Genomic DNA, 57671 nt, shown 5'->3' with positions numbered 1-57671 from the left:
GCGAATAAACTCAACTCTGAAATCGCCAAGATTTATCGACTGTCCAAACTTTACAACTTTTCTTCTGACCTTCTTAATAAGACCATGTTCCTCAAGCTTGTGCTCAATGATTCCCATGGTAAGCCTTGTTGCATAAATCGGAACACCTATCTCTTTAAGAACATAAGGAAGTGCTCCTATATGATCCTCGTGTCCGTGTGTTATTACAAAACCCTTTATTTTCTCGATGTTATTTTTCAGGTAAGTGATATCCGGGATTACAAGGTCGATTCCAAGCATATCATCATCAGGGAATGACAGACCGCAATCCACTACAATAATACTGTCCTCATATCTGAAGGCAGTAATGTTCATTCCAATCTGCTCCAATCCTCCAAGCGGTATCACCTGAAGACCTGAAGCAGATACATTCGTTTTCTTTTTATTCAATTCTTTCCTCCACATTCTTTGCAGTAACCGTAGAGTTTGACCTCATGATCAGTGACTTTAAATCCGGTCTTCTCGGCGATTTTGAGTTCCAGCCCTTCCAGCATGTCTTCCTCAAATTCCAAGACCTTCCCACATCCAAGGCATATTAAATGATGATGGTGATGCGCTCCTGCACTTCCAGTTGAATGTGCCAGTTCGTAGCGCTCTACTCCATCATCAAAGTTCACCCGATCTATCAGATGCAACTCCATCAGTACTTGTATTGTTCTATAAACAGTAGCCAGTCCGATCTCCGGATGCTCTGTCTTTACCAAATTATAAATTTCCTCAGCAGTCAGATGCTCTCCGGGATGCCTGCCAAGTGTCTCGAGCATAATAAGTCTCTGGGATGTAATCTTGAGACCCTTGCTCTTAAGTAATTCCTTAAATTCATCGGTTGAAACCGTTCCCATGGATCCGTTCACCTCCATAAACCGGTCCAAAGCGCTCTATCAATCCAATCCTATATCGTCTTCTTCAAGCAGTTTTCTGAATAAAGCAGCTACTGCTTCAAGTTCACTATCATCATCAACAATCGTATATTTAGCCTCAGTCTCACCCTCAGCGGAATCGTCACGTAATATAAGAGCCTCGCCATCCCCATCCTCAACATCTGTTACAAGGATGTAAGATCTGGCGCCTATTACCGTTTGCTCCAAAACAAAAAAATCCACAGGCTCTTCGCCTTCAGGACGGAATGTTATTCTCTCCATATATCTCCTTATTCTGTAGGTCTGTTATCAAGATAGTCCTGCAGTATGATCTGAGCTGCGATCATATCAACATACTCCTTGCGGTCTGCTTTTTTTATCCCAACCTCATCCATAATAGCATCGGCCTCAACAGTGGTAAGTCTCTCATCCCACATAATCACAGGAAGAGATGTTCGTCTCTCAAGCTTTTCCTTAAACTCAATAGACAAACCTGAGCGCACAGACTCAGACTGATCCATGTGCAGCGGAAGCCCCAAAACTATCAGTTCAACCCCAAACTCCTGAATCAGCTCTTCAATACGTGCCAGCGTCTTTCGAAGCTTATTCTCTTCTTTTCTACGGATTATTTCTTTGGCCTGTGCAGTAAGCAAAAGTTCATCGCTAAGTGCCACTCCTACAGTCCTTGATCCGTAATCCAACCCCATTATTCGCATTATTTTCTGGACCAGTTATTGTTTTTTATATACTCCGTGAGCATCTCTTCTACAAGCTCATCACGCTCCACTTTCATAATGAGGCTTCTAGCGCCCATATGGCTCGTAATATAAGTAGGATCTCCGGACATGATATAACCGACAATCTGGTTTACCGGATTATAACCCTTTTCCAGAAGTGCCTCATAAACGACAGAAAGTACCTTTTTCACCCCTGTCTCTGGATCAACATCCACTTTAAAAAATTGTGTATTGCCAAGATTTGTATCTGTCATATTGCCATCCTCGCTTAATAATTATGCCGATTCTTAGCACTAAAACCAGTGCATACTTGATTTAATAATACCCCATAAAACTTAAATAAGCAATGTATCGTCTCTTAAGAAACTATTAAGCGTATGCTCAGTTATGTCACCTGATTTGATTCCAAGATTGTCTGCCATTTCCTTTTTTACAGCCACTCTGATATATCTGGTCGTAAGTCCAATAAGGTACTCTTTGCCACCTATCGTCTCAAAATCCTCCCAAAGGACTTTCTCGTTAGCGCCAATAAAGCTCTCTCTGTACCTTTTCGACTGCTCCTTGGTCATCGTCAGGAGTACATTACTCCTTGCCGTTTTTTCCCTGTCAGTCAGCTGATCCTCCATCTTAGCCGCAACTGTACCTTTTCTGGGAGAATATTTGAAGACATGCATCTCATAAAAATTGATATCCTCAGCAAATTTTCTGCTCTCCTCAAAGGTCTCCTCAGTTTCAGCAGGAAATCCCACAATTATATCTGTTGTGATAGCGGGCTTATCATATACTTCTCTTAAAAGGCGCACGCTATTCGCATACTCCTCAGCGCTGTAGTGCCTGTTCATGCGCTTTAAAGTGTCATTACTGCCACTTTGAAGCGAGAGATGAAAATGAGGACAAACCTTTTCAAGTGCCGCCATTCCCTTTGCCATCTCCTCAGTTATAATGCGTGGCTCAAGGGAGCTAAGTCTGATTCTGTCAATTCCATCTATAGCATTGAGCTTTTGCAAAAGTGAAAGAAGTGCAGATTCTCCTTTATCAAGGCCATAAGAACTGATATGAATTCCTGTGAGGACAATCTCCCTGCATCCATCTTCAGCGAGCTTTTTCACTTCCTGAAGGATATCCTCTTCAAGTCTGCTCCTTATTCGCCCTCTGGCATAGGGAATTATGCAATAACTACAGAACTGATTGCATCCATCCTGAATCTTGATATACGCTCTGGTATGTCCCGGCATGCTCTTAAGCTCCATGCGCTCATACTCCTGCGCAGGATCGTTAATCTCAGTCACGCTCTCTCCACCAAGAAGCTTATCAACCTTCTGCTGTGCCTTTTCTTCCTTTTCTTTAAAATAATCGCTCAGAATTTCGACTATTTCAGCCTTTTTGTTATTTCCAACAATGAGATCAATACTATCATCAGCCTTGACTCCCTCTTTGTCGGTCTCAACATAACATCCGCATGCGACAACTATTGCGTCCGGATTCTTTCTCTTGGCCCTGTGAAGCATCTGTCTGCTTTTATGGTCAGCAATTGATGTGACTGAACAGGTATTTATTATATAAATATCAGCCACATCATCAAATGCAACAATGTTGTATCCATTTTCTTGTAACTTTTGTCCCATAACATCCGTCTCGTATCTGTTTACTTTGCATCCGAGGCTATGTAAGGCGACATTTTTCATATGAAACCTCCACTATTTTTGACGTATATATCATTGACTTTTAACGTCCTTCCGTATATCATTGAGACAAAAGAAGGAGGTATTTGCGCAATGAAAACCGTAAAAATTTCTTTAAATTCTATCGATAAGGTTAAGTCTTTCGTAAATGATATTACAAAGTTCGATTATGATTTCGACCTTGTATCAGGTAGATATGTAATTGACGCAAAGTCCATCATGGGTATTTTCTCACTTGATCTTTCTAAGCCGATTGATCTTAACATCCATGCTGAAGACGGCGCCGACGAAGTGCTTTCAATCTTAAAGCCTTACATGATCTAAAAAATCTATTGAAACCTGCGACTAACGTCGCAGGTTTTTTATTTTCCGATTTCTTTCCCCCTTACAGGCGGAAAGTGGCACGAAATGCCGGATGAGGTTCTCCCATCAAATCTCTATCTCTAATATCTCATCTGTATCAAGCGCTGCCTTAACCATGTCATCAATCTGCTCATCAAGTCGGTGTTCGTGAGCACGGATAACCTCAAGACGCGGCTTGGTTACGGGATGCTTGGCAACAAAGATTGTGCAGCAATCCTCGTAAGGAAGAATTGATGTCTCATAGGCATCGATTTTCAGTGAGATATCTACAATATCCTGTTTATCAAACGCGATAAGCGGTCGGTAAACAGGCATATCGGTCACAACCTCGTTTGTAGCCATAAGGCTCTCCATTGTCTGAGACGCAACCTGTCCTATACTCTCTCCTGTAATAAGTCCCATACACTTATTCTCTGCTGCGATCATATCTGCGATTCTCATCATATATCTGCGCATTATAATCGTAAGCTCATCATGCGGGCACTGCTTGTAGATATACATCTGAATATCCGTAAAATTGATAATATGAAGTCTGATCTTACCGGTATATTTTGCGATAACCTTAGCGAGATCAATAACCTTCTGCTTTGCTCTCTCACTGGTGTATGGTGGAGCATTGAAATAAACCGCTTCGATCTCGGCACCGCGCTTTGCGATCATGTATCCCGCAACAGGGGAATCAATTCCGCCTGACAGAAGAAGACATGCCTTTCCACTGGTTCCGATTGGCATTCCCCCGGGACCGGGAATAATCTCAGAATATATATTTACCTTCTCACGAATCTCGACACTTACAAGGATATCAGGATTTCTGACATCTACCTTCATCTCAGGAAAAGCATCAAGAACCTGTGCTCCTATCTCGGCTGCTGCCTCCATGGAATCCAGAGGATAAGTTTTATCAACACGTCTGCACTTTATCTTAAAGGTCTTGTTCTTGTCAGGATAAACTCCGTCAAGGAACTTGATAACCTCTGCTGAAAGTCCATTAATATCCGGAAGCTTACCATCTCCATCCCTCTCAATACAAACAGCAGGGCAAATTCCTGTAATTCCAAATACTCTCTGAAGTGCTGCAACAATCTCATCAAAGTCAAAGCCCTTCGCATTCAGATATATTCTTCCTGAAACCCTGAAAATACTGAACTCTCCCTCGCATTTTGCAAGAACACGCTCCATCTGTTTTACAAGCGCTTCCTCAAAGAGGTATCTGTTCTTACCCTTAATTCCTATCTCTGCGTATTTGATTATAAATGCATGGTACTGCATAATTTTCTCCTTTATTGTTATGCCTCCACATTAGCGGAGCGAAGACAAAATGGCGTGAAACGACCTCTGATAGTTATCTTCTCGAGAACTGTCTGAGCATTGGCACGATCTCTTTGAACACCTTTACCGTTTCATCTATCTCTTCATTAGTTGTAAATTCAGACAAACTAAGTCGCACTGTACTGTCAAATAATTCCTTTGGAATCCTGATGGCTTTAAGTGTACCTGACACCGAAGGATGATTGGATGAGCATGCACTTCCTGCAGAAACATAAATCTCTTTATCCTCAAGCGCATGAAGCAAAACTTCAGCTCTAACACCCTTGACCGACACACTCACAATATGCGGAGCAGTCTGGCTTACAGCATCACGAAGCTCTTCCTCTGTAAAATCATAAACACTCTTTTTATCAGACTCTATTCCATTTATCCTAAGATCCTCAAGTGCTCCGGTAAGACCTTTTATAAGCCTCATTTTCTTTTCATATAACTCAGCAATCTTTTCATCAAAGCCTGAGTAAATCTCCTCGGAAGCTCTTCCAAGCCCGGTAATTCCGGGAACATTAAGTGTACCTGATCTAAGTCCTGACTGCTGCCCTCCACCATAGCTTATCGGCACGATACGGACTCCATCTCTTATGTATAAAAAGCCTACGCCCTTAGGACCATGAATCTTATGGCCGCTGACTGACATCATATCTACTCCAAGATTCTTAGGAATAATAGAGAGTTTTCCATACCCCTGAACAGCATCCACATGGAAAATTGTCCCTTTATTGCTTGCATGGATAATTTTCCCTGCTTCTTCCAAGGGCTGAACTGACCCAATCTCATTATTGACAGCCATGATAGATACCAGGATAGTATCCTCTCTTAAAGCACTCTTAAGCTCTTCTAAATCAATAATACCTTTATCAGAAACTCCAAGATAAGTCACCTCAAAGCCCTGATTCTCAAGATATTTCATTGCATTTAAAACTGCGGGGTGCTCTATACTTGTCGTGATAAGGTGATTACCCTCTCGCCTGTGAGCCATAGCACCGCCGATTATTGCGGTATTATCGGATTCCGTTCCACCGGATGTGAAAAGTATTTCCTTAGGCTTTGCTTTTAATGTCTTAGCTATTCTCTCTGCAGCTTCTTTTACATAATTCTCAGCCACAACTCCCATGTGATGCATGCTTGATGGATTACCGAAATCCTCTCTCATCATCTTGATGCAGAGCTCTGTCACATCATCATAAACCTTTGTTGTAGCCGAGTTATCAAGGTAAATTTCCATAATTCCTCTTACTTTGGTCAAATATATATTCTAAAAATCAAACTATAAAAATCTATTACAAAAGCAAACTTTTGCGCAAAATCATGCCTCAAGCTTATACATAAGCCATGAGAGCATTGTAAATCCCGCCGTTTCTGTGCGAAGTATTCTCTTACCCATTGTAATCGAATTAAATCCGGCATCTATAGCATAGCTTACTTCTTCCTCTGCAAAGCCTCCCTCAGGCCCAACAAATATAGCTATGCTCTGCCCGGGCTTTACACTGTCTATTATCTCTCTGGTTTTTTCCATGCCCTCTGCCATCTCATACGGAAGAAGTTTAACATCCATATCCGCACAGAATGCTATTGCCTGCTTAAAAGTCATAGGCATACTTATCTCAGGAACAAAAGCACGCTTACTCTGTTTCGCTGCAGCTTCTGAAATTGCCTGCCATCTCTTCACCTTATTGGCTGCTTTTTTCTCATCGAGCTTAACAACAGAGCGCTTCATCGATACTGGAACTATCTGAAATGCTCCCAGTTCAACTGCTTTCTGTATTATAAGCTCCATCTTATCGGCCTTGGGAAGTCCCTGGAAAAGATATATCTTTGAAGGCAACTCAGCACCGGACTCTTTTATGAACCTCAGCTCACCGACAAGCTCCGTAGGAGATATCGACTCTATTCCAAAACGATACTCCTTAACACCTTCAAAAGCAGCAGAATCATCGGTTACATCTGCAAAGCTATCACCATTACCGGATAATTCATCCTTTATGCTTACCGAAAACTCTTCGCCTACCTTCATTCTGAGAACATTCACCATGTGATTGTAATCAGAACCATCTATTATTATTCGCTTTCCTTCATCAATAAGCTGACTACTGTCAGCAAAAAAATGGTACATAAAATCCCCATCTGCCTTACGGCTCCTTCTCCATAAAAAGAGAAGTCATTTATGAATTAAATAATATACATTATCCTTATTTGCGCGAAATCACTGATACCCATTCGCCCTGTTTGGTCACCTCAAGAATCGTAAGACCTGCATCTTCATGTGCTTTTCTGATAACATCCTCTTTTGCTTCGATTATTCCGGAAGTGATATAGATTCCGCCGTCCTTAAGAAGTCCGGGAACAATTGGAGTAAGCGGAACAAGCACATAGGGAAGAATATTCGCAACTACAATATCATAGCCAGCTCCTACCTGTTTCTGAACTGCTTCATCATCTATGATATTCCCGATTATTAGGTCAAAATCCTCTACCGCTATATCATTTGCCTTCTTGTTATCTGCAACTGCAGGCTCTGCACAGGGATCAAGATCTGTTCCTACAGTATGTCCCGCGCCGAATTTCATAGCAAGTATAGACAATACCCCACTTCCTGTACCCACGTCAAGTACTCTGTCACCGGGCTCAATATATTTGCGAAGTGCTCTGATACAAAGCTGTGTTGTCTCGTGCATACCTGTACCAAACGCTGTACCGGGATCTATATGAAGTGTTATGTTTGCTTTCTTTTTATCCTCCTCATCGGGAGTCTCCCATGAGGGAATAACCAGAACATCGTCCACGAAGAACTTATGAAAATACTGCTTCCAGTTATTTATCCAATCAATATCCTCAGTAACATCAACAGAGATAGTTCCGTCACCGATATCTGAAAAGCTGCTAAGATCGTCAAGAACTTCCCTGATTTCTGCCTTCATCTGATCAGGTGTTTTCTTAACCTCAATCTCTTCGCCGTTTTCATCATACTCATGAACAGTGAGCATATTATCATCATCCACTTCAAGGAAAAAGTTGAGATATGCAACTCCTTCCTCACCGGGAGCAGTAACTGCACAGCTGTCAACACCGGTCTCTTCATCATCAGCATCCTGAAGATCATCCGTAAACATCTGCTCCTTGTCTGCAGCTGTAAGAGGCGCATTATCCTCGATCTGAGCTCCCTCAAGACCAATATCCATCATACTGCTGACAATGATGTCCTCTGACTCTTCATTTGTTCTGATCCTAAAACGCATCCACTTCATAGGAATTTCCTTTCTGACTCTGCATGCAAGCATGCAATAAATCTATGTTGCATGGCTCTGCTTTTCACGCAAAACGCGGGGAGCTAATTATTTCTCCCCGCTTTATTATTCATATATTATTTCTTCTTGCCGAAGAAACCGCCCTTTTTCTTGCCACCATCATCATTTCCATCCTTGTCTCCGGAAATACTATCGGCAGCGTGTAGACTATCACCGGTCTTCTCATCAAACTGTCTCAGAAGCTCCTTTGCATCTTTCGATAGCTTATCAGGAACCTGAACAACAAGGGTAACATAATGATCACCTCTGATATCCTTGTTTCTAAGTGTCGGAACACCCTTTCCACGAAGTCTTACTCTCGTGTCAGTCTGGGTTCCGGCTTTAACATCATAGAGAACCTTGCCGTCTACTGTATCAATTGCAACTGTTCCTCCAAGTGCTGCTATTGCATATGACATAGGAACTGTTGAGAAAATATCATAATCCTGTCTCTGGAAAATTGGATGATCCTGAACAATTACCTCAACAAGAAGGTCTCCTCTGGGACCACCATTTCTTCCGGGTTCACCCTTTTCACGGATGCGGACACTCTGTCCGTTATCAATACCTGCAGGAATTGAAACCTGAATTCGTTTGTTGCTTGAAACATATCCGGTTCCACCGCAATCAGAACATTTATCCTTAATCACCTTACCACTTCCGTTACAGTCAGGACATGTCTGGACATTTCTCACTGTACCAAAGAAAGACTGCTGGGTGAATACAACCTGTCCCTTACCGCCGCACTTAGGACACATCTGAGCTGTCGTTCCGGGCTTTGCACCTGTTCCCTTACATGTCGGGCACGGATCCTTAAGCTTAAGCTCCAGTTCCTTCTCACAGCCAAATACTGCTTCCTCAAATGTTATGCGAACACTGGCACGAATATTTGCTCCCTTTGCAGGGCCACTTCTTGCTCCCTGGCTTCTTCTTCCGCCGCCAAAGAAATCACCGAATATATCACCAAAAATGTCGCCAAAATCAGCACCGCCAAAGTCAAATCCACCATAACCGCCGGCACCGCCCTCAAATGCCGCATGACCAAACTGATCATACTGACGTCTCTTCTCAGGGTCGCTTAACACTGCATAAGCCTCAGATGCTTCCTTAAACTTATCTGCCGCTGCTGCATCCCCGGGGTTCATATCCGGATGGTACTTCTTCGCAAGAACACGGTATGCTTTTTTTATCTCATCATCACTGGCTCCCTTGCTTACGCCGAGAACCTCGTAATAATCGCGCTTCTGATCTGCCATGTATCTCTCCTAAATCTATTATTATGCGTCTTCTTAATAAATACGCTAAAACCCAATCCATACTACATTATGTATTGGGCTTTAGCAATATTTGAATTATTAAACTTTTATAAAAGCTCGAAAGAACCTAGCTAAATGATTATACTTCTCTGTAATCGCCATCTACTACGTTGTCATTATTGCCGGCATCTGAGCTCTGAGCTGCTCCGCCCATACCACTCATGTCAGGGCCTGCACCCTGAGCACCTGCTGCGCCCTGAGCACTCTCATAAACCTTAGCAAAGAGAGCCTGAGCATCTGTCATAAGCTTCTCCTTCTGGCTCTTGATTGTGTCGATCTCGCTGTCTGTAAGCTCACGATCCTTAGTCTGCTCAAGAGTATCCTTGAGAGCCTTGAGGTCATCCTCTACAGTCTGCTTCTGAGAAGGATCGATCTTATCGCCAACCTCCTGGATAGCCTTCTCTGTCTGGAATACGAAGGAATCAGCTTCATTTCTTGCATCTATGCCTTCCTTACGCTTCTTATCCTGAGCCTCGAACTCAGCAGCTTCCTTGATAGCCTTATCGATATCCTCATCAGACATGTTAGAACCAGCTGTGATTGTGATGTGCTGCTCCTTACCTGTTCCAAGATCCTTAGCAGATACGTTAACAATACCGTTTGCATCGATATCGAATGTAACCTCAATCTGCGGAACACCTCTCATTGCCGGAGGGATTCCATCAAGACGGAACTGGCCAAGTGACTTGTTGTCCTTAGCGAACTGTCTCTCACCCTGAAGGACGTTGATATCAACTGCTGTCTGGTTGTCAGCTGCTGTTGAGAATACCTGACTCTTCTTTGTAGGAATAGTTGTGTTACGCTCGATAAGTCTTGTAGCAACACCACCCATTGTCTCGATTGAAAGTGAAAGAGGTGTTACGTCAAGAAGAAGGATATCACCTGCGCCTGCATCACCTGCAAGCTTACCACCCTGGATACCTGCGCCTACTGCTACGCACTCATCAGGGTTGAGGTTCTTTGAAGGCTCCTGGCCTGTGAGCTGTTTAACCTTCTCTACTACGCAAGGAACACGTGTTGATCCACCAACAAGAAGAACCTTACCAAGGTCTGAATATGTAAGACCTGCATCCTTCATAGCGTTCTGTACAGGAATAGCACTTCTCTCTACGAGATCGTGGATAAGCTCCTCGAACTTAGCTCTTGTGAGGTCCATATCAAAGTGCTTGGGACCCTCAGCTGTTGCTGTGATGAAAGGAAGGTTGATGTTGGTTGTTGTTGAAGAAGAGAGCTCCTTCTTAGCCTTCTCAGCTGCTTCTTTAAGTCTCTGCATTGCCATCTTATCGCCGGAAAGATCTACGCCTTCCTTAGCCTTAAACTCTGAAACCATCCAGTCGATGATCTTCTGGTCGAAGTCATCACCACCGAGGTGTGTATCACCGTTTGTTGAAAGAACTTCGATAACGCCATCACCTATATCAATGATTGATACATCGAATGTACCACCACCAAGGTCATAAACCATGATCTTCTGCTCTTTTTCGTTATCAAGACCATATGCAAGAGCTGCTGCTGTGGGCTCATTGATGATACGCTTTACATCAAGACCTGCAATCTTACCTGCATCCTTTGTAGCCTGACGCTGTGCGTCATTGAAATATGCGGGAACTGTGATAACCGCCTCTGTTACTTTTTCGCCGAGATACTGTTCTGCGTCTGCCTTCAGCTTCTGAAGGATCATAGCTGAGATCTGCTGAGGTGAATACTTCTTGCCATTGATTGTACGGCCATTGTCTGTACCCATATCTCTCTTAATAGAAGAGATTGTGTTCTCAGCATTTGTTACTGCCTGACGCTTAGCGGGCTCACCTACAAGACGCTCGCCATTCTTTGTGAAAGCTACGATAGAAGGTGTTGTTCTTGCGCCTTCTGCATTAGCTATAACTGTGGGCTGTCCGCCCTCCATAACAGCTACACAGCTGTTAGTTGTTCCTAAATCGATACCTATGATCTTACTCATTTTTTATTCCTCCATATATAAATCTAAATGATTGAAATACTATAATTACTTGGCTACTGCAACCATGCTATGTCTAAGCACCATGTCGCGATACATATAACCCTTTTGAAGCTCCTGAGCTACGATTCCTTCCTCGTACTCTTCGCTGTCAACCTGCATTACTGCATTGTGGAAATTGGGATCAAATTCTTTTCCCACAGCCTCGATCTGAGTTACACCAAGGTCTTCCATCTGCTTTACAAGCTGCTTGTATATCATGTTCATTCCATCAGCAAAAGCGGAATTCTTCTCATCTTCAGGGACAGCAGCAAGTCCTCTCTCGAAGTTATCAACGATGGGAAGCATCTTCTCAAGTACATTTGATGCACCCTGGTCAAACATCTGCGCCTTCTCTTTATCGGTTCTCTTACGGAAGTTCTCGAACTCCGCAACCTGGCGCAGGTATTTATCCTGCATTTCTTCAAACTTCTCTTTAAAAGGATTCTTCTTTTCCTTTTTTCCGAAAAGTCCCTTTTTCTCTCCGGCAGCTGCTTCGCTATCATTGCCTTCAGCCTCAGGAGCATCAACCTCTGCTTCTGACTCAGCTTCCTCTGCTGCCTCAGCAACCTTGTTGGCTGCTTCTGCAACTTCCTTAGCCTTCTCGGCAACTTCCTGCTGAAGTTCTTTAGCTGTTTTCTTTTCGGACTCTGTAGCAGAGTCCTTCTTTACTTCCTTACTCAACTTAAATACTCCTTATGGTTCTATTCTTTTTTATATAAATCATCCAGAGCTCTCATCATATTCTTAAGTGCTCCGACAACTTTGTCATAATCCATTCTCTTGGGTCCGATAATACCTACCGTTCCACGCATTCCTTCGCCCAGGTCGTAGGTTGCTGTTACAACGCTACAATCCTTCATTGACTGAACAGGCGATTCATTTCCAATGTAGACCTGTATACCTGTCTCATCACTGGTGGATTGAAGAGCATTCTCCACTATACTTGTAAGGTCGCTCTTATCCTCAAAGGTTGTAATCAGATCACTCGCCCTCTCTTTATCAGCAAGCTCAGGATATCTGAAGATATTATTGGCTCCGCTGGTATATATCTGAAGATCTTCATCCTCAGTGATGGCTTCACCGGCTGTATTCAATATTCTGTCTACAATCTCACTGTGGATACCTGCCTCCTGCTTCATGGCAGTTATAAGTCCAAGATTGATGTCCTCCACAGAAAGTCCGGCAAGTCTGGTATTGAGAAGTATATTGAGCTTCAGCATATCTGCTTCTGAAAGCTCCTGCTCAATCTCGATCATGCGATTCTTTATCACATTACCTTCTATAACAATAGTAGTAAGGAGATGTTCCTCGTCTACTCTTGAAAGCTGAACAAATTTCAGCTTGTTCCTGCGAATCATCGGTGCCGAGATCATTGATGCATAATTCGTATCTACCGCGAGAGTCTTGGCAACCTGCTTAAGGAGTTTTTCAAGCTTCTCTTCCTTATCAAGAAGCATCTCCTTCATGTTCTCAAGCTTCTCCTCCTTCTCGGCAAGCATCTCGTCAACATAGACACGATAGCCCTGATCTGAAGGAATACGTCCCGCAGAAGTATGAGGCTGTAATATGAGTCCCATCTCCTCAAGATCCGACATCTCATTCCTGATAGTGGCAGAACTGAGATTCAGATCCGTGTACTTGGAAATAGTTCTGCTGCCAACAGGTTCGCCTGTCTCGAGGTAATTGCGTACAATTGCATGCAGTATTTTCTTTTTTCTGTCATCCAGTTGCATCACAGTACCTCCTTTTTATTGTGTTAGCACTCATTAAGGTTGAGTGCTAACATCTTCTGAGAATAAATTACCACTATAAATAGTCGATGTCAACCATAAAGAAAAACCCCGAGGAAAATCCTCGGGGTAGTAACTTACATTCGCTTTAATTATAGTAGGAATTACATTCCAAAATCTGCGTGAACCTCTCCGTTAACAACGAAGTATACTCTCTCCTCTTCAGGCTTTACGTAAAGCTCAAGGGTCTTGATCTCGGAAACTTTTCTTCCCATATCATATTGCCAAACATTCTTCGCATTCTCAACGAAAGTGTCATAAGTAACACTCTTATCTGCATACTGAAGAACGATATTTGTCTTAGTTTCTGCTGCCTTAGCTGTTGTAGCTTTCTTTGCAGGAGCCTTCTTAGCAGGTGCAGCCTTCTTGGTTTCTGTCTTCTTAGCTGCTGCCTTAGTAGTTGCGACCTTCTTGGTCTCAGTCTTCTTAGCTGCTGCCTTAGTTGCTGTAGCCTTCTTAGCTGCAGGCTTCTTCTCTTCCTTCTTCTCTGCTGCCTTAGGCTCAGCCTTCTTTGCTGTGGTAGCCTTCTTGGCTGTTGTAGCTTTTTTAGCTGCAGGCTTCTTTGCTGCCGCCTTCTTAGCTGCAGGCTTTTTCTCTTCCTTCTTAGCCTCTGCCTTGGGTGCCTCTACAGGTTTAACTTCTTCCTTCTTCTCCGCAGCAATAATCGGTTTTTTGATAGTTGCAACCGACTTCATCGCTGTTTCTCTCAACTTGTCGTCAGCCATATCTCCCTCTCTTTCCGTAAGGAACGCTTGTTATGCGTTTTTGCAAATTTATCATTACGTTTTTGAGTTTAGTACATCTTCTGAAAAAAGTCAACATTTATGCGCATTTAAGCCTAATGCTATTCTCTGAGTAGCCATTTTAAGCACTTCCATCGATGATGCGAACGAAATTCTCACGAATCCAGGGGCAAAATAGGCACTTCCGGGCATCATGGCAACATGATATTTTTCCAAAAGATATTCGCAAAACTGTGAATCATTCTCAATAAGTCCATAACCTTCGTACTCTTTTCCTAGAAATTCTCTTATATCGAAGAAAGCATAAAACGCTCCCTGTATATCATGGCAGACAACTCCCGGGATATCGCGAAGCTTCTCCTGCACATAATCCCTGCGTTTTTCAAACTCACTTCTCATAAGTTCAACGGAATCCTGAGGTCCTCTCAAAGCCTCAACCGCTGCATACTGAGAAATACTTGGCGGAGTAGTGGTAGTCTGACTCTGAACCTTTACGGCAGCACCTATCACATCTGCCCTTGCACAAAGATATCCAAGTCTCCATCCGGTCATAGAATATGTTTTTGAAAAACCATTTACCACTACTGTTCTGTCCTTCATTCCCTCAAATGAAGAAATACTGATGTGACGATTTTCACCATATATTATTTTTTCATAGATTTCGTCTGAAATAACAAAGAAGTCCTTAGCCTTGGCAAGGTCAGATAGTCCCCTAAGATCATCCTCACTGTATACCTTTCCAGTGGGATTATCAGGAGTGCAGATAATAACAGCCTTTGTATGCTCAGTGACAGCATTTTCGATGGCTTCAAGATCAAGAGAAAAATCATCATTTCTCTTAACAAGAACAGGCTTTGCGCCTGCAAGAGTTACAATATCGGGATAGCTAACATAGCAGGGATATGGGATGATGACCTCATCTCCTTCACCTGCCACAGCACAGAGCGCACAAAAAAGCGACTGCTTGGCACCGACCATGACTGCCACCTCATTCATCTCATAGGTGACGCCATTGTCTTTTTTCATCTTTTCTATTATTGCTTCCCGCAGCGGAGCAATTCCGTTTCCTGTGGTATATCTGGTGAAGTTCTCATTTATAGCCTTGATTCCCGCCTCTTTTATATTGTCCGGTGTAGGAAAATCCGGCTCACCGACATTTAGGGAAACGATGTCCTCGCCCTTGCACTTTAGTTCTTCCACTTTGGTAAAAAGTGCCGTCGTGGGTGACATTTTAACTGTTGCCATTCTGTTAGATAATGTTGTGCTCATAATGCTCCTTTTTTCATGCTCCTCATCAGCCTAGCTGAAACTTACCTTTACTTTGTTATAATCCGCTTTACCTTATGATATGCCTTCCTGCAAAATCTTCCGGCCGTAATATCCAGTTTATGATACAGTCTTGAAAAAGCTGTAATAGGCGGCATCACCAAATAATCATATTCCCCAATATGATCCAGGAGGTATTTCGGATATGTTCCGTCCACTTCCGTTCTGGCAAAACGTGCATCCCTTCCGAAAATATCACGTCCGAGCACCAGATTATCCATTGTCTCCGCCAAAATCTCTCTGTCGTTATACTCCTGATGTGCTGCAGCCTTTACTTTGACACCAATTCTTTCAACAGGGTTTGTCCAATGTCTTCCGCCCATGTAGCCGAAGTGCCATCCTCCATCCGCAACCCTGACAGACCTCTCATCTGTTACGGGCACAAGATCCCTAAGTCTGACCATTCCCTCTTCTGGGATATTATCTATAGAAGTAATCTTAGTTCCAAGCCACTTCCTGTCAGCCTCGGCAATCTCAGGAAACTCACCGGTTATTGAAAGAAGCTTTCCGGATTTTTCTTCCATATTAAGGAATACATAGAAATTCCTCTGGGCCAGATGATATACCTTTGTCTTATCGAAATTCTCAATAATCTTTGTAAGAACCTCAGGATTGGGAATCTCATCCACATCTCCAAAGAGAATGATATCATCGCTTGCTGCTCCGACCTTCTTTAGCCCTTCAATGAGATGGTTTTTCTGAAAATAATCCCTCTCATGTGTAAGTGCATCCACCGGTGTATCAGTAACAACCACATATTCTATTCTGTCCAGATAATCCTTGAACAGATCCTTGTTTTTTTCGAAACAAAGCTCCTTCTCTTCTCCGGAGAAGGTCATTGTTGCTTCTTCAATAATGAACTTATCTACATATGGGCTTAAGATATTCAACCTAAGCTTCAATATATCCACTTCATTAAAAAATGGAATGCAATCATATACCATTTTTTCTGATCCTCGCTTTTATATAGGATTTCAGGCGCGTTCTCCTGCTAAGTCTCATCAGCGCAAATGAAGGCAGCGCTGAAGTCTGATATCTGTACACATATGAATCCTCATCGGATGCCCAATCGGGAAGCTTGCCCTTTCCGTACTTTTCATAAAAATCGGTGTGCATCATCTCTTTCATCTTCTGTTTTATCTGATAAAAAGGAAGCGATGAGTATATCAGCTTTTTTATTCCAATCGTACAGGTAAGTGTCTTTCTTTGGTTGATAGCCTCAGTGTAAGCACCGCGGGCCCACTTATCTGCATAGTTGTCGAGAACCTCAAAGGCTTTCACCTGATTCTCAATAAAGTTTTCGTGGTAACCGCCTGTAAGACCTTCTTCGTTTATTCTGTAAAAATACAGTATCCTGTCAAGATATGCAATGCTTTTTGCTTTATCAATTATTTCCGCTGTCTGGAGAATATCATCTCCGTAGTTAAGCTTTCTTGCACCCGTTTCAAGAACTCGCCCCGCAAGTTCTCTGCTGATGCACTTATTCCACATGGCATTTAGCATGTCTCCCGAGCACATAAGCTTGTAAAACTCTTTCTTTCCTTCATCGGAATAAATCTTATCTTCTTTAAAAGGAAAAGGGAACATTCTGACATCAGGGCTTCCCATCTCGGCAGCATTATAGAGGATTACCTCCGGACGCTCCTTCTTTTTTTCATAAAAAGACAGGGTCTTTGAGATTTCAGTAAAAATCCCGCTATCAACCCCATCATCAGCATCCATGAAAACAAGATAGTCTCCAGCAGCATGCCGGATTCCCTCCTGCCTGGCATCAAATGCAGAAGCTGCCCCCATATGAATAACCTTTATAGCAGGGACTCTATCCGCATAAGCATCGCAAACATGAGCACTTCTGTCAGTCGAACCGTTTTCAACAAGAAGGACTTCAACAGAAAATCCCTCTGAATCTGCCGCTTTTATCACTGACTCGACAGCATCCTTTATATACTTTTCAGCGTTGTGCACAGGCACTATGACCGAAAATTTCATTTTACGCCATGCTCCTCTTTCCACTTATCGGTCTTTCTCCAAACAAGCAATTGCCTAAGAGCCATCTTCACTTTCTTCTGAGGACTGTAAAACCTGGGATATCCCTCATTTTCTCCCCACCACTTATGAAAAACAAAGGGCTCCACACCCTTATTCTCCGGAAGCGGATGCTCTCTTCCAAACTTTACCGCGCTCTCAAGATCCGCCCACCTAAGGCCATCCTTCTCCATTAAGTTCTTATTCTTACAGCAAAGAAAAACATCCTCATTATAAAATCCGTCATAAACCTTTTCCCATGGAAGCTTATGCTCTGCAGGATAATCCAAAAGCCTTTTTGACCTGATTGATACGCTGTTTCCTACGCGGCAGATATTGCCCTCGCTATCCCTATACGCATAGTCATTTTCCGGCAAAGGCCAGGGAGAGCCTATATAATCAAAATCCAGAAAGTGGTCAGACCAATTTTCCGGGTGAATGACAAAACCATCAGCATGAACAATAAGCACAAAATCAGTCTTTATATGCTGTCCAAGCTCGTACGTCATCTTATAGTTGAATTTATCAATATCATCAAGCTTTGATGTATAGGAAAAGCGGATATTCTTCGGCAGATAAAACGGCTTCTTATCAGTGATAAGAACCGCATCTCCAAATTCAATATCGCGCATGCTGTACTTCATTGCCTGCACGGTTTCATATACATCTACACTTGTCATGGCTGCAATTGTTACTCTTGGAAGCTGCAGCTTTTTCTCGTTATTCACAGTTAAAACCTCATCTGTCAGATACACTGACACCTCATCCTATAAAAAGGAGAGTTCTATATTATCTAAAAGTTTTTATTATTCCGGCTCGCCTTAAGAGCGATCTCCATACCTTCTTAAGGAAGAAAACTCCATATATCAGTTTTCTTCTGATATTCTGAAAGAACACTCCCATCTTACCGGGTCTTACATTCCTTCTTGCATATAGCTTAGAGTGCTTTTTGTATTCCTCAAGCTCTTTTCTGCACTCATCAGCACTGAAAAGTCTTCCCTTCTTATCCTGATAAGTAAGAAAGCTGTAAATATTCTGCTCTGAAGACCAGAAGCCATCAGATATATTATGTCTCGCCCAATACTTTGGTGCTATTGCATACTTAAGCTCTGTGCTGGACATAACAGGCATCATTGCAAAGGATGAATTAGACAAAATAAGGTATCTCGCATTTTTTATTGTGACATAATCCTTCCCCATATCAAAGTGATGACACTCATACTCCGGCAGCACCTTCTTTGCGGCCTCTTCATCCTCAGTGACAACCATGAACCTCATATTGGGATTGATCTTTTTCATGTTCTTTATCGCACAGAGCCAATAATGTCTGTCCAGGAAAAGCTCGGGAGCACTCGTATACTCTCCGCCCCTCATATTTATAATACACAGATCATCTGCTGTATATTCATAGGACTCAGCCTCCTCTTTTACATGAAGCCAGTCCTTTATCTTATGACGATACTTCTCAAAATACGACTGATCCTGTAGATTACCATATATCAGTGTATTATCTTCAATTTCAAAAAGCTTTTTATCAGCACCGGATATGAAGCACCCATTGGTCATATCATGAACTGAGTTCCCCATGAAAAGTCTGTCATCCTGCTCATGAAATATCTTGTACTTATCCATATCCTCACGAGGTATTTCAACTCCCAGATCAATGTCCATGAAGTACATACCCTTGTTTGAATGGAAGACATTTCCAACCTGACCGGGGTTCACAAATCCAAAGGGCACGCCCTTTTCCTCAGCCATGCATCGTGTCACCACATAGAAAAACAGCTGATTTCCAAGGCCAAATCCCTTAATAAATTCCGCACCTATCATAAAATCCTCTTTATCCTAAATACTCATCCTGATACCACTGCTGGAACATCAGGATGTACCATATCTGAATTCTGTATATACCCTTTTGCGTAAAATCTGTCCAGATTTTCTCCACAACATCAGGGTCAAGTATACCCTGATGCCTGATCTTTTCCTTATTAAGAAGTCCCTCAGCCCAATCACGAAGGTCGCTGTCAAGAAGCCACTTCTCAATCGGTATCGAAAATCCCTTCTTAGGGCGTTCCATCATTTCCTTCGGAACATAGCGGTAGAGGACATCCCTCAGCACCTTCTTCCCGACATTTTCTTTTTCGTCTCGAAGATACTGTATCGGCAGGCTCCATGCAAACTCTACAACATCCTTATCAAGCATCGGAACACGAGTCTCAAGGGCCACCGCCATGGCTGTCCTGTCAACCTTAACAAGGATATCATCCGGATGATATACAAGCATATCCATCAGCATGGTCTGATGATTTACCTCCTCCACAAAACCATTTGGAAGCTCTGTATATTTATAAGGAAGTGTACATCTCTTAAGTGCAATTTTCTTGGTAAGCGGATCGGTCTCATGCTCCATCCTGTGAATATCAACAGGTCCCTCAGCTCCAAGAAGCGTTCCCTTAATTCTGTAAATATCTTTATTTCTAAGAGGAGAATTCAAAACAAGTGCACTTGCAGCCTTCCTTATAGGATAAGGTATTCCGTGCATTTTTCCCCAAATCCTGCTGATAGACTCATAGGATGTATATCCGCAGAACAGCTCATCTCCGCCATCTCCGCTTAGGGATACAGTCACATGATCCCTGGTCATCTTACTTACAAGATATGTGGGAATCTGTGATGAATCAGCAAAAGGTTCAGCAAACATATGAGCCAGATTGGGAATTACCGCCTTGGCATCCTTCTCTGTAATATAAAGCTCCGTGTGCTCAGTTCCAAGATGCTTTGCAATCTCTGCAGCATAGACAGCTTCATTATAGGCCTTATCCTCCATACCGATTGTAAAGGTCTTAACCTTTCCGGGCTCAAGAGACTGCATAAGTGCCACTGTTGTGCTCGAGTCAATTCCGGCTGATAAAAAAGCACCAACAGGAACATCAGCCACCATCTGGCCTTTGATGGACTCCTTAAGAAGCCTTTCCAACTCATCTGCGGCTTCCTTACTGCTTCCTGTGAAGGGATTCTCCTGGCCTCTTTTTGCGGTTTCCTTCATGGACCAGTAGGTATCCCCTTTAGTTGTCAGTGTTTTAAGATCTATCGTAAGGGTTGTTCCTGCCTCAAGCTTGTTGATTCCCTTGTAAATCGTATAGGGTGCGGGAATATATCCCTCAACAAAGTAAATATCAAGAATATCCGTATTTATTTCATTATCAAATCCGTCTACCACGCGAAGGCATCCAAGATCAGATGCAAAGGCAAAAGCCCCGGCTACCATTCCGTAATACACCGGTTTCTCGCCAACTCTATCCCTGGCAAGCGTTACTGTCTGCTTCGTTTTGTCGTAAACAGCAATTCCGAACATACCCTTACACATTGTAAGAGCAGCCTTTATTCCATAGTGTTCGATAGCTTCAAGAAGAACCTCCGTATCAGAACTTCCCCTAAAATCAGATGAAGCGGCAAAGCCATCATCCAAAAGTCTTTTTCTGACATCTGCGTTATTGTAAATTTCTCCGTTATAGACCATCACAAGATTCCCGGAGTGGCTCACCATCGGCTGCGCTCCGTTTTTAGAAAGGTCCACAATAGAAAGGCGCCTGTGCCCAAGCGCCACCTCACCATTTTCACTTATAAAAATTCCGCCGTCGTCCGGTCCTCTGTGAAGCATTCTGTCATTCATCTTCTGAACATTTGCTCTCGCATCACCGGAGAACTTCAAAAGTCCTGCTATTCCACACATACGCAGTTGTCCTCATTCCTACTGTCTGAAACATTTTCCTAAATATTACCATATATTTGTACATAATGAAAAATATATGATTAAAACCATAAAAAATGCAGGGCTGTCTAAAAGACAAAAACCCTGCACAAAATTTCAATATGTTTTAGAGCCTCTTTATCTCGCACTTCTGATTCTCACCATGCCTTATCTCATTTTTCCGGCACCTGAAAACATTACCCTTTGTGATCTCAATTATCTGGCCGCCTTCCGCAGCAAGCGCTGCCTTGACCTGATCATAAAAATCCTTGTAATCATCCTCTGTCATAGACATTACAAAATCATGATGCTGATGATCTGTCGAAATCACGCATGATTTATACATATAGTCATAATGAATTCCATAAAACCTGCAAATCTCATCCTGTACAACATTGTTAGCATTCACACAGTGCATTGCAATATACATAATTTGCGCCCTCCTGCATTGCTAATTATTACTACTTATCATTATATCGGATAAAATCGATAATATCTTAACAGTTTTACAAATTCTCCGCGAAGTTACCAAAAATTCTTATATCAGTGACTGTACACATAAGTGCCTCGATCACCCTGTTCATGTCCTCCATCATAAGGTCCCCGGTAAACTCAGCAAAAAACATATACTGCCATCTCTGCTCCGGAATCGGACGGGACTCAAGTCTTACAAGGTTTAGTCCATAGATTCTGAAAACAGTAAGAGCTTCATGAAGTGCTCCGGCCTTATGCTCGGTTCTGAAGCTTATACAAATCTTATCTCTGCCCTCTCTGAGTTCCATTCTCGGCGATACAACAACAAACCTTGTAGTATTAGTTCTGTTTGTGTTGATACCTTCCTTAATAATCTTAAGTCCATAGATCTCCGCTGCACGTGAGGAACATATTGCAGCCTTTGTCTTATCTCCCAGTTCTGCCACCATTCTGGCACTTCCTGCAGTGTCCGCCTGCGGAATTCTCTCCCAGTCTCTGTGTTCATTCAGAAACTGCTCACATTGGAAAATGCCCTGCTCGTGGGAAAAGACTGTCTTAATATCGGATATATCCGCATCAGGAAGAACCATCAGACTGTGCTTAACTCTTACCGTAGTTTCTCCCACCATGTAGCACTTATACTGAGCAAGCAGATCATACACCTGTCTTATCGCACCGGTAGAAGAATTCTCGATTGGTAAAACAGCATAATCTGCCGCGCCACTTCTTATAGCCTCAAAAGTGTCCTCAAAATGTACCAGTCCCTCGCTATTGACATCTTTTCCAAAAAAATCAATGGCAGCCATCTCACTGTATGCACCGGGCTCTCCCTGATAAACCACCTTGGGATTTTCAATGGGAGTTCTGACATTTGCAAGTGCACTGTCCAGCGGCTCGCACGCACCCTCACTCTCTCCAAGCTTTCTCTCAACACGCTCACGGAGCTGTGTAATATATTTCTCGTTTATGATCTGTATTTCGTCCATATAGCCCTCATTCCCTCATCCGGTCCTTCGGACCACTTGTCTTCGCTCCGCTTCGGTCCGCGCAAAACCAACGTCCCCCGGACGTTGTGCGCCCCCCAAGAGGAAGACTGAGAGTTTTTCTCCTCCATCAATTCAAATATCTGCAAGTACTTCCATCTTCTCCACAATCTCCTCCACATCCTGAAGCAACTGTCTCTCAGCCTGCTTGGAATTATTATCCTTCACATACTTATAAAGAAACAACGGGTAGGATGCCGGCCTGAAGGTTATCTTTCCTTCACAGCTCTCTATAAAAGCCGGAATATTCTCAGCTTTAAGTCTTGCATTGTTGTTCATCTTTATTGCGATTTCACCATTGCCACCCTTGATCTCAAGAATGTAAAGCGAATGAGCCTTCTCTCTGACAAGTGATATTCTGATAAGGTTATCAACAGATTCCGGCAGATCACCGAAGCGGTCTTTAAGCTCATCTCTCATATCATCTCTGTCGCCCTCGTTCTCAATACCGGCAATTCTCTTGTAAATCTCGAGCTTCTGCTCCTCATTAACAATGTATTCACTCGGAATGAATGCGTCCACATCAATATCCACACTGGTTGAAAAGTCCTCAAGAAGCTCATCCTTCTCTTCACCCTTCTTACGCCTTACTGCTTCACCGAGCATCTTGCAATACAGGTCGTATCCGACCGAAGCCATGTGTCCGGACTGACTTTTTCCAAGCATGTTTCCGGCACCTCTTATCTCAAGATCTCTCATGGCAATTTTAAAGCCGGAACCAAGATCCGTAAACTCTCGAATTGCAGAAAGTCTCTTTTCAGCAACTTCCCTGAGCATCTTGTTCCTCTTATACATAAGGAACGCATAAGCGGTTCTGTTTGATCTTCCGACACGTCCTCTAAGCTGATAGAGCTGTGAGAGTCCCATCTGATCGGAGTCATGGATGATCATGGTATTTGCATTTGAGATATCAAGTCCGGTCTCGATGATTGTTGTTGATACAAGAACATTTATCTCGCCATCGATAAAGTCATACATTATCTTCTCAAGCTCTGATTCCTTCATCTGCCCATGGGCAAACGACACATTGACCTCCGGCACGAGCTTCTGTATTCTTGCCGCTACATCCGCTATATCATTTACTCTGTTGTAGACATAGTAAACCTGCCCGCCTCTGGAAACCTCTCTCGCAATAGCTTCGCGAACCATCTCATCATTGTACTCACACACAAAGGTCTGAATAGGCTGCCTGTCCATAGGCGCCTCTTCAAGCACGCTCATATCCCTTATTCCTACAAGCGACATATGGAGAGTCCTGGGAATCGGTGTTGCCGACAGCGTAAGTACATCCACGTTTTCTTTGAGTTTCTTTATTTTTTCTTTATGTGTAACTCCGAATCTCTGCTCCTCATCTACAACAAGAAGTCCTAAGTCCTTATAAACAACATCCTTTGACAAAAGTCTGTGTGTTCCAATGACCACATCCACGAGGCCCTTCCTGAGATCCTCCACTGTTTTCTTCTGCTCGGAGGCCGTCCTGAATCTCGACATCATATCAACTCTTACAGGAAAATCCTTCATTCTCTCTGTAAAGGTATTGTAATGCTGCTGAGCCAAAATCGTAGTAGGAACAAGTATCGCAACCTGTTTTCCATCCTGAACCGCTTTAAAAGCAGCTCGTATTGCTATCTCAGTCTTACCAAAGCCCACATCTCCGCAGATCAGTCTGTCCATGATACGATCGGATTCCATATCCGCCTTGGTATCTGCAATTGCAGCAAGCTGATCCTCCGTCTCATCAAAAGGAAACGCCTCCTCGAACTCCTGCTGCCAGACTGTGTCAGTACTGAACTGATGCCCACTGCTGTTCTGTCTCTTCGCATAGAGCTCCACGAGATCATCAGCAATCTCCTCAACAGCCGTCCTTACCTTATTCTTGGTTCGTTTCCAGTCGCCTGTACCAAGCTTGTTGAGCTTGGGCTTTCTGGCTTTACCATCTCCGGTATCACCACTTGCATATTTCTGTATTACATTAAGTCCCGTCGCAAGAACGTAAAGATTACCCCCGTCAGCGTAGCTGATCTTGATATAATCTCTTACAACCTTGTCGGTCTCTATCTTCTCAATTCCCTTGTAGATTCCAAGGCCGTGGTCCTCATGTACCACGTAATCTCCTACTGTAAGATCCGAGAATCCAGAAATCTTCTCACCACTATATTTGGACTTTGAATGCTTTCTCTTTTTCTTTTTATGTTCAGTGAAAATATCACTTTCAGAGATAACTGCAAATTTGAGGTCAGTGTACTCAAACCCTTTGAGGATTCTTCCGTAGTAGGTCATTATCTCGCCGGATTGAAGTTCGCGCATGGGATTTTCACTATAAAAAGCCGTAACGCTCTGATCTCGCAGATCCTCTACGATTCTCTTGGCTCTTGTTCTGGATCCCGAGAGAATAAGTACCCTGTATCCTTTTTTCACAAATCCCTTCAGATCATGCACAAGGGATTCAAAGCTGTTGTTATAAGGCGCAATACTTCTTGCATGCACTTCCGTACTGATCTCGGGTTCAAAATCATTTAATCCCTTTGGAGCAGCAAGAGCAGATAACATAACGCGTCTCGTGCTCTTCATTCTGGCGATACACTCTTCCTTGGAATATAGCAGATCCATCTGAGACGGCAGCGCATAACCATTCTCGGATCTGTGGATCATACTCTCTCTGAACTCTGTCTCCACAGCTGATGCATGCTCAAGTACATGCAGCGGCTCATCTATAAAAATACAGGATTTACCTGCAGGAAACAGTTCCATGAAGGTAACTGTTTCATCATAGAAATATCTGATGTAGCTCTCAAGGTTAACCTCAAGCTCAAGCTCCGTCAGCTCCTCCTTTAGCTCTTCAAAGGAGGTCTTTATGCGATGAGCGGCCTCAGTCTTGAATTCTTCACGAAGCTTTTCATATACATGCTTCGTTTCAGCTTCCATCTTCTTTAAGCCCTGCTTTTTTTCATCATCCGTAAGAATGATCTCCGCTGCAGGATAAATCTCAATAGACTCCAGCTTATCAATTGATCTCTGAGTCATGATATCAAAGCTTCTGATGTGCTCGACTTCATCACCCCAAAGCTCTATTCTGTAGGGGTTCTCTTCCGTAAGATCAAATACGTCAATTATATCTCCGCGCACCGAAAACTCACCCGGAGCACCTACCTGATAAACTCTGTTATAACCAATCCTGGTCAGAGTCTTTGCGACCTCTCGTTCGTTAACTGGCTTTCTTTTATCAATCTTGAGAATATTATTTTTAATTATGTCTATCGGAATCTGTGGTGTCATCAGACTTGAAAAAGTTGTAACCACAGTAACCGGTCGTCCTTCTATCAGACGTCTTAAACAACGTATTCTCTCTTTTACAATCTCGTTTGAATGGACATCTGCCTGATAAAAAATCAGGTCCTTTGCTGGATAGACAGTGACATTTCGGTCATAGAATCTGTAGTCCTCATATATCTCCTTAACGCGAAGATCACTATATGTGACAATTATCCTATACTTAAAGTCCTGTGCAAGGCCATTAATAAAGTGCAGCTTCTGGGAGTCCATACATCCCGAAACCTCAGCACATGCAAAAGGCTTTTCAAGATACTTATTAAGTTTTTGGAAAGCCTCCAGTTCTTGCAGAGGCGCTTCGATTGCTCTCATATAATCCTCATCCGTCTGCTTTGCAGACACTCTTCTCCTGCCTGTAAAAAGCGACTATTACTTCTTAATCATTCTGCATCAGGCTTCACACCGTTCCATTTGTTCATGGCTGCATTTACATCTTCTTCCATGATTACACGCACAGCATCCGCAGCGTGATCCATCGCATCTTTCATGTATGCTACATCCTGCTTATCAAAGTGGCCCAAAACCCAATCCGCAAGATCTATCCTTGGCGGTTTTTTACCTACACCCACACGTACACGGGCAAACTCATCATGACCGAGCTGTGCGATGATATTCTTAAGTCCGTTATGTCCACCGGCACTTCCTCCGGGACGAACTCTGATCCGACCGGGATCAAGCTCCACATCGTCAGAAATTACGATAAGCTCCGTCTTGGTGTCTATCTTAAAATAATCCGCAACAGGCCTTACCGATTCTCCGCTTAGATTCATATACGTCAGGGGCTTTAACAGAATGACTTTCTCATTTCCGATCCTGCCCTTACCATACATACCCTTAAACTTCATCTCTGTGAGATCAATATCATACTTTTCCGACAGAACATCTATTACGCCAAATCCGACATTATGCCTTGTCGCGTTATATTTCTTCTCGGGATTACCGAGTCCTACTATCAAATACATTATTTACTACCTCAATAAAAACAACATTCCCCTGCAAATTCTTGTATGCATATGTAAATGAAAAAGGGGACTGACGCTATTTTTGCGTCACTCCCCACATCATATCACATTCTTCAGAACCGAGGAAATGCTTACATTTCCGAATCCTGCTTTAGAAATTCAAAAATCAGTATGATCAGAATAAGCTTCCTACACCTGCAGGAGCCGCCTCAGTATCAGCAGGTCTTGAGTCAATCACCTCGTCGGATGCCTCATCATAAGCCTTAAGAATGGTATCCTGAAGCAATCTTCTCGTGTCTGAATTAATTGGATGAGCGATATCACGATACTCTCCATCGACTGACTTTTTGCTGGGCATTGCAATAAAAAGACCCTTATCGCCTTCGATCACTTTGATATCATGAACCACAAATTCATTATCAATAGTGATTGAAACGATGGCACGCATTTTTCCCTGCTTTGCTACTTTTCTGACACGAACATCTGTAATATTCATCCTGTTTGTCCCCCTTTTAGAAATGTAAAAAATGAATACTTAGATTACATACCTCTCATTGTTCTCTACTACTATTTTTATATCATTTTCTCCCTTATAATAGGAGTTCGCCTGGATTGTTCCATGGCTCTCAACGATACAATTCTCAATGTGCGTATTATCTCCGATATAAACATCATTCAAAATGATTGAATTCTTGATGTAGCAGTTGTTACCGATGAATGCACCTTTAAATACAACTGAGTCCTCAACCATTCCGTTTATAATGCAGCCACTGGAGATAAGGCTGTTTGATACTTTAACTCCCACGTTGTACTTAGCAGGAGGAAGATCAACTACTTTTGTATAAACACCCGGATACTCATTAAAGAAGTAATTCCTTACCTCCGGCTTAAGGAAATCCATGTTTGTGCGGAAGTAATCCTCTACGGAAGCGATGTTATTCCAATAAGTCTTAAGCTTGTAACCATAGATTCGTTTCATATCCTTGTAACGTACAAGAATATCTCTTACAAAATCGAATCTCTCCTCTGTCTGAGCCTTCTCTATAAGCTCAATGAGCTGGCGTCTCCTGATAACATATATACCGCAGGAAATGGTATTGGATCTTGCCACAACAGGCTTCTCCTCAAACTCCTCAATTCGGCTCTCCTCATTCATGCGAATGGTTCCGAATCTCTCGGTATCAATATCAGCGGGTACATCCTTACAAACAACTGTGATATCTGCCTGCTTCTCAATGTGATACTCAAGAAGCTTATTATAATCCATCTTATATACACAGTCGCCTGATGTGATGACCACATAGGGTTCATGACAGCTCTTTAAAAAGCTGAGATTCTGTGCAATAGCATCGGCTGTTCCTCTGTACCACAGATTACCGTTAGCCTTTGCTGCAGGAGTGAAAACATATAAACCACCCTGCTTACGTCCGAAATCCCACCACTTGGATGACGAAAGATGTGTATTCAGACTTCCGGCATTATACTGTGTAAAAACAGCCACCGTCTGAATGTGGGAGTTCGTCATATTGCTTAATGCAAAATCAATACTTCTGTAAAAACCGGCCACAGGCATAGCGCAAACTGCTCTGCTCTTTGAAAGCTCATGCATGCGGTTACTGCCACCACCGGCAAGAATAATTCCAATCGCTCTCACTACCTATCACCTGCCTTATCCAATGTTTTTCCGCTATCCAGCACTCCGCCCGGATAGTCCTTTTCGGTAGTTACACCGGAGATCATTGTGTTCTTTCCAACAGATACACCACTAGGTACAACAGATTTCTCTCCGATAGTTACGATTCCGTCTCTGTAAATTCCGGGCTTGGTTTCATTCTGAACCTCCTCGCCCTCACCGAGCCTTACATTATTACCAATGTCAACATGCTCGGCTATTACAGCCTTTTCAATATTACAATTCTCGCCTATAGTGGTTCCGTTCATTATGATGGAATGACTTACAACAGTACCTCTTCCAATCTTAACTCCGCATCCTATTACGGAATTATGAACCTCACCATATATCTCAGAGCCCTCGCCAATGATGCTTCTTGATGTTGAACTCTCAGGTCCGAGATACTGCGGCGGCTGAACCTCATTCCTGGTATAAATCTTCCAATACTCCTCATAGAGATTGAATTCAGGAACGATATCTATAAGCTCCATATTAGCTTCCCAGTAGGATGTAAGTGTTCCGACATCCTTCCAGTAACCGTCAAATTCATATGCATAAAGGGACTGACCCTTCTCTTTACAATAAGGAATAATATGTTTACCGAAATCAAGGCCCGGCTGATCCTGATTTGTAATAAGAGCTTCCTTCAATGATTCCCATGAGAAAATATAGATACCCATTGAAGCAAGGTTTGATCTGGGCTTCTCGGGTTTCTCCTCAAAGTCCACGATTTTCCTGTCCTCATCGGTGATCATGATACCGAATCTGCTTGCCTCCTCAATCGGCACAGGCATAACCGCAATTGTAACATCGGCACCATTAGCCTTATGGAAATCAAGCATGGTCTCATAATCCATCTTGTAGATGTGATCTCCCGAGAGAATAAGTACATAATCCGGGTTATAGTTCTCCATATACTCAAGGTTCTGGAAAATTGCATTCGCAGTACCGGTGTACCATTCACTGTTTGCGCTCTTCTCATAAGGAGGCAAAATGGACACACCGCCGATATTACGGTCCAGATCCCACGGAATACCAATTCCGATATGCGAATTAAGACGCAGCGGTCTGTACTGTGTAAGCACGCCCACTGTATCTACACCCGAATTAATGCAATTGCTGAGTGGAAAATCAATGATACGGTATTTACCGCCAAATGAAACTGCCGGTTTTGCCATTTTACTAGTCAGTACGCCAAGTCTACTACCTTGACCGCCCGCGAGCAACATGGCAATCATCTCTTTTTTTATCATGTTAAGACCTCGTTGTCACAAAAAATATAGTTCCCGCGGTCTAATGTGGTTATCCCCCACATAAACCACCATTAAAAGTATATCATACTAATTCTGCAAAGTGAACGAATTTGAAAAAAAGTGATGCTATTTTTCTACATATTATTAAGTATTTTGTGTCCGGAACTAATTTTGACATCGTACAAGCTTAGTATTAATATTTATGAAAAGACAAAGAAAGGCGGACATTATGTATCAGATAAGCTTTGATAATCCAATAAATGTTTATTTCATAGGAATCGGCGGCATCTCCATGAGCGGACTTGCAATGGTTCTTGCTGACAGAAAGTTTAATGTCAGAGGTTCCGACAGAACCGCTTCAGATGTAACAGCCTCTCTCGAGGAAGCCGGAATAACAGTTCATATAGGAGAAGACGCAGCAAATCTTGACAAAGGTCCAAAGCCTGATCTTGTTGTTTACACTGCTGCTATTCATCCCGATAACCCTGAATTTGTAAAGGTAAAGGAATTGGGAATTCCCATGCTGACAAGAGCTGAGCTTCTTGGCCAGATCATGACTCACTACTATCTGCCCATCGCAGTTTCAGGAACGCACGGCAAGACAACAACAACTGCCATGGTTTCCAAGATTCTTCTTGAAAACAATATGGATCCCACAATTTCCATTGGCGGTATCTTAAAGGACATCGGCGGCAATATTCGCATCGGTGCTTCTAAATATTTTGTAACTGAGGCTTGCGAATACACAAACAGCTTCCTGAGCTTCTTCCCGGGCGTAGGAATCATTCTTAATGTAGACGCCGATCATCTTGATTTCTTTAAAGACCTTGATGACATAAGAAACTCTTTTCATAAGTTCGCAGCTCTCATACCTGAGAACGGAACACTTGTTATAAATGGAGAGATTCCTAACCTTACAGAACTGACATCAGATCTCAAATGCAAAATAAAGACCTATGGTTTCTCTGATGAGTTCGACTATTATCCTTCAGATATTTCATATGATAATTTTGGTAACGCTTCTTTCACTATTAATAGAAAGAACGGTTCATCCTTTGCCGTAAGCCTCATGGTTCCCGGCAAGCACAATATCGGAAATGCGCTGGCTGCTGCCGCTACCGCTGATGTATTTGATATTCCGGAGAAGGAAATTGCCGGCGGCTTATCTTCCTTCACAGGAACAGGCAGACGTTTTGAGTACAGAGGAACAGTAGACGGCCTCACAATTATTGATGACTATGCACATCATCCTACAGAGATTGCTGCCACCTTGAGCGCTGCCAAGAATTATCCTCACAAAAGACTCTGGGTTGTCTTCCAGCCTCACACCTTTACAAGGACCAAGGCTCTTATGGATGAATTTGCAAATGCGCTTCTTCCTGCAGACAAACTGATTATTGCTGATATTTACGCCGCACGAGAGAATGACAATCTTGGCATCAGCTCAAGAACACTTAAGGAAAAGATTGAATCCCTGGGACATGAATGCTACTATTTTCCGTCCTTTGACGAAATTGAAAAATTTCTTTTGCAAAATTGCACGAAGGATGACATGTTGATAACCATGGGGGCAGGGAATGTTGTAAATATCGCAAATGACCTTTTAGGACTCTAATTGTCCACCCTATCCACTTCTATCTTATGCAATTTAATCGAAAATATATGTGGATAACATCCGCTGAAGTCATTTGGCTATGGCCTCTTGATTCAGCGGATTTTATAAATTTTTCATAAAATAATCCACGTTATCCACATTGTCCACAATTTTACGAAACGGATTAAGCCCAGTATCCACCTGACTTTTCTTCGGCATTTTTCCCATTTTCACTAATTGTTCTTCGGTGTATAATTCAAAACGAATTAACGGATTAGAGAAAAAAATGAAAAAAGTGGGTGAAGCAACAAATGATGGGGCGAGTAACGATCAATCAAAGTTCTATGATGTCAACGACATCACTTTCCAATATTTTTATAGATGAATATCTGGCAGACGCAAATGATGCGCAGGTGAAGGTGTACCTTTATCTGCTGAGAATGATGTGTTCAGGCATGGCCACCAGCGTCAGTGACCTTGCAGATAAATTTAACTACACAGAAAAGGACGTTCAGCGCGCCCTTACATACTGGGAGACACAGGGTCTTATCTCTCTTGAGCTCGATGGCTCAGGTCAGCTTGTTGGAATACATATGCAGGACATTTTCCCCAAGAAGACCTCCAAGATAACACCTCTTCACACTGTCCATACAACAGAGAACGAAGTACAGCCCAAGTACTCTGTAGTGAAGAAGCAGCCTGAGAAAAAGGTCTCTCACAAAGATAACCCTCAAATGCTTTTCGTGGCTGAGCAATATTTCGGAAGAACACTTAATCCCTCAGAGATCAAGACTATTTACTACATTCAGGATGATCTTGAGTTTTCCGAGGATCTTCTGGACTACCTTCTCCAGCACTGTGCAAGCAAGGGCAAGACAGATTTCGATTATGTCCGCAAAGTCGCTATGGCATGGCATGACAAAGGAATCACTTCTCCCCAGCAGGCAAGTCTTGAGAACTCAGCCACGAGAACCGCATATCAGATAATGAAGGAACTGGGAATGCAGAATGCTCCCACACCTGCAGAGCTTCAATACTTTGACCGTTGGCAGGATGAATATGGATTTCCGCTCACAATTATTACGGAAGCCTGTAGACGTACTGTTCTGCAGACACAGGTTAAGCGTATTCAATATTGTGACGGCATACTGAAAAGTTGGTTCAAGGCAGGCGTTAAAACTTTAAATGACGTCAAGAACCTTGACTCCACATTTGGAAAAGAAACTTCCAGAAAAACGGTCTCAGTAAAAGCCGACTCCGTAAAAACCAATAATCGTTTCCATCAGTTCAAGCAGAATGACTACGATTTGACAAGTTTAGAAAATCAGTTACTGGACAACTGATTTACTATATGGGAGGAATGTTTTTATACCTTTTTTTGAGGGGCAGGCTAATCACATTAGCCTTCTCCCTCTTAGGGAGGGTGTCGGCTGGTCTGACAAACAAGAAGTATGAAAGGAGTGCACTATGGCTTTAACGAACACTCAATATGATGAAATAATGCACGATTATGAAACACTTCGCACTATAAAGCGCCGCGAGTTATCTAAGCGCATTCAATATGTAGAGCAGCATGTTCCCGGATATCTTGACCTTGATCAGGAGACCAGTAAACGTAGTGCTGCATTCGGCCGCAGACTTCTAAGTGGTGAAAAACTGGACAGATCTGAACTTCACAGACAGCTTCTTGAAATATCCGAACAGAAAAAGAGTCTTCTTCGAAAGGCCAATCTTCCTGAAAATTACCTTGAAATGGAATATGAATGCCCTATCTGCAAAGATACCGGCTATGTTGATAACGAAAAATGTTCTTGCTTTAAGCAAAAAGTAATACAGCGTCTCTATGCTCAATCGAACATAAACAAGCTCGCAGAAGAAGCCAATTTTGACCTCATGTCCGAGGACTACTACTCAGGCGAGGACCTGGATCGATTCCGCGGTGCCGTTAAAACTTCCAAAGAATTTATTAAGAATTTTGAAACTTTATACCCAAATCTGCTCTTTTATGGTACAGTTGGTACTGGTAAATCGTTCCTTTCGATTTGTATAGCTAAGGAAATCCTGGAAATGGGCCATTCTGTGTTGTATTTCAGCGCAGCTTCCCTGTTTTCACTGCTGCAGGCCACCTCTTTTGATTTCAAAAGATCGGATGAGCTGAGCACTCTTTTGGATGACCTCTATAATACCGAGCTTCTCATAATAGATGATCTTGGAACCGAGCATGTAACAAATACCTCGATACCCCAATTGTTCACATGTATTAATGAGAGACTTATCAGGAACAGGTCTACTATTATCACTACTAATTTTTCATTGGACGATATCAAGTCCATGTATTCTGAGCGTGTATCATCCAGAATTGCTAGTAATTATCACCTTTGCAAGCTCACTGGCAGAGATATACGCATCATGAAAAAGGTCCAAAACAGAAAGTGAGGAATTTTGGCAATGCCAAGACGTGAAGAAAAACGCAACCTTGAAACAATCCCCGTGGGTTCTTTAGGAATCATTCCACTTAAGGGGTGTGAGTCATTGGGGGAGAAAGTTGACTACTACCTTGTAAAATGGCGCCAGGAGCGAGAGAACGAGCACAAAGGCAGCCTTGCATTTACAGGATATGAGCGCCCATCATATCTTCTTAGCGCAGAAGTTCCGAGATTTGGAAGCGGCGAAGCTAAGGGTGTCATCAAGCAGTCAGTCAGAGGTGATGACCTGTACTTAATGGTCGATGTTTGTAACCATTCATTAACTTATTCACTTTTTGGAAAAGAAAATCACATGTCTCCTGATGATCATTATCAAGATCTCAAGAGAATAATCGCAGCTGTAGGCGGTAAGGCCAGAAGAATTACAGTTATCATGCCTTTCCTTTATGAAAGCCGTCAGCATAAGCGTTCATCAAGAGAATCTCTTGATTGTGCCATTGCTCTTCAGGAGCTCGTAAGCATGGGTGTCGACAACATCATCACATTTGATGCTCACGATCCCAGAGTTCAGAACGCAATACCTCTTAACGGATTTGAAACAGTCCGCACAGCTTATCAGTTTATAAAAGCACTTTTAAGAAGCATCAAAGGTCTTCAGATTGATTCAGACCACATGATGGTAATCTCACCTGACGAAGGTGGTATGGGACGTGCTATCTACCTTGCCAGTGTCATGGGTCTTGACGTAGGTATGTTCTACAAGCGCCGTGATTACACACAGGTTGTGGATGGCAGAAATCCTATCGTGTCACATGAGTTCCTCGGAACCTCCGTTGAAGGTAAGGACGTCATCATTGTTGATGATATGATTTCCTCAGGCGAAAGTCTTATCGATGTTGCGAAGGCACTTAAGCAGAGAAAGGCAGCTCACATCTATGCATACTCAACCTTTGGTCTCTTCACCAATGGTCTTGAGAGCTTTGATAAGGCACATAAGGATGGTCTTATTGATAAAGTATTTACAACCAATCTTATTTACCAGACTCCCGAGCTTCTTTCCAGAGACTGGTATGAGAGCTGTGACATGAGCAAGTATATCGCATACCTTATAGATACACTCAATCACGATGCATCAATAAGCGATCTTCTTAATCCTGTTGAGCGTATCAATAGCATCATTGCCCGCTATAAGAATGGCGAGTTGGATAATCAATAATACAGCTATTATTCATTTAAAAATTCATCAAATATCAAAAACCTCCGCTGAATAAATTCAGCGGAGGTTTTTGATATTCATTTTATCAGTTTTCTAGTCCCGGCAGATATGTCACAAAGTGATTACCATTATTCTCAAACAAATTCGCGGAATCAACTCTGCCAAACTTGTAAACCTGTCCGGTGGAAGGCTCCATAAGAACCGTATTAAGATCATTGAATCCAATTATCAAAAGACTGTTACCATCGTTAAGCGTCGCCATTACGGGTATGTCCTGATTAACATAATAGAGCATCGCTTCCATTGGACAGCCGTCAAGCTCAAGCACCTTGGCATTTACCAGGCTGTTCTTTAAAATATCAACAACCGACTTGCCCTGTCCCAACATAGATTCAACATCCACACTTATTCCCTTATGTTGAAGAATCATATCAAGACACACAGCTGTAGAATCTTCAGCTGTGATGTTCTCCCTCGTCTCAGCAAGATTTGTAATATACATAATCTGATTTGAAGTAAGAAGATTTCCTCTTACCCATACATACTGATTAATATCGTTCGTAACAACACCGGCAGCATTATATGCCTCGCTTACAGCCTCAGCAGGATTATCATATATATGAATAAGTCCATGAAGTCCATACACGAAATAATATGGATTATTCTCCCTGTCTCTGTCAGGTTCTATCTGAACCTCCCTGCTTCCCTCGTAGAGAGTCATATTCGGGGTCTGCACAATAAGTGACTTTTTCTTTATATTGCTTTTGACATTAATCTGGGTAATATTCTTATAATTCTCTGTGGCGGCTACAGTTATATAGTTACTTCCAACTTCATTTTTCAGAGTACTCATTATCTGATCATCAATAAGCTCATCATATAATCCGCTATCCCCATTCCACTGAGCTCTTGATAATCGGATTACATTATCCTCAATTCTGACTCCGGTAACGATTCCCTGAGTTGGACTGTAATTCTCAAGCGTATTGCCATCACTGTCCACGATACGAATAGCATACATTCCGAATATTTTGCTTCCCATTCGATCAATATGCACATCATATTCATGAACCATTCCATAAACCAGATCCTCTCCCATAAAGCCGAGAACTCTGATAAGATCTCCACTGTCTGCCTTTATGTCAGACGTGCTCTGGGTGCTGAGGTTCATGATCTGTACAGTCTTCTTTTCTTCATCCTGCCATGCAACAATGCTTCCCGAATTCGATATACAGTATCTATCCTCTGAAAGATTTTCAATCACCTTCTTCTGACTTCTGGTATCCAGATCCACCATATACAGATCGCCATCCAGCTTTATGAAAAGTCCTCCGTTTGAGCTGACATACAACACATTCTCAGAATAAGCACGTATTATATCCTGATGAAGCTTAGAAGGTATGAACGCCAGCTCCTCGATACTATTTATGCGTGAATCATACTTATAGACCGCATTACCTACTTCACCCTCATGATCTCCGCGGTTCATATACCCCGAAACAACAAACTCAACATTACCCGCTTCATCAACATTCAAGATATGAATTGTATTGCCCTGGTAGATGGTTCTGTCATCCAGATACTCATCGTTATAGAAGCCGAAGACAAGCGCAATTTTATTCTCAGTGCTGTTATATACATATAGCCTATCCTCACTGATAAAAGCAAACACGCTTCCGCCATCGCTCTCCTTTAGAGAAACTGTCGGATCTGTAATCCACAGGCTTATAACATTGTCAGTTATGTCCGAATTATCAGCATTGAATACATAGTTCATTGTCCTGTCATAATTGAGAAGGTATATTCTGTCAGTGGTATATCTGATTCTGTATGCCTCTTTTACGTTATAGAGCTTTTCCGTACCATCCTCAGTCTTCTGTGTAACCTGATACTCCAGCCCTACAATGGATGTCTGCAAGTGTACATCTCTCAGGAACACATTTGGCTCGGTATGCGCAACAATGTTAAGATCACCCCAGGTTAATTGCTCAAAACTACTGTTAATATTCACATGACTGTAGGAAGTATTATCTCCATCAGCATTTGACTCCATATATTTAGTCAATTCCTCAGCATTTGCCACCTTATCAAATGTCATTTTTGAGAAATTCACCGCAAAATCGATTACTTCCCTGCTATGATATGCATTATCCTCTTCTGACCAAATTATTCTCTCGTAGAATCTCGCGGTCTTATCGTTTACATCCGCCAGGATAACAAGAATATATTCCTGTCCGGGATCAATCAAATCCTTCATCTGAAAGCTTCCGCGAATTATATCTCCATCCTGCGTAAAATCCGTAATCTCTGAATTCTCTACAAGACTATTACCGGAAGCCTGTCTGACCTCAAAGCGCAAATTAGTGACGATCTCTCCATAAGTATTCATCCTGAACTTTACGCCTCTTGATGAATCGGTCGTAAGTATTTCTCCACGAATATGCGCCACATCCATCTCGTGCGAATATCCATGCAGCATATTAATTTGTTTTCCGGCTAGTTCAAAAGATACGGTGGGAAAAGTAGGGGCACCCATTCTGGCAGTCATGTCAACCGTCTCAACATTGGTGAAATGCCCTATTAGAAAAAGCGAGAGTATAAAAACAATTATTGTATATATAATCTTAATGATAGTTTTTTTCATTATATATCCTATGTCCTAATTCCATTGACTTATTACACTCATCGCGGTAATATTTTTCTAACTTTAAAACGTCAGATACATGCGCTAAAGCGCAGATAGGGGGATTTTATGAGTTACCCTGTTCTTTATCGTAAACGTATTATTCCGAATGAGTGCATCCTTTTGAAGGACGATCGTATCCTGCAATGCGATGATAACACCATTGTCACGGCGTGGGAAGCAATACACCCACGGTCAGACTTATCTCATGGTTATTCCTGTTACTATTTAAAACGCGGTTACAAAATCAGCAAGTTTTATCGTGCCGACTCAAGCCTTATGTACTGGTACTGCGATATAGTTGAATACCAGAAAGGCCCGGAGGAAAACTCCATCGTAACCCTGGATCTTCTTGCCGACGTAGTAATATATCCCGACGGCAAAATCCGCATTCTCGATCTGGATGAGCTCTCTGATGCTTTTGAGCAAAAGCTCATAGATGAAAAACAGTTAAAAACAGCCCTCCATTCACTTGGTGACCTGATGGATGCTATCTACGAGAACAGCATTTCAGCTCTCGAAGCACCCATAATAAAAGCTATTCTTTAATCTATACTATGCCTTCCACTTATGTGGAAGGCATTTGCATACATAAATATAATAATGTTTAATAGAAAACGTGGCCTCCGATATTTATACCCGAAAGTCCCGGTATGGGTGTCCTGAAATATACGCAGTTGCCCACGTTCGTAGCGCCACCCATAGCAGCATCTGCTGCCTGATAGCAGGATTCTGTTGCATCTCCGTTAGCAAGAGCCAAAGCAAGCCTTCCGCTTGCAACAGGTGAAAACTGACCTGACTGATAGATAACTCCCACAACCGTATCAGGATAAACAGAACTCAGCACTCTGTTTATTACTACAGCACCAACAGCAACTTTACCCTCATAAGGCTCACCACCTGCCTCACAATAAATCAAATTCGCGAGAAGGTATCTGTCACCATCTGCAAATGATACCTCTGAAATATTCCTCCATTTCGATTTAGCAGCCAGTTTAGAAAGTCTGATTTCTTCAGCAAGCTTTGCCTCCAAAGCCTTTACATCGGCATTTTGTTCAGCAACCTGATTTTCATACTCTCTCGCCTTGTTCTCAATATTTTTGGCTTCCTCTTCAGCATCTGAAATATTCTGTTTATACGCGCTAATACTTCCACTGGTTTTACTAACAAGCCCTGAAACCCTGCTCTGTTCCGCTTCTACCTGAACCTTACATTCATCCAGTTCAGCCTTTTCCTGCTGAAGGTTTTTCTCCTTCTCATCAATCTGTACGCAGGTATTCTTATACTGGTCAAGCATCTTCCTGTCATACGCAGAAAGTGAAGCCACATAATTACTGTGATTCAAAAAATCAGCAAAATTTCCGGCATCAGCGAGCATATCCAAAAGCATGAAGCTCTCTTTTTCATAAATGAACTGCACGCGCTTCTTCATAGCTGCATACTGAGCATCCCTGGTATCTATGGCAGCAGCCAGTTCTTCCTGAGTCGTACTTATCTCATCAAGCTTAACATCAATCTGATCCTCAAGGTCAGATAGATTGTTGCTGACTTCCGTAAGCTGATCGTTCAAATCATCCAGCTTATTCTCAAGAGCGCTCTTCTGCTGATGCATATTTGAAATATCTTCTTTCTTGTCATCAAGCTGATCCTGAGTTTCACTCAGCTGCCCTTTTGTCTCATTCAGTTTGTCCTTTGCTTCCTGCAGTGCCTTCTTCGTGGCTTCCGTCGCCTTTACCTCAGTTCCTGCGCTCCCCCAGCACACACAAAGAACTATTGTCATCGTCACGGCAACAAGCCTGATGGCTCTTCCCCAATAACTCTTCACAATTATTCCTCTGGTCAAATTTCAATATGTATATTTTTACCCGATCTGCTATACGGATAATACTTCACCCCGGCAGCATCGAACATCTTCTTGGATGCTCTTGTAGCTGCGGAAGTACTGTATTTATCGCTGTCATAGACAACTGTTCTTATCCCTGCCTGGATTATAGCCTTAGCACATTCATTGCATGGGAAAAGAGATACATAAAGCTTAGCCCCTTCCAGGCTTCCACCTCTGTAATTCAAAATGGCATTAAGTTCACTGTGGGTAACAAAAGGATATTTGGTAGAAAGCTCATCTTCCCCATCTCTCTCCCAAGGAAAATCATCATCATCGCAGCCGATCGGAAAGCCATTGTATCCCATGGACAAAATCTTGTTGTCATCACTGACAATACATGTACCAACCTGCGTGTTGGGATCCTTTGAGCGCATAGCCGCAAGCTTCGCAACGCCCATAAAATACTCATCCCAAGAAATGTAATCTTCTCTTTTCATACGCTACCCCCTTTTTCTCTTTAATTCATCCCCTTCTTGCTGCCTTCCCCTCGGGGCGCACAACGTCCAGAGGACGTTGGCTTTGCGCCGACCGAAGCAGCGCGAAGACAGGTGGCGCGCAGCGCCGGATGAGGAGTTTACTCCATATCAGTTATCTCAGAAATTCTCCTGACATGCTTTTCAAGTCCTGAAAACTCCGTATCCAGGAATGTATCTACAATATCAATTGCCATGTCAGGACCAATCAGAGCACCGCCCATAGCAAGAACATTTGCATCGTTATGCTCTCTTGTCAGTCTTGCTGAATGAGGCTCACTGCAAAGTGCGCATCTTACGCCTTTAACCTTGTTGGCAACTATAGAGATACCAATACCTGTTGTACAAATAACAATACCCTTTTCACACTCACCATTTGCCACAGCCTCAGCAGCTGCTTTTCCGAAAATCGGATAATCACAGGAGTTTTTGTCATAGGTACCAAAATCCTTATATTCGATGCCTCTCTCCTTCAGGTGCTCTATCACAACCTGCTTAATGTCGAATCCGCCGTGATCGCTTCCAAGTGCTATCATTTTTCATACTCCTCTCAATAATATATATTTGATTTTTCTATAAATCGCCTTAAAACTAAACTTTCTCAGACCTTAACTACTTTATGTCCTGCTGCCTTAAGAAGTCTGTTCATGATTGCCTGACCAAGCCCTGTATCAGCAAAAGCCTCCGAATACATACAGCTCACATCCTCATCATCAAACTGCCTGAGAATACTGAAAAGATTTCTTGCAATCTCCTCCTCATCCTCACGACTTCCTGCGCATTTCACAACATCAGCATTATACTTTAATACAGTCTGCTTTGTCGCTATGACGCCGGTTTTTTCTCCGTTTTCCTTATGCTCTGCGAGTTTTAAATTTATATACTCAGTAACCTTCAGAGGGTCTCCTTCTACTATAGTAAGATCTCCTTTAGGTGCATAGTGTCTGTATTTCATTCCGGGAGCCTTAGGTTTAACCCCGCTGTCTGCACGAAGAATCGTCTTATCAATGCTGACATCTCCAAGTATATCCTCCAGCATCTTCTGCGTAACATATCCCGGCCTTAAAATCATCGGTACATCAGAAGTCAGATCAATTATTGTTGATTCCAGGCCTATTCCAACCTGTCCTCCATCGATTATCATATCAACTCTTCCGTCCAAATCCTCAATGCAGTATTTAGCCTCAGTGGGACTTGGTCTTCCTGAAAGGTTGGCACTCGGAGCAGCAATATATCCTCCTGACTGACGTATGAGTTCAGCTGCAATCTTATTACTTGGCATTCTGATCGCAACTGTATCAAGCCCTCCGGTAGTCTCATATGGAACCTCATCTGATTTTTCCATAATCATAGTAAGCGGTCCCGGCCAAAGTGCGTCAGCTAATTTATAAGCTGCATCCGGTAACTCTTTTACTATTTTTTTAATGGACTCCATATCCGCAACATGTACTATGAGCGGATTATCTGACGGTCTGCCCTTCGCGGCATATATCTTCTTAGAAGATTCCGGATTTAATCCATCCCCTCCAAGTCCATAAACCGTCTCTGTAGGAAAAGCGACAAGACCACCATTTTTAATGATCTCTCCTGCTTCCTTTAAAGCTTCTAACGCTTTATCATCTATATTCTGTTCATCTATTTTTGTTACAATTGTTTTCATTTCTACTAATTCTTCACTGAGCCATATAATTTGCTATTACATCCCACACATCGGATGACTCAAATCCGAGCGCCCATTCAGCAACTCCAGCTATTCCGGATGCCTGCATTACATTAAGCTTCGCCTCAAGAGACTTAGCGTCCTCGCTCCATATCTGATAAAAGTCCCCGTTGCTTGCTGTGCTTTCGCCATAGTACTGACAGGTTGCATCGTCCCACTTAAGTTCAATACCCTTTTCAGAAACAAAGCCATCTACAGCACTCATATGGATAGCTTTACTTGAAAGCTGTCCGCCACTTGTTGTCCAGACTCTGGTATAGAAAGGTACCGCATTTATAAGCTTTTCTGCGGGCACCTCCTCAAGTGCACTTTTTATACCGTTCTCAACATATCCGATCGAAGCAACTGATCCTGCTTCCTCAGATTCGGAATAATGCTCATCATAACCCATGATGATTATATAGTCAGCAATTATTCCCTGTTCTGTCAGATCATAATAATCATTAAAATTCATAGGAACATAATTATCTATTGATAGAATAATCTGATTAGCCCTACATGCCACGGACAACTCACGCAAAAATTCCACATAGGATCTTGAATAGCTCTCACCTATCTGCTCAAAATCCACATTTATTCCTTCAAATCCATATTCAGCCTGAAGCTGTATCAGATTTGAAATCAGGTTGGCTCTTGATGCAGCATGAGTCATAACTGCTTCCGTATCGCAACCATTAGGATTATTGAAGTTATCTACTGCAGCCCAAACCTGAGCACCAGCTGCATGCGCTGCTGTAATATAGTCATGTGTTGCAAAGTTTGAAATGCTACCATCATTTCCCTCAAGAGAAAACCATGTAGGTGCAACAACATTTAAACTCTTGGTTCCTGCAAGTACGCTTGAAACTGTTTCATTTCCGGCAACTCCGCCTATGGGATGGAAACCAAGATTCACCTTCGTACCAAGTGACATAGATGTATACTCTCCAAGAGCCACTTTCCCCTCTGAATTATCTGTATTCACAACCACAGGGGCTATATCTTTGATATTTTTATTTTCCAGATAGCCGATATGTCCGTCAGCGGTAATAACTCTTGACCATTCCTCCATCTCTTCGACGATAGTAACAGTCCCCGCAGGTGCCATGCTGACAATTTCACTTTTTCTGCCGCCAAGCTTTCTTATGGCAACATCCTTCTTAAGAGTTCCAGTTAAACTCTCGTGTTCGCTTCCAATATATATTCTGATTCTGGCAGGGCCATCATCCACGTAATTCTCATAATTCACAGAAGCAAACTTCTTTAAATAATCTACCGCTAGATACAGCTGTCCATCTTCGAGAAGTGCAGCAGGATATCCCAGATCCGAATTATCACCGGCAGTAGATGTAATATTATTCTCTCCTATAACTGTCGTATATGTAGCCGAAGGACCTGTATAAACAAGAATTCCGTCAGCCTCACCATAATAAAATCTGTTGCTTATATATTCCTGAACAAAATCAAAATCCAGATAATATTTTTCATTATAATATGAAGCCTTCTCCTCCATGAGTTCATCATTTAGGAACAACACTGCTTGCGTCTGGTCGGTCAATCCATAATACTCATTTAAGTCCACCTTATCCTTTGTATAAGACAAACGCTCATAAGCAATCTGACCCGCATATATTAATCCAAACAATATAATAAGAGCGATTATAAAAATCACCGGTTTAATCTTTTTCTTCATCTGTGACTCCTTCCAATCGCTTATTATACCATATTATTCAATTTTATTGCCATTTTGCCGACGTGTCTTTAATCCTTACTTTAAGCCCATACTCTGACACATGTAATTTTGTCTTAATTAGGCGTGTCTATGCTGTTGGTGGGGCCTCCAGTTCTTTAAATAGTCAACTAAAATTCTTTAATACCAGAATTCAGATTCCAAAAGAAGATTTATAATCAATTGTGATAGTTTCCTTAACCGCTTTCAAAATCTGTCTATAGTCTTATATGTTCATGGGTAAAAAGAATAGAATTATAGATCGTCGGCAGTCGGCACAGGTGCCTCTGCTGTATCACAATCTTTCCTTAGCTAAAATAACAATTCCTGCAAGCTAATTGTATTGTTGTTTGTTTGTATAAAAAATTATATTACAGGTATTTTGTTGATTTCTTCCCGAGATTATCGGTTGAACTTGTAAGACATTCCGCCAAGACCGACGGAACATTTCAATATTCATTATTGTTGTGTACCATGCCTCCTCCCCGATACGTAATACAGAGGCACCACGAGATAGTAATATACACGACGCAAATCACATTGTCAATACCATTATCAAAAATTAATAATTTTATAATCCCACCCCTATATATGAAATTATAAAACATGTCGATACATCTATTGACACATGGAGTCCTATACTTTAACATTTAATAACTAAAAATATATTAAATCCACCTTATTTATATGGAGGGCATCGCATGAAAATTGAGCGCGTAAATGATTGCCAGATTCGATGCACACTTACAAAAGAAGACCTTGCAAGCAGAGAGCTTAAAATAAGTGAGCTTGCTTATGGAACTGAGAAAGCTAAGGACCTGTTTAGAGATATGATGCAACAGGCTAATTATCAGTTCGGTTTTGATGCGGAAGATATTCCGCTTATGATTGAGGCCGTTCCGATCAATTCAGAATGCATCATTTTAATAATAACTAAGGTTGAAGACCCTGAAGAACTTGATACCAGATTTGCAAACTTCTCTCCTGCAATTCAGAGCGAAGTATCCGGAGCAGATTCTGATGCTTCCGATGAAGAAGATGTTATGGATCTTTTCCAACGTCTTAAAAGCGAATCTGAGTCTGACATCGACGATATAGACAGAGTCTTAAATGGTGGCAAACCTCAGAGAAGCAGTAAAATGGCTGAACGTAGCAAACCTGCTGTTGATCCGTTTTTCCTATTCTCATTTGCTTCAATGCATGATGTTATGAAATTTGCATCACTGAACAGAATATCAGTTTCAATAAGGAACACTTTGTATAAGAGTGACTCGAATGGCAGACTTTATCTTCTGCTTCATCCTGATAATGAATCTGCATCAGTACTGCACAAGCTCTGCTCCATCCTTTCCGAATATGGAAGGTCAGAATCCTCAAGTTCTATAAGCGAGCAGTATCTTGACGAGCACTATCAGACAATTATCAGAGATAACGCTATTCAAAAACTTTCAACAATTTGATTTTGAGGCATCTACACACATTAGTAGCTGTTTTAAACAAATGAGCAATCAAAAAGGCTTCGGACTTTCGTCCGAAGCCTTTCTTTTGTTTAGTTATACAGGTAGCTCTGCTCTCGCAGTCTCCACAACAGAATTATTCGTTATCGTAAAGAGTAACGAGCTTGTTGAGGTATGCAAGACGCTCCTGTGCATTCTCCTTAGACTTAGCATAGAGCTTCTGTGCTCTCTCAGGATTCTTGAGCTTAAGTGAAAGGTATCTAACCTCACCATCAAGGAAGTCCTGATACTCCTCTGTAGGAGCCTTGCTGTCAAGTGAGAACTTCTTCTCAGCTGCAGGATTGAAGCGGAACATATGCCAGTAACCTGTTGCTACTGCCTTCTTCTCCTCGTCCATAACCTTGTTCATACCGGACTTGAGACCCTGGTTGATACAAGGAGCATAAGCGATGATGAGTGAAGGTCCCGGATATGCCTCAGCCTCTGCGATTGCCTTAAGTGTCTGGTTCATATCAGCACCCATAGCGATCTGAGCAACATATACATAACCGTAGCTCATTGCGATAGAAGCAAGATCCTTCTGCTTGATTTCCTTACCGCCTGCTGCGAACTGTGCAACTGCACCTGTAGGTGTAGCCTTTGATGACTGTCCGCCTGTATTTGAGTAAACCTCAGTGTTAACAACGAGAACGTTTACATCCTTACCGGAAGCAAGTACGTGGTCGAGACCACCGAATCCGATATCGAATGCCCATCCGTCACCACCGAAGATCCACTGTGACTTCTTAGCTGCGAAGTCCTTATTCTTAAGAACATACTTAGCAGCATCTGAGCTGTCTCCTGCAAGTGCAGCAACGAGCTCTTCTGTAGCAGCTGTGTTTGTAGCACCATTTGAGAATGTATCAAGATACTTCTGAGCTGCATCCTTAGCAGAACCGCTGCCAGCTGCGATCTCTTCTACCTTCTCCTTGATAGCATCACGGAGTGCGTTCTGTGCAAGAACCATACCGAAACCAAACTCAGCGTTATCCTCGAACAGGGAGTTATCCCATGCAGGACCCTGGCCCTTTTCGTTTACTGTGTAAGGTGTTGAAGGTGAGGAGTTACCCCAGATTGATGTACATCCTGTAGCGTTAGCAACGTACATTCTGTCACCAAAGAGCTGAGTAACAAGCTTAACATAAGGTGTCTCACCACAACCTGCGCAAGCGCCTGAGAACTCAAGGAGAGGCTGCTTGAACTGTGAACCTCTGATTGTTGTCTCTTTAAGCTTCTCAACAACTTCTGTCTTAACAGGAGTCTTAACAGCATAATCGAAGTACTTCTGTTCATCCTTGTTGTCAGCGATAGCACCCATCTTAAGTGTCTCGCCAGCCTTGTTACCTACGCAGACATTAGCGCAAGATCCGCAACCTGTACAATCAAGTGCAGAGATAACAACTGAGAACTTGTATCCAGGAACTCCGTTGAGATCCTTTGTCTGAAGTCCTTCAGGAGCCTTAGCAACTTCATCATCAGTAAGAGCAACTGTTCTGATTGCAGCGTGAGGACAAACGAGTGAGCAGAATCCACATTCTACACACTTTGTTGCATCCCACTTCGGAACGTTAACTGCAATACCTCTCTTCTCGAATGCAGCTGATCCACTAGGTGTAGAACCATCAACATAAGGAAGAAGGTCAGAAACCTTAAGAGTGTTACCTTCCTGAGAATTAACCTTAGACTGGATGTTATTTACGAAGTCTACAACGTCCTTACGATTGCCCTTAGCTTCTGTGAACTCAAGGCCTTCGTCCTTTGCATCCTTCCAGCTCTCCGGAATCTCAACCTTGATGAGGTTCTTCGGATCTGCACCGGCATCGATAGCAGCCCAGTTCTTCTTAACGACATCTTCACCCTTACGGCCGTATGTCTTCTGAGCAGCATCCTTCATGAACTTGATTGCATCTTCTTCAGGAATGATCTTTGTGATGTTGAAGAATGCAGACTGAAGGATTGTGTTAATTCTTGTAGGACCCATACCTACTTCAACACCGATCTTAGAACCATTCATGATGTAGAAGTTGATCTTGTGGTCATACATGAACTTCTTAACCTGGCCAGGAATCTCAGTCTCAAGCTGATCTACTGTCCAAGGGCAGTTAAGAAGGAATGATCCTCCATCAACAAGCTCCTGAGCCATGTTGAACTTGCGGATGTATGAAGGATTGTGGCAAGCTACGAAGTCTGCCTTCTTGATGAGGTAAGTTGACTTGATAGGAGTCTTACCAAATCTAAGGTGAGACATTGTAACACCACCTGACTTCTTAGAGTCATAATCGAAATATGCCTGAGCATACATGTCTGTGTTGTCACCGATGATCTTGATAGAGTTCTTGTTAGCACCAACGGTACCATCTGCACCAAGACCCCAGAACTTACAGTTTGTTGTTCCCTCAGGAGTTGTAACGAGAGGCTCACCAGCATCAAGTGAAAGATGTGTAACATCATCGTTGATACCGATTGTGAACTGCTCCTTATCTGTGTTGTTAAATACAGCAACGATCTGCTCAGGAGTTGTATCCTTAGAACCAAGACCGTAACGTCCGCACATAACAGGAACTGACTCAAACTTTGTGCCCTTGAGAGCTGCGATAACATCAAGAGCAAGAGGCTCACGGTAAGAACCGGGCTCCTTTGTTCTATCAAGAACAGCGATTCTCTTAACGCTTGCAGGAATAGCATCAACAAGTGCCTTAGCATCGAAAGGACGATAAAGTCTAACCTTAACTACGCCAACCTTCTGACCCTTCTTAGCAAGGTAATCGATTGTCTCCTCGATTGTATCGTTAACGGAACCCATAGCGATGATGATTGTCTCAGCATCAGCTGCTCCGTAGTAGTTGAAAAGCTTGTAATCTGTTCCAAGCTTAGCATTAACCTTGTCCATGTACTTCTGAACAATTGCAGGAAGCTCATCATAACCAGTGTTGCAAGCTTCTCTTGCCTGGAAGAAGATATCAGGGTTCTGAGCAGAGCCCATCTGACGAGGATGATTCGGGTTAAGAGCGTTAGCCTTAAACTCGTCAATTGCCTCGTGATTTACCATCTCGTCGAGATCCTTGTAATCCCAAACCTCGATCTTCTGGATTTCGTGTGATGTACGGAAACCATCAAAGAAATTAATGAAAGGAAGTTTTCCTTCTATTGCAGACATGTAAGATACAGGTGTAAGATCCATAACCTCCTGTACACTTGAGCTGCAGAGCATTGCAGCACCTGTCTGACGGCATGCATAAACATCAGAATGATCACCGAAAATGTTCAGCGCATGTGAAGCAACACAACGAGCTGATACATTGAACACACCGGGAAGTCTCTCACCTGCTACTTTGTAGATATCAGGGATCATAAGAAGAAGTCCCTGTGATGCAGTATAAGTAGATGTAAGTGCACCTGCTACAAGAGATCCGTGTACAGCACCTGCTGCACCTGCCTCTGACTGCATCTCTGTGATCTGTACTGTACGGCCGAAGATGTTCTTCTTACCGGCAGTTGCCCACTCATCAACATGCTCAGGCATAACTGATGAAGGTGTGATCGGGTACATGGCAGCAACTTCAGTGAATGCATATGAAGCATATGCAGCAGCTTCGTTACCGTCCATGGTTTTCATGTTTCTTGCCATTTCTATTCCTCCTACCTTATATTATTGTGATCGCGGGGGCAAAAGAAATTGTCGGAATTTCCCACAACCACTAGCCTATGGATTTTCAGGATAGGCATGTTAAGCTTTTACACACCTATGCCGAGAAACCTATGTAGCGCGCACATTTCGCGCAATTTAAATTCTAACATTGTGATTTATCAAAGTCAACGAAATCACGCCATTTATAGGGCTTTAGAATGATAATTTTTCTAAACAAAATTACGATTTGATAAAAAAAATAAATCTTTTATAAACTGACGCTTTATAGATAAAAGTTATCGTTAAATTGCTTGATAAAAAAAGACAATTATATTATCATATCCTTTGTAGTAGGTAATGTTTGATTGGTGGTGGCTCACCGATCGTTAAAATATTACAAACTTTTATTTCAGGAAGGAGATTTTTGATATGGCATACGTTATTAGTGATTCTTGCATCAGCTGCGGATCATGCGCAGGTCAGTGCCCTGTTTCAGCTATTTCTCAGGGAGACTCACAGTTCAACATCGATCCTGATACATGCATCGATTGCGGTTCTTGCGCAGCTCAGTGCCCTGTTTCAGCTATTTCTCAGGGTTAATTATTTTGAAATAAAAACTCCGAAGCTTTCGCTTCGGAGTTTTTTATTTGCCCTCATCCGTCAGCTTCGCTGACACCTTCCCCCAAAAGGGGGAAGGCTTTATCAATCTTTACCCTCTCTCTGGGGGTAGACTTCAACATTTTATCCCTTCCCCCTTTGGGGGAAGGTGGCGCAAAGCGCCGAATGAGGGGCATTATTCAAAATTACTCTTTCTTGAAGGCTCCAAATTCGCGAACTTCGTAAATTCAGGAAGCCAAGCAAGCTCTACGGTTCCAATCGGACCATTTCTCTGTTTTGCTATGATTATCTCAGAAACACCTTTCCTCTCAGTATCCTTGTTATAATAATCATCTCTGTAGATAAACATAACCATATCTGCATCCTGCTCAATGGCACCGGACTCACGCAGATCAGACATCATAGGCCTGTGATCAGGTCTTTGTTCTACTGCTCGCGATAACTGTGAAAGCGCAACTACAGGAACATTAAGTTCTCTGGCAAGAGCTTTCAGAGCTCTGGAAATTTCCGATACCTCCTGCTGTCTCGATTCTGATGAACGCTTTCCGCTACCACTCATGAGCTGCAGGTAATCGATCATAATAATATGCAGATTGTGCTCCATCTTATATTTTCTGCACTTTGACTGGAGCTCCTGTATTGAAATACCGGGCGTATCATCAATTATGAGATGTGACCTTCCGATAAGATCTGCACTCTCGATAAGATTTTCCCAATCCATATCCGTCATATTACCAGTTCTTATGTGCTGTGAATCAACATGTGATTCCATTGACATAAGACGGTTAACCAGCTGCTCCTTTGACATTTCCAGTGAGAATACTGCAACTGTTTTATCCTGATGAAAAGCCATGTACTGAGCTATATTAAGCACAAATGCAGTTTTACCCATTGAAGGACGGGCTGCTATCAGAATAAGATCAGAGGGCTGAAAACCAGCAGTTTTATAATCAAGATCCGTAAACCCTGTAGCCAAACCTGTAACAGTTCCCTGCAGTTTACTCGCCATCTCAATTTTATTCAGCGCATTCATGACGATCTCGCTGATAGGAACAAATTCACCGCTGTTTTTCAACTGCGTAATACGGAAGATTTCCTTCTCCGTATCAGTCATAAGATCTGCCAGATCCTTATTATCGTTGTAACACTCGTTAATGATATCGCCACAGGAATGAATCAGTTCTCGAAGCTTACTCTTTTCATGGACAATTTCCGCGTAGAATTTCACATTTGCGGATGTCGGAACCGAACTCGCCATTCCGAGAATATAATTCATATCATAAACTTGAGGCGGCGCATTCTTTTCCTTAAGATGATTCTGCAGAGTAACTCCATCAACCGGAGTGCCCACCTGATGCAATTCAACCATAGCTTCAAATAGCATTCCCAGCTGTCTATTGTAAAAATCATCCCCTGAGATCATCTCGGATGCAATCTGTATTGCATCCTTATCAATTAGCATAGCACCAACTACCGACTGTTCAGCCTCCAGACTGTTCGGCATGGTACGCTGTATTACATTTTCTTCGGGCATATCAAGCCTCCGTAACAGAAACCTTGAGTGTGGCGGTAACCTGAGGGTGTAACTTTACCGGAACCTCAGTTGTGCCAAAGTTACGGATAGGCTCAGAGAGCTGAATCTTCTTTTTATCAATCTCAAATCCAAACTGTTTCTTAGCTTCAGTTGCAATTTCCTTTGATGAAACTGAACCAAAAACTCTTCCGCCTTCACCGGCCTTCATAGTAAGACGAACTGTTGCCTTCTCTATCTCCTTCGCATATTCCTGCATCTTCTCAAGAAGAGCCTGAGCATCTCTGGCGTCTTTTGCCTGATGATTTTTCAGATTTGTGAGGTTAGCCTTTGTAGCCTCAACACCAAGCTTCTTAGGTAAAATGAAATTGGATGCATAACCATCACTTACCTTGACTATATCTCCCTTTTTTCCAAGAGACTTAACGTCCTCCAATAAAATTATCTCCATAACTTCCTCCTCCGTAGTTCATATTATTCATAAATCTAATTTTCTTAGAAATAATCCGTTTTAGTTTCATAATTGTCAGGACAACTCACCGGCTTCAATCATGCTATCCAGCTGTCCTTTTACAATGTTTATTGCCTCATCCATACTGATGCCTTCAAACTGACATCCTGCCGAACTGATATGTCCGCCACCGCCAAGCTTTTCCATAATAATCTGCACGTTGACCTCATCTATTGATCTGGCACTGACGTAAATCTGGTTCTGATATTCAGTAAGTGTAAAGCTTGCCTTGATGCCCTTAATGTTCAAAAGTTCATTGGCAGCCTGTGCTGCAACAATTGTAGGACTCTGTACTTCATCCGTCGCACATACAGAAATCGCATAGTTTCCACGGTAAATCTCAGCCTGGCCAACAGCATCTGCCTTAGCCTTATAATCCGTCGCATCCTCTCTGAACAGTTTTCTTACTCTGGTGACATCAGCACCGTTCCTTCTAAGGAAAGCAGCTGCCTCAAAGGTTCTTACACCGGCCTTGTTCATGAAATTGTTTGTATCAACAACAATTCCGGAATACATACTATCTGCTTCTTCAGGTCTTATCTTGACTGTCTCATCAATATACTGCAGAACCTCTGAAACCATCTCACAGGCACTTGATGCGTAAGGCTCTACATACGATAACGTCGCATTCTCAATCACTTCAGCACCCTGTCTGTGATGATCCAAAACAACAATTGTCTTACAGAACTTCAAAAGCTCCGGACACTCAGTAATACTCGGTCTGTTGACATCAACCACAACCAAAACTACATTATTGCCGGCTATATCTATAGCCTGCTGATTGCTGATGATCATATCCGATTCATATTCCGGATTATCTTTGAAAAGATCAACCAAGGGCTTCATGGAATTAGTAACATCGTTTAAAACAATGTGACATCTTCTGTCCAAGGTCTTAGCTATTCTGTATATTCCGACTGATGATCCAAAACTGTCTACATCACCCAGTCTGTGTCCCATGACAATTACAGTATCCTTGCCATTGATGATTTCCTTAAGCGCATGAGCTTTAACTCTGGCCTTAACCCTTGTTGACTTCTCAACCTTCTGACTCTTACCTCCAAAGTAAGTAATCTCATCGGGAGTCTTTACTACCGCCTGGTCACCGCCTCGTCCCAGTGCAACATCTATCGCATTTCTCGCAAACTCATAATTCTGAGCATAGGACAAACCATCTATTCCAACACCAATACTGAGTGTAACAGCCATCTCATTACCGATATTAACAGTTTTAACATCCTCGAGAATATCGAAACGCACTTCTTTAAGATACTGCGCCGATTTCTTAGGCATTACGACGAAATATTTATCCTTCTCTATCTTCTTTGCGATACCATCACAGGTAGCAATGTACTTGTTGATTTTTCTGTCTATAAGTGCTGTTAAAAGGGATCTTCTGACCTCCTCAACACTTTCAAGCGCCTCATCATAGTTATCAATGTAAATCAGACCTGCTGCAAGACTCTGAGAATCAACCTCATTTATTGCCAACTTCAATGCAGTCTCATCAAAAAGATAAACTGCTACAAGATATCCTTCATAACCATCTGACTCAATAATGTCACTATTTGCTGCCATCTCCTCAAGAGATATCTTCTTCATCTTAAGAGTGAAATAATTGCCATCAAATTCAACATCCTGATGCGTCTCCTCCTCACCAACCGGAAACTTCTCAGGTGTGATTGAAGGAAAAAGAACAGAGATAGACTTATGAAATCCTTTCTCCTGATGAACAGCCCTCTCAAAAGCGACATTAGTCCATACTACTTTTCCTGTATCATCAAGAAGAGCATGTGGAAGATCCAGCTCTCTTAAAAGTCTCTTCTGTATCTGCCCATATTCCGTAGCAAAGCTAACCAATTCATTCATGATAATCGGCTTGTTATAGAAATCGAGATAGATAACTGCCATAAAATATAAGGCTGCAAACGCCGCAACTATAAGCCCTGCAGTAAAATCTACAGTAAACACTGCAATCATTACGAGAGCTAAAAGAATCCCCAGATAAATAAAAATACGAAGAAATGTCTTCAGTTTTCCCTTCAACCTGATTCTTGCCTTAGGCATGACTTCTTTTCTCCATCTCCCAAAATTTTGTGCATATATCTTATAATAACATAAAAAGACACTTCTTAGAATTCCTTCTAAAAAGTGTCTTCAAAATCATTTTTAAATAGCCAATGCTATTACTCTGCCTCGTAAGGCATAAGTGCAAGGTGTCTTGCACGCTTGATAGCTGATGTAAGCTCTCTCTGGTGCTTAGCGCAGTTACCAGTGATACGTCTGGGAAGGATCTTTCCACTCTCGGAAACAAACTTCTTCAGCTTTGCTGTATCTTTGTAATCAATAACATTGTCTTTTCCACAGAAAACGCAAACTTTCTTTCTTCTGTGCATACCACCTTTTCTTCTTACAGGAGAATCGGTTCTATCAGACTTATTGAAAGCCATTGTGGTACCTCCTTATCGAATTTCAGTTGACAACACCCCACCGGGTATTACAAATCAATTAATTGAATGGAAGCTCTTCATCAATTCCATCAGGAAGATTGATGAAACCATCACCAGCTCCGTTGCTACTGGGAGCTTCGAATGCGGGTGCCTGTGAGCCACCTGAGAATCCACCGTTTCCATTCTGAGCATTTTTGCTCTCAGCAAACTCCTGATCCTCAACTACAACTTCAGTAGTGTATACTTTCTGGCCATCCTTATTGGTATAGCTACCAGTCTGGATGCGGCCTGTTACGGCCATCTTGGTTCCCTTTTTAAGATACTTCTCAGCAAACTCTCCGGCTTTGCCAAACGCTACACAGTTAATAAAATCTGCTGTCTGACCGTCCTGATTGTTTCTGTTAAATCTTCTGTCTACTGCAAGTGTATATCTCGCAATTGCAAGAGAACTCTCCCCCTGAGAATATCTAACCTCAGGATCTCTTGTTAAACGTCCCATAAGTATAACTTTATTCATATTTTTTCTCGTCCTTTTCTATTTAGGCCTCGTCCTGCTTAACAAGCAAATAACGAATGACGCCATCGACGATGCGGACACGCTTCTCGATATCAGCAGGAGCTGTAGGCTCTGCATCAAAGTGAATGAAATAATAGAAGCCTTCATTCATCTTGTCGATCTCGTAAGCAAGTTTCTTCTTGCCCCACTCATCAACATTTGTGATCTGTCCGCCGAATCTCTCGATCAAAGCTTTGCACTTGTCAACTGCTGCTGCTCTGGCGTCGTCTTCGATCTTTGCGTTAACGATAACGGCTAACTCATATTTTGTCATGCTTTCTTACCTCCTTTTGGTCTCTGGCTACCGCTTTCAGTACGGTAACAAGGAAATTATCACAGAGATAGACTTTACCACAAAACATGAATTTAAGCAAGCAAAATTGGCCTAATTTATGATAGTCAGAATTAATACCAAATAGGCTGACAATTCTATTTCTTCTATATATAGTATATCTATTGCTTTATTATCCATTTCAGATACTAGAACTGGTTCCCCATCTCGACAAAACATTACAGTCATTCAAACTGCTAATATTTTCAAGACCCAAATTCCTTCAATAGATCATTACTGTCTATTAGCCTCTTTGAAAACTGACTAATGCCATGCATTATAACTGACTAAATACCTCTCCGATAGGTCCCTGAATTACAAGATCTGCCTGCGAATCCCTTGTTGTAGCCTGTTTATTTACTAATACCAGCTTATGACCACGATAGTAATCTATAAGACCTGCTGCAGGATAAACAACAAGAGATGTTCCACCTATAATCAGCACATCAGCATTGGCAATATAATTAACTGCCTTGCTCATGACATCCATATCAAGCCCTTCTTCATAAAGAACTACATCAGGCTTAATCCTACCACCGCAATCACAATATGGAACACCTTCGCATTCGGCCATATAATCAAAATCATAGAATTTTCCACATTTTTCGCAATAATTTCTATGGACACTTCCATGAAGCTCCAGTACTTCCTTACTTCCCGCAGCCTGATGAAGTCCATCTATGTTTTGAGTAATAACTGCCTTGAGCTTTCCTTGCTTTTCCCACTCAGCAAGCTTTAAATGTGCCTTATTGGGCTTAATACCTTTAACCAGAAGCTTATCCTTATAAAATCTAAAAAATTCTTCAGGCATTCTCACATAAAAACTGTGGCTAAGCATCTGCTCCGGCGGATATTTATAATGTTGATGATACAGTCCATCCTCACTTCTGAAATCCGGAACACCGCTCTCAGTAGAAACCCCGGCACCACCAAAAAACACAATATTATCAGAACCATCTATAAGTTCTTTTAACTCTCTGATCTTGTCATCCATAGATATCGCCTTTCTTCAATGAAAACCGCTGCCAATCTATACCAGATAAAACCTTACTATTAATCCAATATGTTTCTGATGTAATACTATTTTTTTCAAAGGAATGCTAAACAGATAATCAAAATCCCGCTTTTTTAAGAAGATCCGCCAATGAAGTAGTTGCCTCTCCCTCACTCTCGAACTCTATCTTCTCTTCTGTTATCTCAGTAGCTGCAATATCCTGTAACGCTTTCATACTAAGGCTAAGCTTACCATCTTTAATAGCTGTTACCTTAACCTTAACTTTATCACCAACTTTAAGTACAGCACTTGGATGAGCTATTCTCTGATTAGAAATCTGTGAAATATGCACCAGTCCTGAAAGACCGTTGCCAAGATTTATGAAAGCGCCATAATCCTGAAGACTCTCAACTGTACCTTCTGTCACAAGACCTACCTGAACATTCGATACTTTTTGAGCTCTCTCCTCATCGGCTTTTTCTCTTAAAATCTCTCTTGCGGAAAGCACCAACTTCTTATCCTTTTCATCAGCAGTTATAACTCTGACATCAATCTTTTTCCCTACGAAATCCTTAAGTGCTTCATCTTCTATATAGTTAAGAGATAATTTAGAAGCAGGAATAAACGCTCTGATTCCCTCAAGATAACATACAACACCACTCTTTACTGCTTCACTGATAGTTACAGAAACATTTTCCTTGCTCTCGAAAAGTTGCTTTAACTTGTCCCATGCAAGAACCTGCGTTGCTTCTTTCTTTGACAAAAGAATATTACCGTTTCCGTCATCAGTTGCAACAACAGTTGCCTCAACCTCGTCACCAACCGAAATATCAGTTCTTATGTTAAACTTAGGATCATCGCTTAAATCCTCAGCTTTAATAACACCCTGGGTATAATATTTGATATCAAGAAGAACATAGGTGTCTTCCACACCTATAACTGTTCCCGTAAGAATATCTCCCTCTTTAATCTGTCTAAATGATCTGTCAATCTCGTCTTTGAAATCTTCCATTGATTCCATTTTGAAATTCCTCCCTCCTTAGTCCGCATATCCACGGACAAAACTTTTCAATACTCATCTGAAATAAATTATACACCGCTAAAATAAAGAATTGTACCTATATTTTAAGCAAACAAAAAAGCCTTAAATGCTTGTTACATGCATTTAAGACTTACTATTAAAGGTGACTGACGGATTTGAACCGACGATCAGGGAGTTGCAGTCCCACGCCTTACCACTTGGCTAAGTCACCATATATGACTCCGACGAGGCTCGAACTCGTGTTACCGCCGTGAAAGGGCGATGTCTTAACCACTTGACCACGGAGCCGTGTTTCCTGTATTACAGGTTTTTCGATTGTAGGTCTCCGTACAACCAGCTCCCCAAGTAGGACTCGAACCTACGACACTTCGGTTAACAGCCGAATGCTCTACCGACTGAGCTATTGAGGAAAATTAAACCATGCGATGCATGGTTTAAACAGTGATCTGAATGCTTGCATTCAAGGCACTGTTTAAATCGTGCATCATAGGGCGCAAGCCCGACAGTCGGGATTGCTTGCAATCGCGACGGAGGCATGGTTTTAAGCATCGAAATGCTTTAGCCTTTCCGTACCTTCAAAACCGAACACTGAATACATTTTAGATCCGTTTCTTTTGTTCTATATCCATATTGGACAAGCCCTCGACCTATTAGTACACATCAGCTGAACACGTTACCGTGCTTACACCTTGTGCCTATCTACCTCATAGTCTCTAAGGGGTCTTACTCCATAAAGGAGGGATATCTCATCTTGAGGGGGGCTTCACGCTTAGATGCCTTCAGCGTTTATCCCTTCCGGACTTGGCTACCCAGCCTTATGCATCTGGCGATGCA

51 protein-coding genes, 3 tRNA genes and 1 rRNA gene (1 of these 55 running past the window's edge) are annotated in these 57671 nt (G+C 42.3%); 8 read left to right on the top strand and 47 right to left on the bottom strand.

Features of this window, described 5'->3' with window-relative positions; translation table 11 throughout:
• From G586_RS0104210 to mtaB, 6 genes are all read right to left on the bottom strand, one after another.
• On the bottom strand, positions 1–444 hold the 5' portion of the coding sequence (locus tag G586_RS0104210) for a ribonuclease J (RefSeq protein WP_035772482.1). Its footprint begins 1254 nt before the window's first position; only the first 444 of its 1698 coding nucleotides appear in the window; its start codon is at positions 442–444; the stop codon falls past the left edge of the window.
• Entirely contained in the window at positions 426–881 is a 456-nt protein-coding gene (locus G586_RS0104205) for a Fur family transcriptional regulator (protein WP_035772481.1), read from the bottom strand. The genes G586_RS0104210 and G586_RS0104205 overlap by 19 nt, the downstream gene beginning before the upstream one ends.
• A gap of 39 nt (positions 882–920) precedes the next feature.
• Entirely contained in the window at positions 921–1181 is a 261-nt protein-coding gene (locus tag G586_RS0104200; RefSeq protein ID WP_026526710.1) for a DUF1292 domain-containing protein, read from the bottom strand.
• Positions 1182–1189: 8 nt separating this feature from the next.
• Complete coding sequence (gene ruvX / locus G586_RS0104195) at positions 1190–1615, bottom strand: Holliday junction resolvase RuvX (RefSeq protein WP_026526709.1); 426 nt, start codon at positions 1613–1615, stop codon at positions 1190–1192.
• Positions 1615–1890, bottom strand: a complete 276-nt coding sequence (locus G586_RS0104190) for an IreB family regulatory phosphoprotein (protein ID WP_026526708.1) — start codon at positions 1888–1890, stop codon at positions 1615–1617. The genes ruvX and G586_RS0104190 overlap by 1 nt, the downstream gene beginning before the upstream one ends.
• Positions 1891–1971: 81 nt before the next feature.
• Positions 1972–3321 (bottom strand): tRNA (N(6)-L-threonylcarbamoyladenosine(37)-C(2))-methylthiotransferase MtaB, encoded by a 1350-nt coding sequence (mtaB, locus tag G586_RS0104185; RefSeq protein ID WP_026526707.1) that lies wholly within the window; start codon positions 3319–3321, stop codon positions 1972–1974.
• 90 nt (positions 3322–3411) lie between these two features.
• Here mtaB and G586_RS0104180 point away from each other — a divergent pair, with 90 nt between their 5' ends.
• The gene (locus G586_RS0104180; RefSeq protein ID WP_022760362.1) at positions 3412–3642 is read left to right on the top strand and encodes an HPr family phosphocarrier protein; all 231 of its coding nucleotides are present in this window, start codon (positions 3412–3414) and stop codon (positions 3640–3642) included.
• A 105-nt stretch (positions 3643–3747) separates the two neighbouring features.
• Here G586_RS0104180 and thiI read toward each other — a convergent pair whose 3' ends face one another.
• The 22 genes from thiI to G586_RS0104070 all read right to left on the bottom strand — a co-directional run bounded on the left by thiI (position 3748) and on the right by G586_RS0104070 (position 29975).
• A complete protein-coding gene (gene thiI, locus G586_RS0104175) occupies positions 3748–4950 on the bottom strand; it encodes a tRNA uracil 4-sulfurtransferase ThiI (protein WP_026526706.1) in 1203 nt (400 codons plus the stop codon).
• 73 nt (positions 4951–5023) lie between these two features.
• On the bottom strand, positions 5024–6232 hold the full coding sequence (locus G586_RS0104170) for a cysteine desulfurase family protein (protein WP_026526705.1): 1209 nt from the start codon (positions 6230–6232) through the stop codon (positions 5024–5026).
• 81 nt (positions 6233–6313) lie between these two features.
• Positions 6314–7120 carry an RsmE family RNA methyltransferase gene (locus G586_RS0104165; RefSeq protein WP_026526704.1) on the bottom strand — a complete coding sequence of 269 codons (807 nt, stop codon included), beginning with the start codon at positions 7118–7120 and terminating at the stop codon, positions 6314–6316.
• Positions 7121–7196: 76 nt separating this feature from the next.
• Complete coding sequence (locus G586_RS0104160; RefSeq protein ID WP_026526703.1) at positions 7197–8252, bottom strand: 50S ribosomal protein L11 methyltransferase; 1056 nt, start codon at positions 8250–8252, stop codon at positions 7197–7199.
• A 116-nt stretch (positions 8253–8368) separates the two neighbouring features.
• Positions 8369–9547, bottom strand: coding sequence for a molecular chaperone DnaJ (gene dnaJ, locus G586_RS0104155; protein WP_026526702.1), 1179 nt, complete (start codon positions 9545–9547; stop codon positions 8369–8371).
• Between the two features lie 139 nt (positions 9548–9686).
• Positions 9687–11567, bottom strand: coding sequence for a molecular chaperone DnaK (gene dnaK, locus G586_RS0104150; protein ID WP_026526701.1), 1881 nt, complete (start codon positions 11565–11567; stop codon positions 9687–9689).
• 45 nt (positions 11568–11612) lie between these two features.
• Positions 11613–12287: a nucleotide exchange factor GrpE gene (gene grpE, locus G586_RS0104145; protein ID WP_026526700.1), complete on the bottom strand. Its 675-nt coding sequence runs from the start codon at positions 12285–12287 to the stop codon at positions 11613–11615.
• A gap of 20 nt (positions 12288–12307) precedes the next feature.
• The gene (hrcA, locus tag G586_RS0104140; protein WP_026526699.1) at positions 12308–13339 is read right to left on the bottom strand and encodes a heat-inducible transcriptional repressor HrcA; all 1032 of its coding nucleotides are present in this window, start codon (positions 13337–13339) and stop codon (positions 12308–12310) included.
• A 161-nt stretch (positions 13340–13500) separates the two neighbouring features.
• A complete protein-coding gene (locus tag G586_RS25970; protein WP_051204509.1) occupies positions 13501–14121 on the bottom strand; it encodes a DUF6465 family protein in 621 nt (206 codons plus the stop codon).
• Between the two features lie 90 nt (positions 14122–14211).
• Positions 14212–15408: a pyridoxal phosphate-dependent aminotransferase gene (locus tag G586_RS0104130; protein WP_035772480.1), complete on the bottom strand. Its 1197-nt coding sequence runs from the start codon at positions 15406–15408 to the stop codon at positions 14212–14214.
• Between the two features lie 47 nt (positions 15409–15455).
• The gene (locus G586_RS0104125) at positions 15456–16376 is read right to left on the bottom strand and encodes a glycosyl transferase GT17 family protein (protein ID WP_242831967.1); all 921 of its coding nucleotides are present in this window, start codon (positions 16374–16376) and stop codon (positions 15456–15458) included.
• Between the two features lie 22 nt (positions 16377–16398).
• The gene (locus G586_RS0104120; protein ID WP_026526696.1) at positions 16399–17454 is read right to left on the bottom strand and encodes a glycosyltransferase; all 1056 of its coding nucleotides are present in this window, start codon (positions 17452–17454) and stop codon (positions 16399–16401) included.
• Positions 17451–18218: a DUF5672 family protein gene (locus tag G586_RS21700; protein ID WP_242831966.1), complete on the bottom strand. Its 768-nt coding sequence runs from the start codon at positions 18216–18218 to the stop codon at positions 17451–17453. Before G586_RS21700 ends, G586_RS0104120 begins: the two co-directional genes overlap by 4 nt.
• Before the next feature lie 61 nt (positions 18219–18279).
• Positions 18280–19320, bottom strand: a complete 1041-nt coding sequence (locus tag G586_RS0104110; RefSeq protein ID WP_026526695.1) for a glycosyl transferase — start codon at positions 19318–19320, stop codon at positions 18280–18282.
• Positions 19321–19330: 10 nt separating this feature from the next.
• Positions 19331–21223, bottom strand: coding sequence for an asparagine synthase (glutamine-hydrolyzing) (gene asnB / locus G586_RS0104105; RefSeq protein WP_026526694.1), 1893 nt, complete (start codon positions 21221–21223; stop codon positions 19331–19333).
• A 145-nt stretch (positions 21224–21368) separates the two neighbouring features.
• Positions 21369–21671: a hypothetical protein gene (locus G586_RS0104100; RefSeq protein WP_026526693.1), complete on the bottom strand. Its 303-nt coding sequence runs from the start codon at positions 21669–21671 to the stop codon at positions 21369–21371.
• Between the two features lie 76 nt (positions 21672–21747).
• Positions 21748–22701, bottom strand: coding sequence for a prephenate dehydratase (locus G586_RS21695; RefSeq protein WP_051204507.1), 954 nt, complete (start codon positions 22699–22701; stop codon positions 21748–21750).
• Between the two features lie 132 nt (positions 22702–22833).
• Positions 22834–26400, bottom strand: coding sequence for a transcription-repair coupling factor (gene mfd / locus G586_RS0104090; protein ID WP_026526692.1), 3567 nt, complete (start codon positions 26398–26400; stop codon positions 22834–22836).
• 68 nt (positions 26401–26468) lie between these two features.
• Positions 26469–27050 carry an aminoacyl-tRNA hydrolase gene (gene pth / locus G586_RS0104085; protein ID WP_026526691.1) on the bottom strand — a complete coding sequence of 194 codons (582 nt, stop codon included), beginning with the start codon at positions 27048–27050 and terminating at the stop codon, positions 26469–26471.
• A gap of 175 nt (positions 27051–27225) precedes the next feature.
• On the bottom strand, positions 27226–27546 hold the full coding sequence (gene spoVG, locus G586_RS21690) for a septation regulator SpoVG (protein ID WP_051204505.1): 321 nt from the start codon (positions 27544–27546) through the stop codon (positions 27226–27228).
• Between the two features lie 39 nt (positions 27547–27585).
• Positions 27586–28704: a glucose-1-phosphate adenylyltransferase subunit GlgD gene (gene glgD, locus G586_RS0104075; protein ID WP_026526690.1), complete on the bottom strand. Its 1119-nt coding sequence runs from the start codon at positions 28702–28704 to the stop codon at positions 27586–27588.
• Positions 28704–29975 carry a glucose-1-phosphate adenylyltransferase gene (locus tag G586_RS0104070; RefSeq protein ID WP_026526689.1) on the bottom strand — a complete coding sequence of 424 codons (1272 nt, stop codon included), beginning with the start codon at positions 29973–29975 and terminating at the stop codon, positions 28704–28706. The genes glgD and G586_RS0104070 overlap by 1 nt, the downstream gene beginning before the upstream one ends.
• A gap of 229 nt (positions 29976–30204) precedes the next feature.
• Between G586_RS0104070 and murC the strand changes: the two genes are divergently transcribed.
• The 4 genes from murC (at position 30205) to G586_RS0104050 (ending at position 35211) form a co-directional block, all read left to right on the top strand.
• A complete protein-coding gene (gene murC / locus G586_RS0104065) occupies positions 30205–31590 on the top strand; it encodes a UDP-N-acetylmuramate--L-alanine ligase (RefSeq protein WP_026526688.1) in 1386 nt (461 codons plus the stop codon).
• A gap of 323 nt (positions 31591–31913) precedes the next feature.
• Positions 31914–32912 carry a DnaD domain protein gene (locus G586_RS0104060; protein ID WP_051204503.1) on the top strand — a complete coding sequence of 333 codons (999 nt, stop codon included), beginning with the start codon at positions 31914–31916 and terminating at the stop codon, positions 32910–32912.
• 124 nt (positions 32913–33036) lie between these two features.
• Complete coding sequence (locus G586_RS0104055; RefSeq protein WP_026526686.1) at positions 33037–34005, top strand: ATP-binding protein; 969 nt, start codon at positions 33037–33039, stop codon at positions 34003–34005.
• A gap of 12 nt (positions 34006–34017) precedes the next feature.
• On the top strand, positions 34018–35211 hold the full coding sequence (locus tag G586_RS0104050) for a ribose-phosphate pyrophosphokinase (RefSeq protein WP_026526685.1): 1194 nt from the start codon (positions 34018–34020) through the stop codon (positions 35209–35211).
• Positions 35212–35296: 85 nt separating this feature from the next.
• Here the strand turns inward: G586_RS0104050 and G586_RS0104045 are convergent, their stop codons facing one another.
• Positions 35297–37855 carry a hypothetical protein gene (locus G586_RS0104045; protein ID WP_026526684.1) on the bottom strand — a complete coding sequence of 853 codons (2559 nt, stop codon included), beginning with the start codon at positions 37853–37855 and terminating at the stop codon, positions 35297–35299.
• Between the two features lie 108 nt (positions 37856–37963).
• On the opposite strand from G586_RS0104045, the gene G586_RS0104040 reads away from it, so the two are divergent.
• Positions 37964–38443 (top strand): DUF402 domain-containing protein, encoded by a 480-nt coding sequence (locus tag G586_RS0104040; RefSeq protein WP_026526683.1) that lies wholly within the window; start codon positions 37964–37966, stop codon positions 38441–38443.
• Between the two features lie 58 nt (positions 38444–38501).
• Here the strand turns inward: G586_RS0104040 and G586_RS0104035 are convergent, their stop codons facing one another.
• From G586_RS0104035 to G586_RS0104015, 5 genes are all read right to left on the bottom strand, one after another.
• Positions 38502–39719 carry a cell wall hydrolase gene (locus G586_RS0104035; protein WP_242831965.1) on the bottom strand — a complete coding sequence of 406 codons (1218 nt, stop codon included), beginning with the start codon at positions 39717–39719 and terminating at the stop codon, positions 38502–38504.
• Between the two features lie 14 nt (positions 39720–39733).
• Positions 39734–40216 carry a deoxycytidylate deaminase gene (locus G586_RS0104030; RefSeq protein ID WP_026526681.1) on the bottom strand — a complete coding sequence of 161 codons (483 nt, stop codon included), beginning with the start codon at positions 40214–40216 and terminating at the stop codon, positions 39734–39736.
• A gap of 137 nt (positions 40217–40353) precedes the next feature.
• On the bottom strand, positions 40354–40788 hold the full coding sequence (rpiB, locus tag G586_RS0104025) for a ribose 5-phosphate isomerase B (RefSeq protein WP_026526680.1): 435 nt from the start codon (positions 40786–40788) through the stop codon (positions 40354–40356).
• 65 nt (positions 40789–40853) lie between these two features.
• Complete coding sequence (locus G586_RS0104020; protein WP_026526679.1) at positions 40854–41912, bottom strand: L-threonylcarbamoyladenylate synthase; 1059 nt, start codon at positions 41910–41912, stop codon at positions 40854–40856.
• 13 nt (positions 41913–41925) lie between these two features.
• Positions 41926–43644, bottom strand: a complete 1719-nt coding sequence (locus tag G586_RS0104015) for a glycosyl hydrolase family 18 protein (protein ID WP_026526678.1) — start codon at positions 43642–43644, stop codon at positions 41926–41928.
• A gap of 737 nt (positions 43645–44381) precedes the next feature.
• On the opposite strand from G586_RS0104015, the gene G586_RS0104010 reads away from it, so the two are divergent.
• Positions 44382–45140 (top strand): adaptor protein MecA, encoded by a 759-nt coding sequence (locus tag G586_RS0104010; protein WP_026526677.1) that lies wholly within the window; start codon positions 44382–44384, stop codon positions 45138–45140.
• Positions 45141–45273: 133 nt separating this feature from the next.
• On the opposite strand, the gene nifJ is transcribed toward G586_RS0104010, so the two are convergent.
• The gene (gene nifJ / locus G586_RS0104005) at positions 45274–48804 is read right to left on the bottom strand and encodes a pyruvate:ferredoxin (flavodoxin) oxidoreductase (protein ID WP_026526676.1); all 3531 of its coding nucleotides are present in this window, start codon (positions 48802–48804) and stop codon (positions 45274–45276) included.
• Positions 48805–49233: 429 nt separating this feature from the next.
• Here nifJ and G586_RS0104000 point away from each other — a divergent pair, with 429 nt between their 5' ends.
• Positions 49234–49404: a DUF362 domain-containing protein gene (locus tag G586_RS0104000; protein WP_022760404.1), complete on the top strand. Its 171-nt coding sequence runs from the start codon at positions 49234–49236 to the stop codon at positions 49402–49404.
• Between the two features lie 193 nt (positions 49405–49597).
• Here G586_RS0104000 and dnaB read toward each other — a convergent pair whose 3' ends face one another.
• The 12 genes from dnaB to G586_RS0103935 all read right to left on the bottom strand — a co-directional run.
• Positions 49598–50956, bottom strand: a complete 1359-nt coding sequence (dnaB, locus tag G586_RS0103990) for a replicative DNA helicase (protein ID WP_026526675.1) — start codon at positions 50954–50956, stop codon at positions 49598–49600.
• 1 nt (position 50957) lies between these two features.
• Positions 50958–51404: a 50S ribosomal protein L9 gene (gene rplI / locus G586_RS0103985; protein ID WP_026526674.1), complete on the bottom strand. Its 447-nt coding sequence runs from the start codon at positions 51402–51404 to the stop codon at positions 50958–50960.
• A gap of 75 nt (positions 51405–51479) precedes the next feature.
• Entirely contained in the window at positions 51480–53531 is a 2052-nt protein-coding gene (locus G586_RS0103980) for a DHH family phosphoesterase (RefSeq protein ID WP_026526673.1), read from the bottom strand.
• 119 nt (positions 53532–53650) lie between these two features.
• The gene (gene rpsR, locus G586_RS0103975) at positions 53651–53914 is read right to left on the bottom strand and encodes a 30S ribosomal protein S18 (RefSeq protein WP_022763528.1); all 264 of its coding nucleotides are present in this window, start codon (positions 53912–53914) and stop codon (positions 53651–53653) included.
• Between the two features lie 58 nt (positions 53915–53972).
• Complete coding sequence (locus tag G586_RS0103970; RefSeq protein ID WP_026526672.1) at positions 53973–54431, bottom strand: single-stranded DNA-binding protein; 459 nt, start codon at positions 54429–54431, stop codon at positions 53973–53975.
• 22 nt (positions 54432–54453) lie between these two features.
• Positions 54454–54744: a 30S ribosomal protein S6 gene (rpsF, locus tag G586_RS0103965; RefSeq protein WP_022763530.1), complete on the bottom strand. Its 291-nt coding sequence runs from the start codon at positions 54742–54744 to the stop codon at positions 54454–54456.
• A gap of 334 nt (positions 54745–55078) precedes the next feature.
• Entirely contained in the window at positions 55079–55795 is a 717-nt protein-coding gene (locus G586_RS0103960; protein WP_026526671.1) for an NAD-dependent protein deacylase, read from the bottom strand.
• A gap of 118 nt (positions 55796–55913) precedes the next feature.
• On the bottom strand, positions 55914–56816 hold the full coding sequence (locus tag G586_RS0103955; protein ID WP_026526670.1) for a S1 RNA-binding domain-containing protein: 903 nt from the start codon (positions 56814–56816) through the stop codon (positions 55914–55916).
• Positions 56817–56977: 161 nt separating this feature from the next.
• Positions 56978–57048 (bottom strand) — tRNA-Cys (locus G586_RS0103950).
• A gap of 5 nt (positions 57049–57053) precedes the next feature.
• Positions 57054–57125, bottom strand: a tRNA-Glu gene (locus tag G586_RS0103945).
• 49 nt (positions 57126–57174) lie between these two features.
• Positions 57175–57247: transfer RNA gene (locus G586_RS0103940), tRNA-Asn, on the bottom strand.
• Positions 57248–57467: 220 nt separating this feature from the next.
• Positions 57468–57671: ribosomal RNA gene (locus G586_RS0103935) — 23S ribosomal RNA — on the bottom strand; the annotation flags it as partial.

The organism is Butyrivibrio sp. VCD2006 (assembly GCF_000423925.1).
GTDB lineage: Bacteria > Bacillota > Clostridia > Lachnospirales > Lachnospiraceae > Butyrivibrio.
The sequence above is the reverse complement of the archived record's forward strand: the minus strand, read 5'-3'. Positions and strand labels throughout refer to the sequence as shown.

Excerpts from the sequence above, each read along its gene's own strand:
- G586_RS0104205 (WP_035772481.1), bottom strand. The coding sequence starts at position 881 with ATGGGAACGGTTTCAACCGATGAATTTAAGGAATTACTTAAGAGCAAG.
- G586_RS0104200 (WP_026526710.1), bottom strand. The coding sequence starts at position 1,181 with ATGGAGAGAATAACATTCCGTCCTGAAGGCGAAGAGCCTGTGGATTTT.
- ruvX (WP_026526709.1), bottom strand. The coding sequence starts at position 1,615 with ATGCGAATAATGGGGTTGGATTACGGATCAAGGACTGTAGGAGTGGCA.
- G586_RS0104190 (WP_026526708.1), bottom strand. The coding sequence starts at position 1,890 with ATGACAGATACAAATCTTGGCAATACACAATTTTTTAAAGTGGATGTT.
- mtaB (WP_026526707.1), bottom strand. The coding sequence starts at position 3,321 with ATGAAAAATGTCGCCTTACATAGCCTCGGATGCAAAGTAAACAGATAC.
- G586_RS0104180 (WP_022760362.1), top strand. The coding sequence starts at position 3,412 with ATGAAAACCGTAAAAATTTCTTTAAATTCTATCGATAAGGTTAAGTCT.
- thiI (WP_026526706.1), bottom strand. The coding sequence starts at position 4,950 with ATGCAGTACCATGCATTTATAATCAAATACGCAGAGATAGGAATTAAG.
- G586_RS0104170 (WP_026526705.1), bottom strand. The coding sequence starts at position 6,232 with ATGGAAATTTACCTTGATAACTCGGCTACAACAAAGGTTTATGATGAT.
- G586_RS0104165 (WP_026526704.1), bottom strand. The coding sequence starts at position 7,120 with ATGTACCATTTTTTTGCTGACAGTAGTCAGCTTATTGATGAAGGAAAG.
- G586_RS0104160 (WP_026526703.1), bottom strand. The coding sequence starts at position 8,252 with ATGAAGTGGATGCGTTTTAGGATCAGAACAAATGAAGAGTCAGAGGAC.
- dnaJ (WP_026526702.1), bottom strand. The coding sequence starts at position 9,547 with ATGGCAGATCAGAAGCGCGATTATTACGAGGTTCTCGGCGTAAGCAAG.
- dnaK (WP_026526701.1), bottom strand. The coding sequence starts at position 11,567 with ATGAGTAAGATCATAGGTATCGATTTAGGAACAACTAACAGCTGTGTA.
- hrcA (WP_026526699.1), bottom strand. The coding sequence starts at position 13,339 with ATGCAACTGGATGACAGAAAAAAGAAAATACTGCATGCAATTGTACGC.
- G586_RS25970 (WP_051204509.1), bottom strand. The coding sequence starts at position 14,121 with ATGGCTGACGACAAGTTGAGAGAAACAGCGATGAAGTCGGTTGCAACT.
- G586_RS0104130 (WP_035772480.1), bottom strand. The coding sequence starts at position 15,408 with ATGAGCACAACATTATCTAACAGAATGGCAACAGTTAAAATGTCACCC.
- G586_RS0104120 (WP_026526696.1), bottom strand. The coding sequence starts at position 17,454 with ATGAAATTTTCGGTCATAGTGCCTGTGCACAACGCTGAAAAGTATATA.
- G586_RS0104110 (WP_026526695.1), bottom strand. The coding sequence starts at position 19,320 with ATGATAGGTGCGGAATTTATTAAGGGATTTGGCCTTGGAAATCAGCTG.
- asnB (WP_026526694.1), bottom strand. The coding sequence starts at position 21,223 with ATGTGTGGAATAGCAGGACTTTTGAAGTTCTCCGGTGATGCGAGAGCA.
- G586_RS0104100 (WP_026526693.1), bottom strand. The coding sequence starts at position 21,671 with ATGTATATTGCAATGCACTGTGTGAATGCTAACAATGTTGTACAGGAT.
- G586_RS21695 (WP_051204507.1), bottom strand. The coding sequence starts at position 22,701 with ATGGACGAAATACAGATCATAAACGAGAAATATATTACACAGCTCCGT.
- mfd (WP_026526692.1), bottom strand. The coding sequence starts at position 26,400 with ATGAGAGCAATCGAAGCGCCTCTGCAAGAACTGGAGGCTTTCCAAAAA.
- pth (WP_026526691.1), bottom strand. The coding sequence starts at position 27,050 with ATGTATTTGATAGTAGGACTCGGTAATCCCGAGAAGAAATATAACGCG.
- spoVG (WP_051204505.1), bottom strand. The coding sequence starts at position 27,546 with ATGAATATTACAGATGTTCGTGTCAGAAAAGTAGCAAAGCAGGGAAAA.
- G586_RS0104070 (WP_026526689.1), bottom strand. The coding sequence starts at position 29,975 with ATGATAAAAAAAGAGATGATTGCCATGTTGCTCGCGGGCGGTCAAGGT.
- murC (WP_026526688.1), top strand. The coding sequence starts at position 30,205 with ATGTATCAGATAAGCTTTGATAATCCAATAAATGTTTATTTCATAGGA.
- G586_RS0104060 (WP_051204503.1), top strand. The coding sequence starts at position 31,914 with ATGATGTCAACGACATCACTTTCCAATATTTTTATAGATGAATATCTG.
- G586_RS0104055 (WP_026526686.1), top strand. The coding sequence starts at position 33,037 with ATGGCTTTAACGAACACTCAATATGATGAAATAATGCACGATTATGAA.
- G586_RS0104050 (WP_026526685.1), top strand. The coding sequence starts at position 34,018 with ATGCCAAGACGTGAAGAAAAACGCAACCTTGAAACAATCCCCGTGGGT.
- G586_RS0104045 (WP_026526684.1), bottom strand. The coding sequence starts at position 37,855 with ATGAAAAAAACTATCATTAAGATTATATATACAATAATTGTTTTTATA.
- G586_RS0104040 (WP_026526683.1), top strand. The coding sequence starts at position 37,964 with ATGAGTTACCCTGTTCTTTATCGTAAACGTATTATTCCGAATGAGTGC.
- G586_RS0104030 (WP_026526681.1), bottom strand. The coding sequence starts at position 40,216 with ATGAAAAGAGAAGATTACATTTCTTGGGATGAGTATTTTATGGGCGTT.
- rpiB (WP_026526680.1), bottom strand. The coding sequence starts at position 40,788 with ATGATAGCACTTGGAAGCGATCACGGCGGATTCGACATTAAGCAGGTT.
- G586_RS0104020 (WP_026526679.1), bottom strand. The coding sequence starts at position 41,912 with ATGAAAACAATTGTAACAAAAATAGATGAACAGAATATAGATGATAAA.
- G586_RS0104015 (WP_026526678.1), bottom strand. The coding sequence starts at position 43,644 with ATGAAGAAAAAGATTAAACCGGTGATTTTTATAATCGCTCTTATTATA.
- G586_RS0104010 (WP_026526677.1), top strand. The coding sequence starts at position 44,382 with ATGAAAATTGAGCGCGTAAATGATTGCCAGATTCGATGCACACTTACA.
- nifJ (WP_026526676.1), bottom strand. The coding sequence starts at position 48,804 with ATGGCAAGAAACATGAAAACCATGGACGGTAACGAAGCTGCTGCATAT.
- G586_RS0104000 (WP_022760404.1), top strand. The coding sequence starts at position 49,234 with ATGGCATACGTTATTAGTGATTCTTGCATCAGCTGCGGATCATGCGCA.
- dnaB (WP_026526675.1), bottom strand. The coding sequence starts at position 50,956 with ATGCCCGAAGAAAATGTAATACAGCGTACCATGCCGAACAGTCTGGAG.
- rplI (WP_026526674.1), bottom strand. The coding sequence starts at position 51,404 with ATGGAGATAATTTTATTGGAGGACGTTAAGTCTCTTGGAAAAAAGGGA.
- G586_RS0103980 (WP_026526673.1), bottom strand. The coding sequence starts at position 53,531 with ATGCCTAAGGCAAGAATCAGGTTGAAGGGAAAACTGAAGACATTTCTT.
- rpsR (WP_022763528.1), bottom strand. The coding sequence starts at position 53,914 with ATGGCTTTCAATAAGTCTGATAGAACCGATTCTCCTGTAAGAAGAAAA.
- G586_RS0103970 (WP_026526672.1), bottom strand. The coding sequence starts at position 54,431 with ATGAATAAAGTTATACTTATGGGACGTTTAACAAGAGATCCTGAGGTT.
- rpsF (WP_022763530.1), bottom strand. The coding sequence starts at position 54,744 with ATGACAAAATATGAGTTAGCCGTTATCGTTAACGCAAAGATCGAAGAC.
- G586_RS0103960 (WP_026526671.1), bottom strand. The coding sequence starts at position 55,795 with ATGGATGACAAGATCAGAGAGTTAAAAGAACTTATAGATGGTTCTGAT.
- G586_RS0103955 (WP_026526670.1), bottom strand. The coding sequence starts at position 56,816 with ATGGAATCAATGGAAGATTTCAAAGACGAGATTGACAGATCATTTAGA.